At 40.9% G+C, this 56,024-nt stretch carries 71 protein-coding genes and 1 pseudogene (1 of these 72 running past the window's edge); 10 read left to right on the forward strand and 62 right to left on the reverse strand.

Translation table 11 applies throughout. From position 1 onward, the window contains the following. The first annotated feature begins 577 nt into the window (after nt 1–577). The 7 genes from B9Z54_RS14600 (at nt 578) to B9Z54_RS14630 (ending at nt 7,615) form a co-directional block, all read left to right on the forward strand. The gene (locus B9Z54_RS14600; protein ID WP_113929091.1) at nt 578–1,609 is read left to right on the forward strand and encodes a glycosyltransferase; all 1,032 of its coding nucleotides are present in this window, start codon (nt 578–580) and stop codon (nt 1,607–1,609) included. A gap of 7 nt (nt 1,610–1,616) precedes the next feature. Next, nucleotides 1,617–2,666 carry a selenide, water dikinase SelD gene (gene selD / locus B9Z54_RS14605; RefSeq protein ID WP_113929092.1) on the forward strand — a complete coding sequence of 350 codons (1,050 nt, stop codon included), beginning with the start codon at nt 1,617–1,619 and terminating at the stop codon, nt 2,664–2,666. Between the two features lie 282 nt (nt 2,667–2,948). Further along, complete coding sequence (phnD, locus tag B9Z54_RS14610; protein ID WP_113929093.1) at nt 2,949–3,872, forward strand: phosphate/phosphite/phosphonate ABC transporter substrate-binding protein; 924 nt, start codon at nt 2,949–2,951, stop codon at nt 3,870–3,872. An 11-nt stretch (nt 3,873–3,883) separates the two neighbouring features. Next, nucleotides 3,884–4,639: a phosphonate ABC transporter, permease protein PhnE gene (gene phnE, locus B9Z54_RS14615; RefSeq protein ID WP_113929094.1), complete on the forward strand. Its 756-nt coding sequence runs from the start codon at nt 3,884–3,886 to the stop codon at nt 4,637–4,639. A 12-nt stretch (nt 4,640–4,651) separates the two neighbouring features. Then, on the forward strand, nt 4,652–5,407 hold the full coding sequence (phnC, locus tag B9Z54_RS14620) for a phosphonate ABC transporter ATP-binding protein (protein ID WP_113929095.1): 756 nt from the start codon (nt 4,652–4,654) through the stop codon (nt 5,405–5,407). A gap of 57 nt (nt 5,408–5,464) precedes the next feature. After that, nucleotides 5,465–6,058, forward strand: coding sequence for a polysaccharide deacetylase family protein (locus tag B9Z54_RS14625; RefSeq protein WP_240189937.1), 594 nt, complete (start codon nt 5,465–5,467; stop codon nt 6,056–6,058). A gap of 540 nt (nt 6,059–6,598) precedes the next feature. Further along, nucleotides 6,599–7,615 (forward strand): STAS domain-containing protein, encoded by a 1,017-nt coding sequence (locus tag B9Z54_RS14630; protein WP_113929096.1) that lies wholly within the window; start codon nt 6,599–6,601, stop codon nt 7,613–7,615. Nucleotides 7,616–7,773: 158 nt separating this feature from the next. Here B9Z54_RS14630 and B9Z54_RS14635 read toward each other — a convergent pair whose 3' ends face one another. Next, on the reverse strand, nt 7,774–8,850 hold the full coding sequence (locus B9Z54_RS14635) for a DUF3231 family protein (protein WP_113929097.1): 1,077 nt from the start codon (nt 8,848–8,850) through the stop codon (nt 7,774–7,776). 157 nt (nt 8,851–9,007) lie between these two features. On the opposite strand from B9Z54_RS14635, the gene B9Z54_RS14640 reads away from it, so the two are divergent. Then, nucleotides 9,008–9,655: an MtnX-like HAD-IB family phosphatase gene (locus B9Z54_RS14640; protein ID WP_113929098.1), complete on the forward strand. Its 648-nt coding sequence runs from the start codon at nt 9,008–9,010 to the stop codon at nt 9,653–9,655. 186 nt (nt 9,656–9,841) lie between these two features. Here the strand turns inward: B9Z54_RS14640 and B9Z54_RS14645 are convergent, their stop codons facing one another. The 14 genes from B9Z54_RS14645 to B9Z54_RS14705 all read right to left on the reverse strand — a co-directional run bounded on the left by B9Z54_RS14645 (nt 9,842) and on the right by B9Z54_RS14705 (nt 18,491). Beyond that, nucleotides 9,842–10,294, reverse strand: coding sequence for an SRPBCC family protein (locus B9Z54_RS14645; protein ID WP_113929099.1), 453 nt, complete (start codon nt 10,292–10,294; stop codon nt 9,842–9,844). Nucleotides 10,295–10,568: 274 nt separating this feature from the next. Next, nucleotides 10,569–11,003 carry a peptidylprolyl isomerase gene (locus B9Z54_RS14650; protein WP_113929100.1) on the reverse strand — a complete coding sequence of 145 codons (435 nt, stop codon included), beginning with the start codon at nt 11,001–11,003 and terminating at the stop codon, nt 10,569–10,571. Nucleotides 11,004–11,142: 139 nt separating this feature from the next. Beyond that, nucleotides 11,143–12,147, reverse strand: coding sequence for an ion channel (locus B9Z54_RS14655; RefSeq protein ID WP_113929101.1), 1,005 nt, complete (start codon nt 12,145–12,147; stop codon nt 11,143–11,145). Nucleotides 12,148–12,592: 445 nt separating this feature from the next. Further along, nucleotides 12,593–12,835 (reverse strand): hypothetical protein, encoded by a 243-nt coding sequence (locus tag B9Z54_RS14660; RefSeq protein WP_113929102.1) that lies wholly within the window; start codon nt 12,833–12,835, stop codon nt 12,593–12,595. 104 nt (nt 12,836–12,939) lie between these two features. Continuing rightward, a complete protein-coding gene (locus B9Z54_RS14665) occupies nt 12,940–13,290 on the reverse strand; it encodes a SpoIIAA family protein (RefSeq protein WP_162785231.1) in 351 nt (116 codons plus the stop codon). A 91-nt stretch (nt 13,291–13,381) separates the two neighbouring features. Next, complete coding sequence (locus tag B9Z54_RS14670) at nt 13,382–13,768, reverse strand: nuclear transport factor 2 family protein (protein ID WP_240189938.1); 387 nt, start codon at nt 13,766–13,768, stop codon at nt 13,382–13,384. 207 nt (nt 13,769–13,975) lie between these two features. Next, on the reverse strand, nt 13,976–14,545 hold the full coding sequence (locus tag B9Z54_RS14675; RefSeq protein ID WP_113929105.1) for a histidine phosphatase family protein: 570 nt from the start codon (nt 14,543–14,545) through the stop codon (nt 13,976–13,978). Between the two features lie 428 nt (nt 14,546–14,973). Beyond that, complete coding sequence (locus tag B9Z54_RS14680) at nt 14,974–15,432, reverse strand: NUDIX domain-containing protein (protein WP_113929106.1); 459 nt, start codon at nt 15,430–15,432, stop codon at nt 14,974–14,976. Beyond that, entirely contained in the window at nt 15,422–16,636 is a 1,215-nt protein-coding gene (locus B9Z54_RS14685) for an MFS transporter (protein WP_240189939.1), read from the reverse strand. The genes B9Z54_RS14680 and B9Z54_RS14685 overlap by 11 nt, the downstream gene beginning before the upstream one ends. Beyond that, nucleotides 16,629–16,781, reverse strand: a complete 153-nt coding sequence (locus tag B9Z54_RS25285) for a hypothetical protein (protein WP_205207727.1) — start codon at nt 16,779–16,781, stop codon at nt 16,629–16,631. The genes B9Z54_RS14685 and B9Z54_RS25285 overlap by 8 nt, the downstream gene beginning before the upstream one ends. An 81-nt stretch (nt 16,782–16,862) precedes the next feature. Further along, a complete protein-coding gene (locus B9Z54_RS24895) occupies nt 16,863–17,078 on the reverse strand; it encodes a hypothetical protein (protein WP_162785232.1) in 216 nt (71 codons plus the stop codon). A gap of 337 nt (nt 17,079–17,415) precedes the next feature. After that, nucleotides 17,416–17,823: an NUDIX hydrolase gene (locus tag B9Z54_RS14695; protein WP_113929108.1), complete on the reverse strand. Its 408-nt coding sequence runs from the start codon at nt 17,821–17,823 to the stop codon at nt 17,416–17,418. Nucleotides 17,824–17,844: 21 nt separating this feature from the next. Then, the gene (locus B9Z54_RS14700; RefSeq protein WP_240189940.1) at nt 17,845–18,027 is read right to left on the reverse strand and encodes a hypothetical protein; all 183 of its coding nucleotides are present in this window, start codon (nt 18,025–18,027) and stop codon (nt 17,845–17,847) included. A gap of 2 nt (nt 18,028–18,029) precedes the next feature. Next, complete coding sequence (locus B9Z54_RS14705; RefSeq protein ID WP_113929110.1) at nt 18,030–18,491, reverse strand: GNAT family N-acetyltransferase; 462 nt, start codon at nt 18,489–18,491, stop codon at nt 18,030–18,032. A gap of 150 nt (nt 18,492–18,641) precedes the next feature. Between B9Z54_RS14705 and B9Z54_RS14710 the strand changes: the two genes are divergently transcribed. Continuing rightward, nucleotides 18,642–19,196 (forward strand): CBO0543 family protein, encoded by a 555-nt coding sequence (locus B9Z54_RS14710; protein WP_187444253.1) that lies wholly within the window; start codon nt 18,642–18,644, stop codon nt 19,194–19,196. Here the strand turns inward: B9Z54_RS14710 and B9Z54_RS14715 are convergent. From B9Z54_RS14715 to B9Z54_RS14870, 33 genes are all read right to left on the reverse strand, one after another. Continuing rightward, nucleotides 19,193–19,501, reverse strand: a complete 309-nt coding sequence (locus B9Z54_RS14715) for a YrhK family protein (protein WP_113929111.1) — start codon at nt 19,499–19,501, stop codon at nt 19,193–19,195. The two genes, B9Z54_RS14710 and B9Z54_RS14715, sit on opposite strands and share 4 nt — an antisense overlap. 597 nt (nt 19,502–20,098) lie before the next feature. Beyond that, nucleotides 20,099–21,091: a DMT family transporter gene (locus B9Z54_RS14720; protein ID WP_113929386.1), complete on the reverse strand. Its 993-nt coding sequence runs from the start codon at nt 21,089–21,091 to the stop codon at nt 20,099–20,101. A 40-nt stretch (nt 21,092–21,131) separates the two neighbouring features. Further along, a complete protein-coding gene (locus B9Z54_RS24900) occupies nt 21,132–21,284 on the reverse strand; it encodes a hypothetical protein (protein WP_162785233.1) in 153 nt (50 codons plus the stop codon). Between the two features lie 29 nt (nt 21,285–21,313). Next, nucleotides 21,314–21,649 (reverse strand): SdpI family protein, encoded by a 336-nt coding sequence (locus tag B9Z54_RS14725; RefSeq protein ID WP_113929112.1) that lies wholly within the window; start codon nt 21,647–21,649, stop codon nt 21,314–21,316. 24 nt (nt 21,650–21,673) lie between these two features. After that, nucleotides 21,674–21,967 carry a hypothetical protein gene (locus B9Z54_RS14730; protein ID WP_113929113.1) on the reverse strand — a complete coding sequence of 98 codons (294 nt, stop codon included), beginning with the start codon at nt 21,965–21,967 and terminating at the stop codon, nt 21,674–21,676. A gap of 165 nt (nt 21,968–22,132) precedes the next feature. Beyond that, the gene (locus B9Z54_RS14735; protein ID WP_113929114.1) at nt 22,133–23,035 is read right to left on the reverse strand and encodes an alpha/beta fold hydrolase; all 903 of its coding nucleotides are present in this window, start codon (nt 23,033–23,035) and stop codon (nt 22,133–22,135) included. Continuing rightward, complete coding sequence (locus B9Z54_RS14740) at nt 23,036–23,605, reverse strand: GNAT family N-acetyltransferase (protein ID WP_113929115.1); 570 nt, start codon at nt 23,603–23,605, stop codon at nt 23,036–23,038. Then, complete coding sequence (locus B9Z54_RS14745) at nt 23,602–24,081, reverse strand: DUF4306 domain-containing protein (protein ID WP_113929116.1); 480 nt, start codon at nt 24,079–24,081, stop codon at nt 23,602–23,604. Before B9Z54_RS14745 ends, B9Z54_RS14740 begins: the two co-directional genes overlap by 4 nt. A gap of 225 nt (nt 24,082–24,306) precedes the next feature. Further along, nucleotides 24,307–25,035, reverse strand: a complete 729-nt coding sequence (locus B9Z54_RS14750) for a class I SAM-dependent methyltransferase (protein WP_113929387.1) — start codon at nt 25,033–25,035, stop codon at nt 24,307–24,309. A 350-nt stretch (nt 25,036–25,385) separates the two neighbouring features. Further along, entirely contained in the window at nt 25,386–25,823 is a 438-nt protein-coding gene (locus B9Z54_RS14755; protein ID WP_113929117.1) for a hypothetical protein, read from the reverse strand. Nucleotides 25,824–26,030: 207 nt separating this feature from the next. Next, nucleotides 26,031–26,831 (reverse strand): protein phosphatase 2C domain-containing protein, encoded by an 801-nt coding sequence (locus tag B9Z54_RS14760; protein ID WP_113929118.1) that lies wholly within the window; start codon nt 26,829–26,831, stop codon nt 26,031–26,033. Nucleotides 26,832–26,916: 85 nt separating this feature from the next. Next, nucleotides 26,917–27,324 (reverse strand): HIT family protein, encoded by a 408-nt coding sequence (locus tag B9Z54_RS14765; RefSeq protein ID WP_113929119.1) that lies wholly within the window; start codon nt 27,322–27,324, stop codon nt 26,917–26,919. A 120-nt stretch (nt 27,325–27,444) separates the two neighbouring features. Continuing rightward, a complete protein-coding gene (locus B9Z54_RS25780) occupies nt 27,445–27,912 on the reverse strand; it encodes a hypothetical protein (RefSeq protein WP_240189941.1) in 468 nt (155 codons plus the stop codon). Between the two features lie 26 nt (nt 27,913–27,938). Next, a complete protein-coding gene (locus B9Z54_RS14770; RefSeq protein WP_240189942.1) occupies nt 27,939–30,524 on the reverse strand; it encodes a GNAT family N-acetyltransferase in 2,586 nt (861 codons plus the stop codon). 970 nt (nt 30,525–31,494) lie between these two features. Beyond that, nucleotides 31,495–31,968: a GyrI-like domain-containing protein gene (locus B9Z54_RS14780; RefSeq protein WP_240189943.1), complete on the reverse strand. Its 474-nt coding sequence runs from the start codon at nt 31,966–31,968 to the stop codon at nt 31,495–31,497. Between the two features lie 88 nt (nt 31,969–32,056). Next, nucleotides 32,057–32,272 carry a hypothetical protein gene (locus B9Z54_RS14785; RefSeq protein WP_113929121.1) on the reverse strand — a complete coding sequence of 72 codons (216 nt, stop codon included), beginning with the start codon at nt 32,270–32,272 and terminating at the stop codon, nt 32,057–32,059. An 85-nt stretch (nt 32,273–32,357) separates the two neighbouring features. Continuing rightward, nucleotides 32,358–32,891 carry a GNAT family N-acetyltransferase gene (locus B9Z54_RS14790; protein WP_113929389.1) on the reverse strand — a complete coding sequence of 178 codons (534 nt, stop codon included), beginning with the start codon at nt 32,889–32,891 and terminating at the stop codon, nt 32,358–32,360. Between the two features lie 343 nt (nt 32,892–33,234). Beyond that, nucleotides 33,235–34,245, reverse strand: a complete 1,011-nt coding sequence (locus B9Z54_RS14795; RefSeq protein ID WP_113929122.1) for an ABC transporter permease — start codon at nt 34,243–34,245, stop codon at nt 33,235–33,237. Continuing rightward, nucleotides 34,245–35,117 (reverse strand): ABC transporter permease subunit, encoded by an 873-nt coding sequence (locus B9Z54_RS14800; protein WP_113929123.1) that lies wholly within the window; start codon nt 35,115–35,117, stop codon nt 34,245–34,247. Before B9Z54_RS14800 ends, B9Z54_RS14795 begins: the two co-directional genes overlap by 1 nt. A 15-nt stretch (nt 35,118–35,132) precedes the next feature. Then, entirely contained in the window at nt 35,133–35,804 is a 672-nt protein-coding gene (locus B9Z54_RS14805) for a protein kinase family protein (RefSeq protein ID WP_113929124.1), read from the reverse strand. Continuing rightward, a complete protein-coding gene (locus tag B9Z54_RS14810; protein ID WP_113929125.1) occupies nt 35,770–36,336 on the reverse strand; it encodes an RNA polymerase sigma factor in 567 nt (188 codons plus the stop codon). Before B9Z54_RS14810 ends, B9Z54_RS14805 begins: the two co-directional genes overlap by 35 nt. Before the next feature lie 214 nt (nt 36,337–36,550). Next, nucleotides 36,551–36,955, reverse strand: a complete 405-nt coding sequence (locus tag B9Z54_RS14815; protein WP_113929126.1) for an NUDIX hydrolase — start codon at nt 36,953–36,955, stop codon at nt 36,551–36,553. 84 nt (nt 36,956–37,039) lie between these two features. Next, nucleotides 37,040–37,489 (reverse strand): NUDIX hydrolase, encoded by a 450-nt coding sequence (locus tag B9Z54_RS14820; RefSeq protein WP_113929127.1) that lies wholly within the window; start codon nt 37,487–37,489, stop codon nt 37,040–37,042. 607 nt (nt 37,490–38,096) lie between these two features. Continuing rightward, nucleotides 38,097–38,423, reverse strand: a complete 327-nt coding sequence (locus B9Z54_RS14825; RefSeq protein ID WP_113929128.1) for a hypothetical protein — start codon at nt 38,421–38,423, stop codon at nt 38,097–38,099. Then, on the reverse strand, nt 38,393–39,103 hold the full coding sequence (locus B9Z54_RS14830) for an LCP family glycopolymer transferase (RefSeq protein WP_113929129.1): 711 nt from the start codon (nt 39,101–39,103) through the stop codon (nt 38,393–38,395). Before B9Z54_RS14830 ends, B9Z54_RS14825 begins: the two co-directional genes overlap by 31 nt. Next, the gene (locus B9Z54_RS14835) at nt 39,093–39,620 is read right to left on the reverse strand and encodes a sigma-70 family RNA polymerase sigma factor (protein WP_113929130.1); all 528 of its coding nucleotides are present in this window, start codon (nt 39,618–39,620) and stop codon (nt 39,093–39,095) included. Before B9Z54_RS14835 ends, B9Z54_RS14830 begins: the two co-directional genes overlap by 11 nt. Nucleotides 39,621–39,999: 379 nt before the next feature. Further along, a complete protein-coding gene (locus B9Z54_RS14840) occupies nt 40,000–40,842 on the reverse strand; it encodes an STAS domain-containing protein (protein WP_113929131.1) in 843 nt (280 codons plus the stop codon). Between the two features lie 160 nt (nt 40,843–41,002). Continuing rightward, the gene (locus tag B9Z54_RS24905) at nt 41,003–41,236 is read right to left on the reverse strand and encodes an alpha/beta fold hydrolase (RefSeq protein WP_205207717.1); all 234 of its coding nucleotides are present in this window, start codon (nt 41,234–41,236) and stop codon (nt 41,003–41,005) included. Then, the gene (locus B9Z54_RS14850; protein ID WP_162785235.1) at nt 41,236–41,406 is read right to left on the reverse strand and encodes a hypothetical protein; all 171 of its coding nucleotides are present in this window, start codon (nt 41,404–41,406) and stop codon (nt 41,236–41,238) included. Before B9Z54_RS14850 ends, B9Z54_RS24905 begins: the two co-directional genes overlap by 1 nt. A 207-nt stretch (nt 41,407–41,613) precedes the next feature. Further along, nucleotides 41,614–42,135, reverse strand: a complete 522-nt coding sequence (locus B9Z54_RS14855; RefSeq protein WP_113929134.1) for a GNAT family N-acetyltransferase — start codon at nt 42,133–42,135, stop codon at nt 41,614–41,616. After that, on the reverse strand, nt 42,132–42,683 hold the full coding sequence (locus B9Z54_RS14860; protein WP_113929135.1) for a GrpB family protein: 552 nt from the start codon (nt 42,681–42,683) through the stop codon (nt 42,132–42,134). Before B9Z54_RS14860 ends, B9Z54_RS14855 begins: the two co-directional genes overlap by 4 nt. A 166-nt stretch (nt 42,684–42,849) precedes the next feature. Beyond that, on the reverse strand, nt 42,850–43,236 hold the full coding sequence (locus B9Z54_RS14865) for a VOC family protein (RefSeq protein ID WP_113929136.1): 387 nt from the start codon (nt 43,234–43,236) through the stop codon (nt 42,850–42,852). Nucleotides 43,237–43,250: 14 nt separating this feature from the next. Continuing rightward, nucleotides 43,251–43,823, reverse strand: a complete 573-nt coding sequence (locus tag B9Z54_RS14870) for a 2'-5' RNA ligase family protein (protein WP_240189944.1) — start codon at nt 43,821–43,823, stop codon at nt 43,251–43,253. 161 nt (nt 43,824–43,984) lie between these two features. Here B9Z54_RS14870 and B9Z54_RS14875 point away from each other — a divergent pair, with 161 nt between their 5' ends. Then, nucleotides 43,985–44,857 (forward strand): DUF6612 family protein, encoded by an 873-nt coding sequence (locus B9Z54_RS14875; protein WP_113929137.1) that lies wholly within the window; start codon nt 43,985–43,987, stop codon nt 44,855–44,857. Between the two features lie 72 nt (nt 44,858–44,929). Here B9Z54_RS14875 and B9Z54_RS14880 read toward each other — a convergent pair whose 3' ends face one another. The 14 genes and pseudogenes from B9Z54_RS14880 to B9Z54_RS14950 form a co-directional block, all read right to left on the reverse strand. Next, the gene (locus B9Z54_RS14880) at nt 44,930–45,469 is read right to left on the reverse strand and encodes a GNAT family N-acetyltransferase (protein WP_345840744.1); all 540 of its coding nucleotides are present in this window, start codon (nt 45,467–45,469) and stop codon (nt 44,930–44,932) included. 313 nt (nt 45,470–45,782) lie between these two features. Beyond that, nucleotides 45,783–46,189 (reverse strand): annotated as a pseudogene (locus tag B9Z54_RS14885) (DJ-1/PfpI family protein); the annotation flags it as partial. Next, nucleotides 46,149–46,739 (reverse strand): GNAT family N-acetyltransferase, encoded by a 591-nt coding sequence (locus tag B9Z54_RS14890; RefSeq protein WP_345840745.1) that lies wholly within the window; start codon nt 46,737–46,739, stop codon nt 46,149–46,151. The gene B9Z54_RS14890 and the pseudogene B9Z54_RS14885, both read right to left, overlap by 41 nt. Nucleotide 46,740: 1 nt before the next feature. Continuing rightward, nucleotides 46,741–47,382 (reverse strand): 2'-5' RNA ligase family protein, encoded by a 642-nt coding sequence (locus B9Z54_RS14895; protein ID WP_240189946.1) that lies wholly within the window; start codon nt 47,380–47,382, stop codon nt 46,741–46,743. 10 nt (nt 47,383–47,392) lie between these two features. After that, nucleotides 47,393–47,857 carry a GNAT family N-acetyltransferase gene (locus B9Z54_RS14900; protein ID WP_205207718.1) on the reverse strand — a complete coding sequence of 155 codons (465 nt, stop codon included), beginning with the start codon at nt 47,855–47,857 and terminating at the stop codon, nt 47,393–47,395. Further along, nucleotides 47,820–48,278 carry an NUDIX hydrolase gene (locus B9Z54_RS14905; protein WP_113929140.1) on the reverse strand — a complete coding sequence of 153 codons (459 nt, stop codon included), beginning with the start codon at nt 48,276–48,278 and terminating at the stop codon, nt 47,820–47,822. The genes B9Z54_RS14900 and B9Z54_RS14905 overlap by 38 nt, the downstream gene beginning before the upstream one ends. A 52-nt stretch (nt 48,279–48,330) precedes the next feature. Then, nucleotides 48,331–48,696 carry a cupin domain-containing protein gene (locus B9Z54_RS14910; RefSeq protein ID WP_113929141.1) on the reverse strand — a complete coding sequence of 122 codons (366 nt, stop codon included), beginning with the start codon at nt 48,694–48,696 and terminating at the stop codon, nt 48,331–48,333. 1,473 nt (nt 48,697–50,169) lie between these two features. Further along, nucleotides 50,170–51,276, reverse strand: coding sequence for a DUF58 domain-containing protein (locus tag B9Z54_RS14920; RefSeq protein WP_113929142.1), 1,107 nt, complete (start codon nt 51,274–51,276; stop codon nt 50,170–50,172). Then, a complete protein-coding gene (locus tag B9Z54_RS14925; protein ID WP_275887813.1) occupies nt 51,273–52,196 on the reverse strand; it encodes an AAA family ATPase in 924 nt (307 codons plus the stop codon). Before B9Z54_RS14925 ends, B9Z54_RS14920 begins: the two co-directional genes overlap by 4 nt. A gap of 156 nt (nt 52,197–52,352) precedes the next feature. Beyond that, complete coding sequence (locus B9Z54_RS14930) at nt 52,353–53,075, reverse strand: DUF2711 family protein (protein WP_113929143.1); 723 nt, start codon at nt 53,073–53,075, stop codon at nt 52,353–52,355. Next, nucleotides 53,068–53,493 (reverse strand): GNAT family N-acetyltransferase, encoded by a 426-nt coding sequence (locus tag B9Z54_RS14935; RefSeq protein WP_113929144.1) that lies wholly within the window; start codon nt 53,491–53,493, stop codon nt 53,068–53,070. Before B9Z54_RS14935 ends, B9Z54_RS14930 begins: the two co-directional genes overlap by 8 nt. Nucleotides 53,494–53,509: 16 nt before the next feature. Next, nucleotides 53,510–54,556, reverse strand: coding sequence for a substrate-binding domain-containing protein (locus B9Z54_RS14940; RefSeq protein ID WP_113929145.1), 1,047 nt, complete (start codon nt 54,554–54,556; stop codon nt 53,510–53,512). Nucleotides 54,557–54,650: 94 nt separating this feature from the next. After that, complete coding sequence (locus tag B9Z54_RS14945) at nt 54,651–55,670, reverse strand: serine hydrolase domain-containing protein (protein ID WP_113929146.1); 1,020 nt, start codon at nt 55,668–55,670, stop codon at nt 54,651–54,653. A gap of 31 nt (nt 55,671–55,701) precedes the next feature. Further along, nucleotides 55,702–56,024 carry the 3' portion of a hypothetical protein gene (locus B9Z54_RS14950; RefSeq protein ID WP_113929147.1) on the reverse strand. The gene runs 109 nt beyond the window's last position, so only the last 323 of its 432 coding nucleotides appear in the window; its start codon lies beyond the right edge, outside the window; the stop codon is at nt 55,702–55,704.

The raw sequence follows: 56,024 nt of genomic DNA on the forward strand, positions 1-56,024 counted from the left end.
ATGTACCCACCTCACTCTTCTGGATACATGAGTTATCAAAAAGCACTCGCTCATGTATCCACCTCACTCTTCTGGATACATGAGTTACACCAAAAGCGCTCTCTTATGTATCCACTCCACCCTGCTGGATACATGAGTTACCCCAAAAGCGGTCGCTCATGTATCCACTTCACTCTTCTGGATACATGAGTTACACCAAAAGCGCTCTCTTATGTATCCACTCAACCCTGCTGGATACATGAGTTATCAAAAAAGCACTCGCTCATGTATCCACTCCACCCTGCTGGATACATGAGTTATACAAAAAGCGCTCGCTCATGTACCCATTTAAGTTATTTAAGGAGTACGCCTTTTGCATCGATCTCATTAATTAGCTAATTGGTTAAAGACCTAACTTTATGGTAAATGCTAATCTCAACGGGAATTGTCACGCCGAATAAATCGACATAATTCGGGTTGTGACAGTCACGCGATGCATTATATGTGACAAAATGCTTAATGGAAGATATTCTATTAATATCTGATAGGAATAGTCCCCTTTATTCCCCTTACCAACACATTAAAGGAGGTGGTTAGTATGAAGGTTGTTTTGGCCTCCCCTAGTTTTCATCAGCAGCGGGGAAATACTGTGACGGTTCAACGGATTGCCGACGGACTCGGGCTCGCGGGTGTAGAAACCGAAATCATTTCTATCGAAGATCATCCGGAGATTTCGACATTCCCTGAAAGCGATTTGATTCACGGTTTTCATGCTTATAAATTTTTTACTTATAAAAAGAAGATGAAAGGAAGTCATCCCCCTTTTGTCATCACAATGACCGGGACCGATATCAACCACGATCTATATGATAGACAAAGACGTGATACTGTCATCCAGTGCTTAATGGAAGCAGCCGTCATAACCGTATTTGATAAAGAAGCAAAAGAAACTCTTATTAGAGAGACTGAAGTCAAAGCATCGAAGGTCCATGTGATCCATCAGGGAACAAGCTCTTTAAAAGCCTCCCAAACCGAGATACAAAAAGAAGAGAATGTCTTTCTTTTTGTCCTTCCAGCCGGGATTCGAAAAGTGAAAAATATACCATTTGCCATCTATGCATTAAATAAGCTGCGTTCAAGGTATCCTCAAATCAGGCTCTTGCTCGTTGGGCCTGTTATTGTGCAGGATGAAGGAGAACTAGTAGAGAAGCTCGCAAAAGAAAATAATGAATGGATTTCCTATATCGGGCAGCTGCCACATCGGGAAATGGGGGCCGTTTATGAACATGCGGATGTTGTACTGAACACTTCTCATTCTGAAGGGCAGCCAGCAGCCATTCTCGAAGCAATGGAAAGAGGACTTCCAGTCATAGCTTCTGATAACACAGGGAACCGCAATATCGTCACACATGGAATGACGGGCTTTGTATACACTAATGAAATCGAATTCCTTGATTATGCGGAAATTTTGCTCAATAATAACGAAATGAGGCATGAATTTGGCAGTTCAGCCAAATCTTACATACTCCGCTATCATTCCAGGGAGTATGAGACCCAAACCCTGCTCTCCATTTACGAGGGGGTCCTCATGGAACAAAAATCTCACAAAATTGAAATGAATAAGGAGTGATCCGATTATGACAAATAAAGACATCTTCAAGTTGACATCATTGTCTACTAAAGGCGGCTGAGGATGCAAAATTGGTCCTGAAGACCTGGCGCAGGTTCTGCGTCATTTGCCTCGATCTGTTGAAGATCCCAATTTACTTGTCGGCCTTGATACATCCGATGATGCCGGCGTATATAAGATCAATGAAGAAACAGCACTGGTTCAAACCCTGGATTACTTTACACCAATTGTGGACGACCCTTATATGTTCGGCCAGATTGCTGCTGCTAATGCCCTAAGCGATGTTTATGCAATGGGCGGCAAGCCGATCACCGTTATGAATATTGTCGGCTTCCCTATTTCCACTTTAGATAAAAGCATCCTGGCTGATATTCTTTCAGGTGCTTCTGATAAAGTAGTTGAATCTGGAGCTGTCCTGGTTGGAGGCCACTCCATTGATGACCAGGAGCCAAAGTTTGGTTTATCCGTTACCGGGGTTGTACATCCTGACCGCATACGCTCCAATGCCGCGGCTCAGCCCGGAGACAAACTGATTCTGACGAAACCTATTGGTGTTGGGATACTGACGACAGCCATTAAGAACGACAAGCTTCCTTCTGAAAACATCCAGGAAGTCATGGAGACTATGGCTGCCTTGAATAAAGACGCTGCAGAAGCAATGGAAGCTTTTCCTGTCAATGCATGTACAGATGTAACAGGCTTCGGTCTTCTCGGACATGCAATGGAAATCGCTGAAGGAAGCAAGAATGGCATCACGATTGAAAAAGATGCAGTGCCGGTCCTTGCGATGACCAAAGAACTAGCGCAGCAAAACATTATTCCAGGCGGCAGCCGTAAAAATCACAAATGGCTTGCAGACAGAGTTGATTATGATGCATCCATTTCTGAAATTGATCAGTTGATTCTTTGTGACGCCATCACCTCCGGCGGCCTGCTGATCTCGGTTCCAGAGGAACATGCAGAGGCGCTGAATTCGGCCTTAAAAGAGAAGAATCTAAATTCAGCAATCATTGGAACTGTTACAAGTGAAAATCCAGGCAGGATTAATGTGAAATAATAAAAAGGGCTCCTATCGAGTCCTTTTTTACAGAATACTTATAGAAGACTTCCTAACTGTTTTTTTAAAAAGGCTCTTTTCGTAAACTTTGTTGCTATTTTTAAAAATTTTCGTAAGCTAATGCTATTAACCACCGGAATTACAGTGATAAGCAAGAAAGAAAAGAGCTTCTCACCCTGTTAAGAGAGAAAAACTTTAGTATCCAGGGATATCCGAAAGCAACAATATATGCGAAAACAAGCTTTTAAAGGAGGAAGTAACTACTTTTAAAGAGGTGCAGCGATGAAAAGAAGCCTATTTCTTACACTATTGATTTTCCTTTCCTTGATAATTTCCGCTTGCGGCAATGCAAATGAAAACCACAGCGGGAATAACGAAAATGCAGACTATACTGATGAAGCAACTGAGAGCGAAGCCTTTACCATAGGGGTTATTCCTGCTCAAACGGAAGGCTCCATGGAAGGGGCAATGGATAAACTGCAAACTTTCCTTACCGATGAAATGGGCAGAGAGGTCGATGTGGAAGTCTACCCTGATTATAATGGAGTTGTAGAAGCGATGAATTATGACAAAATTGATATGGCCTATTTTGGTCCGTTATCTTATGTCATCGCACATGAAAAAAGTGGTGCAAAAGCCATCATTACACAGTTAATTGACGGTGAACCATTCTACCACTCTTACATCATCACGCATAAGGATAATCCTTGGAACTCGTTGGAAGAGTTACTTGAAGACAGTTCTGAAGTGAACTTTGCCTTTGGTGACCCTAACTCTACTTCAGGCTCTTTGATTCCTTCTATTGAACTGAAAGACCGAGGGGTATACCAGTCTGAAGATGAATATGATTTTGAATCTGTTCGTTTCACTGGTTCACATGATGCAACTGCATTAGGTGTGCTGAATAAACAAGTTGATGCAGGAGCCATCGACAGCGCGATCTATAATCAGCTTGTTGATTCCGGCAAAGTGGATGGTGAGCAAATTAAAACTATTTGGGAATCTGAGCCCCTTTTCCAATATCCGTGGGCAGTCCACCAGGATACCGATGAAGAAACGATTGAAGCGTTGCGCACAGCCTTTTTGGGTATAGAAGACCAGGAAGTGCTGGATGCCTTTGGAGCTACAGGTTTTACTGAAGCGAGCAATGAAGACTATGACAGTATCCGGCAGGCAGCCCTTAAAGAGGGACTTATTGAAGAATAGAGTGATTAGGCGTGTGGTTTAAAAAGAGAAGCATCTTCACTTTTCTTATATTGATGTTCTTTGTTTACGTCAGTATGAGACTGACAGAGTTCGATTTATCGAAGTTTAAAGATTTCCGCAATATGATTGACTTTTTATCTCAATGGTTCCCCATGGACTTTTCCCTTTTGCCCAATATGATTGAAGATGGACTGGAAACATTGGCAATGGCGTTTTTAGGAAGCTTTTTCGGTCTCCTGGTCGCCTTGCCTTTAAGTTTTATTTCAGCCAAGAATACGTCTCCGTCCTCCCTTCTTTATCATTCAGCCAGAGTGGGTTTGAGTTTTGTCCGTTCGGTACCTGAGATCGTTTTTGGTTTGATACTTCTTACTGCATTAGGCTTGGGACCCTTTCCTGCGGTGATTGCCATCATGATTCATAATATTGGAGTTCTTGGAAAACTTATATCTGAATTAATCGAAGCATCTGATTCAGGTCCGCAAGATGCAATGAAGGCTGTGGGAGCAAGAAAATGGTTTGCTTATTTCTTCAGTATTCTGCCCCAAATCTGGCCGAATGTGCTTTCACATTACTTTTACAGGTTCGAAGTGGCCATCAGGACTTCACTAGTTCTGGGATTCATCGGTGGCGGCGGTATCGGTCAGAGATTATTTAACGATTTTAAAACCTTTCAATATTCATCCGTTTCACTGGACGTACTGATCATTATGATCATGGTCATTGCGGTTGACTTTTTAGGCAGTTATGTGCGAAATAAAGTCATTTAGGAGGCAGAAGACATGTTAACGATTAAAGATATAAGTGTTCATTACAGAGGATCAAATCAGCCAGCGCTGTCTTCTGTCAATCTTTCCTTTCAGCAAGGAGAGTTTATTTGTATATTAGGAAAAAGTGGTGCAGGAAAATCCACTCTGATTCGAACGATTAACGGCCTGCAGCCTGTTTCAGAAGGAAATGTGTTCTGGAATAGCCGGCCTCTTACTGCCAATAATGAAGAGGAAGCCAGGAAGGTCAGAAGAGAAATGGGCATGATTTTTCAGCATTTCAATCTGGTCCCCCGCCTTTCTGTCATGCAAAATGTGCTGACCGGTATGTTCGGTTACCGCCCCACTTTTAAAAACCTGGTTGGATGGTTTACAGCCGAAGAAATCCAGAGAGCCAACGCGGTCATCTCTGAAGTCGGTCTTTCTGAGTTCACTGAGCGACGGGTGGAACATTTAAGCGGCGGCCAAAAACAGCGGGTCGGAATCGCACGTGCACTTGTTCAGAATCCGAAGGTTCTTCTCGGTGATGAACCGGTCGCCAGTCTTGACCCCGGAACATCCAATCATATCTTCTCCTTGATTAAACAGATGCATGATCAGCATAATTTGCTGACCATCATCAATGTTCATGATGTATCTCTTGCCAAAAAATATGCAGACCGAATCATCGCATTGAAAGACGGCTTGGTGATTTTTGATGGCAAGGCATCTCAATTCACGGAGAAGGAATACATGGAGACCTACGGAGCGGAGAATTACCAGCATGTTTAACGGGAAGGAGCCTGCCTTATGCATAGAAGTCCTTGAGTAGTTGATTCCACGAGGGTCGTGTACGACTCTATTGATGAAAATATCATAACAATGCTTCCACCTAATGAGAAAAAGACGGTGATGCTGACCTTTGATGATGGTCCAGGAAGAGCGCTACCCAGGATTCTGGAAATTCTTCATCAAGAGGAAGTCAAAGCTGCCTTTTTCTGGCAGTCCCGCCTCCTCCACCATCAACGGCCTTGGAAGGAAGTTATAAAGGCTGGTCATATCATTGGCAGTCATTCCTGTAAGCATAGAAATCTCTCAAGGCTTTCTTTCCAAGAACAACACTCCGATCTTTCCAGGTGCAAGGAAACCATTCAAAAAATCATCGGGCAGCCTATAAACTACTTTCGCCCCCCTTTTGGACAATATAATGGCGATACCTTGAGAGCAGCCAGGGAGTTGGGGATGCAAGTCGTAATGTGGAGAATTGCTTCACTAGACTGGGAACTGAAAGCTGATCCCCCAAAAATCGTCGACTATGTGATTGACAATTTGGAAGACCGTGCAATCCTTCTTTTGCATGAATTACCGCAGACGGTAGAAATACTGCCTTTATTAATCTCGCAGATCAAACAAGCAGGCTACCAATTCGGCCTCCTTGATTAGAGAAAATGATTAGATACGCCCTATCAATATCAAAGATGTACTAGTATGGAGGCTTGTTTTCCAGCCGGAGCGTACAATGGAGGGAAATATCGAACAAACAACGCAGTTTAAACAGGGATACTCGGTTTGTAGTGATTTTCATATGTATTGCCCCTAAGATGTAAGGGCGGTTAATTTCAAAAATCAATGACTCGCCCTCCTCCTTGACTAACCATTCGATTGGGAAGATATGTTGGACAGTAACGAAATCATTACAATGCTTTTTCTATAAGCTTTAACGGGAATGAATGTTTTCCACTTCCCCATTAGACAGTTTCAGAGTTTCTATAATAAATATTTTTTCTCTTCAGTTATCACTAGATGCTGTCACACAGACTAGCATTCGGTTTAGCAAAAATGTTTCATATATGCCGCTTTACTCTGGCACATTAGTAATTTACATAGTCAGCCCTTTCAGATTATAATAATTAACTGCAATGCTTCTTCCTATAAAATGATTGATTTTTCACCCCTATATACTATTTGATGGGAGGCTAAAGAATGACAGTCTTTGATAAGAATATAAATGGTTCAGAATTTCATTGGGATATGGAAAAAGGAGAATTTCAATTTGAGAATGATGAAGTCGTATTATTCTGGGTTAATACAGCCTTCAAAACCCTCCTTGATTCTATTGAAGAAATAGCTGGAGAAAAAGAAGCTAAGCTTGTGCTGGAAACTGCAGGATACCGGACCGGCATTACTGTAAGCAAGTTTTACAGCGAGACCATAGGAAAAGCGGAAGAAATCTTAAAAAAGCTCCCAAATACCTACTTGACGGCGGGTTGGGGCAAAACAGATATCGTTTCGGTTTCCTTTGAAGAAAAGACAGCTGTGATACGAGTACAAAATGGCTGGGAGTATAAGGTGAATACAGCTCAGGAAAAAGATCATGAAGGGACCTTCCTTCCTGGTCATTGGGCTGGTGTATTTTCAAGTTTATTCGGGGAAACGGTCTGGTACGAGGTTACCAAGAGCCAGATTGCAGGCGACGAGTGTAGTGAATATAGGTTCTATCCTTCATCAGTGACTCCTTCGCTGAATGTGAATACCTTGATTACAGAACAGAAAAAGGCAGCACAAGCGGAATTGGATACTATCACGAGAGAAAGGACGGAATTTTTGTCGGAAACAATTAAAGAAATTTCTTCTCCCATCATTCCCGTGATGGAGTCGATCTTGGTTGTTCCTTTGGTAGGACCTTATAATGAGCTAAGAGCTGAAGAACTGCTGGACAGGACATTGTTGAATCTTCCTCGTTATAAAGCTACACATCTGATTGTCGATTTAACGAGCCTTAAAGGGGTGGATGATTACACTCTTACTTTTATTGATAAATTTGTACAGGCAACCTCCATTTTAGGAACAAAGTGCATACTGGTTGGAATTTCCGCGGAACTCAGCATGCAAATCACAAACCGGGGCCACAAGATCAACAGGGTTCCTTGCTTTTCCATCCTTCAGCAAGGCGTTATGCATGCACTAGATGAACTTGGTTTTGAACTTTCAAAGAAATAATCCCCAAACAAAAAGAGCATTAAATCAACATAATTTAGTGCTCTTTCCTTGTTTAAAGAATATCAGGTTCCTTGCATCTATTCTTTCTACCTAAGATTTCAAAGAACCAGCACGCTTTCTATTACACTACAGTATAAGGGTCCAGCTGCCCTGTTCCTTTATCCCTTCCTTTTCGCCAGTTCAGCCCGGTTATGGGCGAGTGGCGGCTGTTCGAGCCAACCATTCTCAATCAACAGTTGTGCGCCTTCATTCGCATATAATCCTATTTCCGCCAACAGGCGTGTATAATCCAACGCGATATCCCTTCGCTGTGTGACAGCTAAACCTGCACCATAGAAACCGATGGAGGCAGAAACAAGCAGCACGATATGATTCAGCATCAACTTTTCTGAATAAGGAGACGTAATAGAATCGGTTACTTCAGAGGCAAGTGTCGGTGGTGTAGACAGGTCCGATTTCTGCAAGATGTCCCTGAAGACAGAATAATGCTTTTCGCAAATGTCTTTTCCCAGCAAAAAGAATTTTTGAACCGGCTTGGATTTGCATACTTGTCCAAAGGCTATCTCCAATGTAATTTTCACTACAGTTTTCTGCACGTTGTAACTGATTCCGCTGATCTCAGATGCCGTGAGAGGACGTTTCTTCGCAAACCATCCTGCCATATAACGCTGCTGGTCGATCATATCCACCCCATTAGGAATATCTATATTGGGCGGTCTTGTGTATATTCCCTTTTTCAGCATAAGATCAAGAATTCTCTTGTAGAGCTTCATCGTAGCGTAATTGCACTCAGTAAAGTAATCAATCTGATCTTCCCTTGCAGAAGTACCTACTGCACCCGAATACCCTGTCATGCCATGAAGTGTCATAACATGCATATAAACAAGCAAGAATTTGTCTGTGAACAATGCAGGGGCATTCATATTGACATCATCATCTAATGTAAAACCTTTAGGAACCGGGTAATCTTCTTTGTTAAAAAATTCAGTGATGCTCACCAAATGGGTTTTCGCCATTGAAATGGCTTGGTCAATAACTTCTTTAATTTCTTCATCATTTACCTTGCTGACTGCATGTGACAATATACAAATCGAAAGAGAATCATTTATGTACTGCGTCCACAGGTTAGCTATCTCGGCAGAGGAAAGTGATACGTTGTGGCTAGCGTTTTCCAAGTCAAAAACCTCCAATCCACTAATTCTATTTATATAATTTACCTCCTTTCTCTTTATCATTCACTTTTCCCCTCAATTTTTAACTGTTAGTTATAATATAGCCATGGAGGGAAAAGTAAAGATGGACACCATTTAAACGCAGGTTGTATTATGCGCTGCCAAATTAAAACATACCAGCATAGCTATTAAAGAACGATAAAATTAAGGAGGCTGTTTCATGAAAAAATGGGCTTTTGTCTCGGATTTCGACGGTACTATCTCCGAACAGGATTTTTATGATCTTGTGATAGAAAAATATTTCGAAGAAGGAAGAGCGTTATACACTCAATGGAAGAACGGCGAAATGAAGGATATTGAATTTCTAGGAGAAGTCTTTAAAAATATCAATGAGAAAGAAGAAAATCTCATAAAAGAAATACAGAATATACCGATCGATGAATTTGCGATGGGTTTTATTAAAAAAGTTCAGCAGCATGGCGGTGACTTCTTTATTCTTAGCGCTGGCACCGACTATTACATCCAGCACTTACTCGCCCACTATGGAATCGAAAATGTGAAAATTTATTCCAACGAAGGCTATTTTGAGAATGAAGGCGTTCACCTAAACCTGGATGAATCCCACCCTCACTATCATGAACGGTATGGAATTGATAAGTCCATCGTGATTCAGGATTTACAAAAAGAGTATGAAACGGTTCATTTCATCGGGGACAGTGAGCCGGATACACATCCTGCCATGCATGCGGATCTTGTGTTTGCCAAAAAAGCCTTGCAGGATATGCTGCGTGAAAAGGCTATACCTTTTGTTGCAGTGAAAACTTTTCAGGAAGTAGATTCATATTTGGACAAAGAGGGCTACTTTTAAAAACAAAGGACCGGGGATATCCCGGTCCTTATAACATATTTGTGCTCTTACATGAAGAAGATAAATGTGATTGAAGACTTCCAATTAATATGCCGAAAGAATTCCTGTTAATTTCAAAAAAACCCTCACTGAAAGCGAGGGAGATTTTAATGAATTCAATTGGCAGCCCTTAAGCATGTTCCTTTCTTATCTCGACGAGTAAATCCCTTCAACTTTGTAAGCGACGGCTTCCGTAAGCTCAGTCGTCATCTCCGGCAAAATTGAATTCAGTAATGGGTTTACCATCTTGGCAAGCGGACCCTCTGCATTAATCTCCAGGTATCCAGTCATATTTGATGAATTAACGCCGATCGCTTCTGCCTGAAAGTAACCATGTCCATGGAACCTCTCATTCATACCGGTTAAATTAAATGTCACCATGGAAGGCTCTTTCCAGTCGATTATATCCACTTTTAAGTGAATCTTCTTCTTTAGAAAACCTACTTCTGTCTTGAATTTCCAAGTTGATTCCCTCTCATTAAAAATCTCATGTTCCATATAACCTGGAACCAAGGGCGCCCATATATCCATTACACTGACAAATTTCCAAAGCTCCTCCACCGAAGCTTCCACTTGCATTTTATGAAGGCCAGACGGCATACGATCTCCTCCCAGATGTCTTCTTGCGCTACTGTATATTCATATTATTTAAAGCAAAGGTTATTACAGGAATACTGGCCGTTCCCGAGAATAATGCTTATTACATTACATGCTTAAAGCGTCCAAAATTCCCCCTGCCTGATTTGATTCAGCACGTTATAGGAAATGCATACGTTTTAATGGAAGAGAATTTGATACAGCTCTGAGAAGATGAACAATGAAAAGTAAACAGAAAAAAAGAGAGCTGATCAGCTCTCTTTCACCTAATTAATTCTTAGTCTTCAATAACAACCTTTTGCATTACATCGCCATTTTTCAGGGATCTTGCTGTTTCAAGACCGGAAGTCACTTTACCGAATACAGTATGAACACCGTTCAAATGAGGTTGAGGCTCATGAACAATAAAGAACTGGCTTCCGCCTGTGTCTTTTCCTGCATGTGCCATAGAAAGAGATCCAGCTTCATGCTTATGAGGGTTTCCTTCTGTTTCGCAAGGGATCGTGTAGCCGGGACCGCCTGTACCTGTTCCTTGAGGACACCCTCCTTGGCTTACAAAGCCAGGGATGACACGGTGGAATGAAAGACCATCGTAGAAACCTTCTTTCGCAAGCTTAGAGAAATTCTCAACTGTACCTGGTGCTTCATTCGGAAATAGGTCAAATTCAACCTTTTCACCATTCTCAAATTGTATGTATCCTTTTTTAGCCATCGTTATAACACTCCTATTCATTAGAAATCAATTATTATAATACCATGATTTTCATCAGAAGAAAAAGATTGTGAAGGATTTCAGGGAAATCGGCGGCAAGCAGCACCGATTTATCCTGTCTTTCCTACTATCCACCGACTTAGTTTTCCTTCTCTTTCGGCCACATCTGAGCATCGGCTTCTACCAATCCAAGCAGTCTCTCTCTTCTTTTCACGAGATTCGATTCAGCAATATTGAATTCTTGATTGGGTTTCACCGGCAGCCCCTCGTCGCGAAGGAACTCTAATTTCATAGGCGGCGGCGTTTGAATCGCGGGCTTGAAAAATACTTTATGAAGGGTTTCCATATAGTCGTTGACACTGGACCTGGCTTGTTTCATCCATACCTTATTTGGCTTGTATTCATCTTCTACACCGTATTCATAAACCGTTAAGGCCTCATCCAAAATAGCCAGCGCCACCGCGGAAGATTCACTGTTTTTCTCTGAATGGTAATAATGCAAAATGGGATACGCTTTATGCTGCTGTGTCAGAATGCTTAATTGCGAAGACAGGTCCTTCAGCAGGAAGTCGATGCTGTGAAAGTTCTGCCCGTTCCAGCTTTGTTTCACGAGGGAAACCCAATTTGTTCCTTGTCCAGTTACATTCTTGGCAAAAGAGCGTTTCTGGACGACTCCGCTGAGTACCGATACGACATAGGAAACAGACAAAGTTATGAACAGCATCCCGCTCCCTGTAGCAACAGTTGTAACTAACTGCCAGGTTCCTTTTTGTGGAACATAGTCTCCTATCCCCAGAGTGAATAGGGTAAAGCCTACATAGTAAACTCTTTCCATCCATGACGTTACCGGAGTCATATCTGGTGTAAGAAGAATCGATCCAGCATCGGCTGAAAACACCAGCGTCCAGCCAACCCATAGCAGCAGAATCCAGCTTATCAATGTAAGCGACAAAACCACAGGGCCGGCCAGCCTCAAAAGATTAAAGTGTTTAGTGCTCACTTTTCTTAAGATGAACCAGCACATTTTTCCCATTCGCCTTGATAAAGGTCCTCCTCCTCCATCGACCCAGATGGTTGTCCATAATAAATCGACAGCCACAAGGAAAAGAACCGATATCCCCAAAAAAAGATATAGTTCATTCAATCCTGATCTTCCTTTCCTTTGATGCACGTTGTTCCTGATAATTGTTTAAAATACCCGCTGTCCTGTGTTAACAAACATTATTTGGAAAGGTAAGTATTTCCCCTTCATGTGTTAACTTATTTATGATAGGGTATAATACAGTAAGGCTCCTCCCGAATTCTTATCGCTTGTTGCGGGACACTTAACCACTGTACGGATCGGGAGGGGCCTTACTGCCATCATACATACGACAGGAAAAGCTTGCGGTCACTTGTCCGCAAGCTTTTTTGGTATACATTCAAAAGACATCATTCATCTTGTTCAGCAGATAACAGATTTTCACAGCAATTTAGACGACACTTTCCAGTTGCATGCTGCTTGTTCTTCTAAAATTTAGATACTCGACGAATACACGATATCTTCTATCAAAAATTTGAAGTGACGCAAAAAGCTTCCTCCTACATATTTACCCCTTTTGTCTGATAAGAAGCACCATCATCATTCCAAACAGGCCTATCACACCCACCAGTGCACCTGTCAATGCAAAGGGCAGGCTATCCCACCCGCCAAAAAAAGCTGCAGACAGCAGGGCAAACAGTCCCCCTGCCAATGCAGCCACATAAAATGCGGCAAATCTCTTGGATTTTTTCACATTCCGGGTCAACGCCAAAGTAACAATCAACAATAAAACACTTCCAATAACCAGCATGTTAACCCTCCTTTAAATAATGTTTAGTTGAAGGACTGCCTTTAGTTCAAAAGATAATATGTAAAAAAACTAAGAAAAAGGAATGGAGAAATATCTCCACTCCATTATTGTATCCAAGTTACAGCATCTGTGTGATGATCTTTATCAAAGTGTTTCACTTCTAAATTCGGCATCATATCTTCAATCTTTGCACCCATCTCAAGCAGTTTCTTGTCGCTGACTACTGCTACTTTATTGAATTCATGCATATGATCTTTTCCGAATAGAAAATCCTCTTTCAGCGCTTTCATGGAGAAATCCATATCATTCACGACTAATAGAAGATTCATATCCTCATTAGGTGTTTTTTTCTCGTGAAAAGCTTTTTCAAATTCCTTCATATCATCTTTCGTGTAATCTCCTGTTACTTCAACTTCCATAAGATCATTTCTTCCACTAGGGATAATGGTAATCATATTCATTCCTCCTTAATCGGTGTCTTCTTCCGTTTATACCCTACATTTCTAAGGAGTTAAACTTCACCAACACATCAAAAAAGGGGGAGGACTAGTCTGCCTTCACTCCTGCTTCTACATAACTTCTAATCAACAGCCATTTTCCATCAATTTTCTTAAATGTATCAAAAAATAAATTCGCCGTCTCCAATGGCTTGCCATCAATGATCATTGAAGCCGATATTATCGCCATCGCCTCATCATCCCGCAATGAAGTGGTCCATAAAGTTTTCAGAAGCCATTTAGAGCCGCTTTCCTTCGCATAAGAAAATCCCTGCTCCCACCCTTGAAGCGATTCCTCATAACCAAAATCCATGATTTCCCCATTGGATGTAACTTCCCTTGCCTTGTAATCCCTTGACATTGCTGCTGCAAGCCTTTCCAGATCTGAAGAGCTCCATATCTCCATAAAATCCTCAATAAATGATTCAAACTTCATTTTCATTCTCCTTTCTATTAAACTATGAAACGAGATTCCTCAAAAGTCAGTCAGGTAAATATTAACATATTTGAGTGGTCGATAAACACCCTTAGCTCAGCACCTGCCTGATATCAACTGTTGCAGGATTATTCCTAGAAACGGCAAGTTTCCTCCTTAGCTTTTCAGGTCCTTATTGAAATATCTCCTGAATTTCTATAAAAGCAACTAGTTTTTAATACGAGTCTCCATCTTCCTCTGACAATCGATAAACTGCTTCCCATTAAAGTTCATCTTGTAAATATCCGGCATCTCCAGCCTCTTCCAGAATTCAAAATCGTATACTTGATCAAAATAATTCATGATCAATACCATGAGATTCCCATGTGTGCCTATGACTACATTCTTTTCCTTATATTCCTCAAGAACTTTTAGAAGAGATTGAACCCCTCTGTCTTGTGCAGCCAGATTGGATTCGCCCCCTTCCCAGGAGAAGGTCCAGTCCTCCCATGCCTTGCTCATGACTGTTTGAAAATCTGCTGCTGGCGCTTCAGTTAACGTACGCTCTTTAAAATCCTCAATATGTTGGATTTTCTTTCCGTAATAGTCAGCAGCACCCTCAATCGTTTGAACTGCCCTCAGATAAGGACTCGATAGAAAAACATCAATATTCTCTCCTGCCAGTACTTCCGTAATTTGATCTCTGTCTGCGAACCCCTTATCCGACAAGGGCCTCTCCAGTTCATCCGGTGTATATACCGAATGTGCATGCCGAACAAAGTAAATAGTAGTAGCCATGAATAGCTCCTTTCATACAAATGTATTCCATTTATAGTACGAAACACCCGCTGCATAGATTCAGCTTTAAACTATAAGTGAGGAGGGCTGTGATTTATACAGCTTAAATTACATATTTTAAAAATTGGTGCTGTTTAAGGTGCATTTATACAGCACCTTCTTATTCAAATCAGAATGTGATGCTGTTTAAATTGCTTTTAAACAACACGATAACTTACAAATCTAAATGTGATGCAGTATAAAGTGCATTTATACTGCACGATCTGTAACAAATCAATATTTGATGCTGTTTAAAGTCCATTTATACTGCACGAAGACCTACAAAACAAAATATAATGCCGTTTAAATTGCTTTTATACAGCACGATAACTTACAAATCAATATTTGATCCTGTTTAAACTGCGTTTATACAGCACATAAAGTCTCGGCTAAAATGTATGCCCATCCAAATACTTCAACAAGCAATAGTCCACCTTATCGATATGTTCCTCTAACCGCGAAAAATCCCACAGGAGGATTTTAGTAGTTTCTTCATTGTTTCTGAACGGCAGGAGTCTTTCCATAGCACCAAGGAAAACAGGATTATATTTTACAGAACCGTCCTCTTTTCTGACTTTCATCAAACCTAGAAATTCTAATTCATCCGGTTTTTGCCCCGTTTCTTCGAACAACTCCCTGAATGCGCAGTCTGAAATAGTTTCTTCCTTTTCCCTTTTCCCCGCAGGAAGTTCCCATTGGTTTCTCCACTTATTAAAGCAGAGAAGATAATCGCCATTCACTTTGATGACTGCAAACGATCCTGCCAAAGGTTGAAAGCGATCTATCCTGTCTTCATTTATATGCATGAATTCCAGGAACTCCTGTCCGTTATCCTTCTCATTGATCAATGGATTTCTCTCCTTTTTCTATATAAAAACTGGATTTAGAAGGGGTGCTGATCAACCCTATCAAAACAACAGAGACGAGGAGCATGAGAATCGATGCAGTAATAATACTATAACGAAGCGGAAACACATCTCCTGTAAAACCAATCAGCATAATGAAGACAATTTGAAGGATACTTTGAAGCATGCCGAATAGACTTGTAAACCTTCCCATCAAGTCAAAAGGGACATTGTTTTGGTAAAAGGTCATGAAGCCTGTCCCCCAAAAAGGATTGAAAAACCCTAGAATTAAAAATCCGGCTGCCACTGACCAGAAAGAGAAGGAAAACGCGTAAAATAGATAACCTGCTGACACTAGTAAAAATCCAGAACTCATCAAGACTTTGACCGAAAGCTTTGCCGATAGTGCGGAAACGACAGAAGCGCCCACTATTGAACCAATGCCTGTTATGCTGATTAAGAAACCGTATTCTGCCTCAGTAAGAAGCAGAATCTCCCTGGTAAAAACCACTTCCTGTGCATCCATGCCAAGAGCAATCACCATGAAAAATTGAGATAAAAAGTAAATGGCAGCAATGTAACCATGCTTGCGGGAAAACAGGTACACGACCCTCCAGTCCTCTCTTAACACGCCCAGTGTAATTTTCGTTCTTTCCAACTCAGCTTCCACATCTGGAAGTGCATTAAGCATCACTGCTGAGATTAAAAAAGATACTGAGTTAATCCAGATCGATGCCTCAACAGATGCAAAAAGAATGAGCACTCCCGAAATAGCTGGTCCCACCAAGAAGGCACTCGAGGTAATCAAGCTTCTGAATGAATTGAACCGTTTTCTGTCGGCTTCCGGTACGAGAGCTGTTATGTATGCAATAGATGCAGGCTCAAAAAATGCTTTTGACAGAGATAAGAAGAATAGAACTACGTAAATTAAATAAACAGATTCACAAAATGGAATTAGAGCAACTAACAAGGCACGTGCAATATCAGTGCCGATCATTAGTTTTCGTTTATTCATTCTGTCAACGATGCTTCCAGACCAGAATTTTGTAAGAAGAGAAGCCGCCGGTCCGATGATCCACAGACCTGCTACAGCAGCTGCAGAGCCTGTTAGCTGCAAAACCAGAATATTGATCGCCACGAGATAGATGAAGTCGCCAAAGGTCGAAATGCCGAGTCCAAATAACAACAAATTATTTTTGTTAAGCAAAGTAATAAGAAATCCCCCATGCAAATGCGTCTTTCTCACTAATTCTTCTATGAATTCGTGGATTCCTGTCTGGATAGGAAACCTTCACCAATTTGCCATAATCAATTAATGAAATTTGAGCGTATGTGGGATTCCATCTGTTCATGGTTCTCCTGTCGCATTTTGTCATATAGCCTATGTATGTACTAAGGTAAATGGCGAGCAGGCAGCCTTTAATCTCCCAGCCTCAAAGCATTATCGTCAAAAATTCCCTGTCTTCCATAACCAGGTCGTAAGGCGATTTTATGATGGACCATTGAACATTTCTCTTCTTAGAAATTTCCAGGTCTTCTTTACCGGTCAGGGAAGTGAAGTATTCTAAAATACCACTGGCTTGAAGAGCTCCCTCCATATATCCATAGAGTATTTTTAAGCACTTCTCCTCTGCCTGTGTCCCTTTCAAGTGGTATTTAAACGGAATTTGATTGGCATATGCAGCTACTCCATATTCGAAGGAAAAGTGCGGGCTATAGGAAATTTTCTTTTTTGATCAGCATCATAATTGTTTTCAAATAAAAGGTGCACTGCATCAAGCTCAGTCTTGAAGATCATTGGCTTTTCCTGTGAGACCGGATTAGCACCGATCGATCCTTGAGGCAACTTAATTGGTGAGGCAATGTATATGTATTGAGTCAAAGAACTCACTTCCTTTTGATCTTGCTAGTACTGTCTGACATTGGAAAGAATTAACAGCCTTTATTAGGCCGTCGAATTTCTAAATGATCTTTAATATCGGCAATTTAGAATTTATCCAGGAACAATGATTGAATCTTTTGAGCAGCCTTTAATGGCCTTATGTCCATAGAATGAAATTCCTTAATTGCCACCCATACAGGCTCATAGCTTCCTCTTAATGGGTCCTGAAATTCCGCTGCCATGCCGCTGCCTGCTACTCCACTTTGGATTTCTGCCAGAAAATAAAACTGCTTTCCGTAATAATCGATGACGGTAAGACAACCCTTCAGCTCAACGGTCACACCGAGTTCTTCTTTTGCCTCACGTATGGCCGCCTCTTCCGGAGTCTCGCCAGTTTCAACGCCTCCACCTGGAAAAACGTAGTATTCTTCATCATTTTTCACCCGTTTTATTAGTAAAGCCATTCCATCTTCAATGATGACTACGGCCCCTCTATTTCTTACAACAATCATCCTATCACCCCCTTGCCTCCTTTACTCCTTATCCTTCAGGAGCAGGTCCATTTTTTCTTCAATTCTGTCCAAACGTTTATTCCGCCCTTTTAGCCAAACCACTATTAATATCAGGATCGCAGCAGGTACGCCCAGCAATAAAATAAACATGAGTACCTGAAAAGCGATATCTCCCCCATTAAAGTCGGCTTGTAATAAGTACATTTTCATTCTCCTCTTCCGTGATTAGTCATTTTGACAAATTCATATGTGCTTCCGTTTGTCTCCTGCATGAACGTTTTAACTTGTATAAATCCCGCCTTTTGATAAACCCTGATTGCCCTTTTGTTGAATTGAGCTACTGAAAGGGAAAATTCAGCCGTTCCATAATGATCCCTGGCGAACTCTAATCCGTTTTGGAAGAACTCCAGCCCCAATCCCTTTCCGGTAATCTCCGGCTTCATCCCCAATCCAATATCGACATTGCTGCCGCTTTGAACGAAACAAAAAAAGCCTATTATTTCTTCTTCTCTTCTCACAACGAAATAACCTTTACGATCAGAATGGAGAAACTCCTCCAGATCCTCTTTATCCTCTGTCATATCATAAAAAGAGTAGTCGCCATCATACTTCCAATTGAATGCGATTTCCTCTGCCATTTCCTGATTCATGCGTGAAAAGCTGTACATTTGTATCACCTCTTTAAGCGAACTATTCTGAAAATATGTCCCTGTATAATCTTACCATCCTTATCATGATAATTGAAGATGCATTCTTTAAAGGCTTTACATAATCCTTGCTCACTCTAGTCAAACTATTACATGGAGGTGTTGGTTGTAATGAGAAGAAAAAAAGTCAGCCGAACAGCGTCAATTCTGTTCTTAACATTTACTACATTGACAGGAGCCATCCTGCTGCCGTTTGCAATAGTCAAACGGTCATTCAAAGACTGGTTGATTGTTTTTCTTGTAGGAGTAATTGGTAATTCGACGATAGATCGATACCTTGTCACGCAAGGTTATTTAAGATACCACATCAGACCTTTAAGAGAAAAAGTCAAAATTCACTTGCCATTTGACTATATCCATTATCCATTGATGCTCCTCTATTACAACCAGTGGACCTTGAACAGCAATGCTGCCGGCATCATTTTTAAAATTTTTCCTATTATCATACCTCAAGTCATTATGGAAACGATTGCTGAAAGAAAAACTGACTTAATCACCTGGAGGAAAGGCTGGACCTGGTATCACTCCTTTTTAAGCCTTTTTATTAAGCTTTTGATTTGCCGAGGAATCATTTCTTTGGTGAGGATCATTAATAAAGACGCTATTTCTGTGAAGAATACACCTTTTGACAAAAATAAAAAACACCTCTCTTCTGAGAAGCGTTAATAATTATTACCTTGAAAGTCCTCTTTGGAGAACCGTTTAAGATGGATATCTCTTGCAATATGAATAAACGCACGGGAAATCATGAAGAAGCTGCCCGCCAGAAAGAAGCTGGTCGCCAATACCCTTTCAGCATCCGTCATGAAAAGTATACTTCCTATCATATAAAGGATTCCAAGCAGGAAGTCATTCATATAACCAATGATTCTATATCTGTTCCTGATCATAATTTTTTTCTTTCTGCTTAAATGTATCTGGAGACCGCTATCTTCCAGCTCTTCTGCTCTTTCCTTTAACTTTTCAAACATGCTATGTCACCTCTTGTTGTCAGAATTTCATCTTTAATTTTTCTATTAGAGTTTTTAATACCCAATTAATTTACATTTAAAATGGATTATGTAAAAAAATTGTATTTCGTTCAGACGACCTACCTTCTAGAAAACTCTTTCTTGCTCCGCTTATTTTTAAAAAAGCACAGGAAACAGCTAAAGGAGAAATTCCGCTTATTGTAGATTATTCATATCCTTCACAGGAAAACCACCTGTATGAATGGTAAGAGGTGTTAGGGAAACCTGCTTATCCCCTCATGAAAGAAGATTTTTAATACCAGCTTTGAGTTCTCACCCCACCCGGAAAAGCCCGAGGTTTTCAAGAAAATAAAAAAGAAACCAGCCAATCTCCATGGCAAGTTTCCATTCTAAAGACCTATAATGATGCCCATTTTCGACCCATATATTCAGCAAAAGCACGTCAAAGCGAAGGTAAGGATTCCCTCTGCCCGTTTTGTTGTTGTTATGTCCGTGACTTATTACTAACAGCATTCATTACTGAACCAGGTCTTGCAGCTCAAAGCAGCACTGCATGAGCTTGATAAACATAAATAAAGGCTGCAATAACAATCAGAGTTATAAACCTTTTCCCTTGGCAGCTGTCAATACCTTACTCTTCTGCTGTATTTCCAGCTTTCTCGTAAATATACTATGAATCAGCATACCTATTACGATAATAAAGAGCCCGGCCATTGCAATTCTGTTGGGGAAGGGAGCGGAAAGAAGCAGGATTTCACCGATGATAACAAATAGTACCTGAGTAGATTGAGTGGCTTCGACGGCGGCCAGTTTTGCCTGATCGCCTTTCGCTTTATCTGTAGCGATAAAAAACAGTGTGGTGGCAATCACGCCTGAGCAAATGGCGATTATGAAGGATTGCAGTATTTGATTTGTACCAGGCAATCCTGATTCCGTCAATCCAAATGCTGCTATGACCAACCAAAACGGGATGGTGGCCACCGTCATTCCGAGTACCCTTTGGAAAGTGTCCAGCTTCCCTCCGCACAGCTCCATCATCTTTCGGTTTCCCAGTGGATAGGCAAAAGCAGCAATCAGTACCGGCAAAATACCGACAATCATCATATCCCGTGAAACCCCTCCTGATGCCTGCTGCCATTGAATCAAAATGACACCCGCAAGAATCAGAATGGAAATAAGCAATGCCTTCACAGGGATTTTCTGCCTGACCATTCTCTTTTCTGTGTTATCATTCTCCTTCATGAAAAAAAGAGGTCCCAGCAAGACACCAGCCACAACCGTCAATTGCCAAGTTCCTGCTACAAGCCAGCCAGGTCCATAAGCAGCGGCAAAGGTTATGGGAGCATAAAACAAGACAAAACCAACAAAGCTCCATCCCAGCCATTGAAGTGGATGTTTCCTCATCTCATTAAGAAGCGGCATAAGGTTCTTCCTGGCTAGGACGATGATTATGAGAAACGGCACCATAAAGAAAAATCTTAAGGAAGAACTCCAAAGCCAGCTGCCGCCAGCCAGCTCCATTGATCTGTTCAAAATGAATGTAACAGCAAAAAACATCGAGGCTAAAACCCCCAGAAAAAGCTCCCTCATCTGAACACCGCCGTTCTTTTTATCGTTATTATAATATATGTTAATGGTCAATAAAATTTCTGCCTATCAAGGATTGGCTTTTCTTAAACCTTCCTCTCTTCACTTTCCTGCCATTGAGGACAGATGGCTTGATCACAAAAGTTCTATAAGAATTGCGAAATATGTAAGCCTCTTCCACTTGATTCCTGATCATTACTATACCTTCCTTTCGATTGATCTCCTTTAATCAATTACCTTCTCTGAATAGATATAGCTTTGAATCAAAGGCGGAAGCAAAAAGAGTATCGGCGAAAAGGCAATGATGACAGACAACGGTTCCTTTACAGTTGGCAGGAAAATCAGGACTATTCCGAAAAGCAATTCTTGGACGGACCAGATCATCAGCATCAGGCCGCCGTACTTATTGATCTTATACCATGCTTCCTCCGACTGAAAAGAACTAGGAAACCTGACACCATAAAAGTAATTCATCTTCACCTTTTTCAAGTACAATGGGATACTCAAGCCAATGCAGAGAATGGCCACTGTTATGAGTATGACACCCATTCCAATATTCATTTTCCTCACCTCACTCCGATAAAATCACGGGGCTATTCGTCCATCGGTGATCGAATTAAAATTTGTAATCAGATACACAAGAAGCCCCGCTGAGATAATAAATAAGAGAATCTCGGATACGTCGACCTTTCTTTCATAAAAGAAAAACTTACAGACCTGGAAAATCATCATCCCTGTCAGCATAACCCCGGCGTACAGCCATTCATCGATTTTGGTTGAGGTGAAGAAGATTAGACAGAAGAAAACAATCAGGCCACTTACTGTCAGAATCCTTTTGATCTTTGAATAATATTCTTGGTTAAAGAAAACTTTTTTCATACTGCCTCCTATTCATCAAGCCTTCTCAAATAATCATGGGAGTGTTCCTCCATTATCATTGAGGTCTTGACTCAATCCGTTTTATTGGTATTAGTCTGCAGGAAGACTCTCTCCGCATCATTCGTCTTTCAAAAAGCAGGTGTTTTCTTCTCTGTCAGTATTTCTTTATTCTTCAGATAAAAATCGAGTGACCACTTCTGTGAATTCTTCCGGTGATTCATAATGTGGAGTATGTCCGCAATTATGAAAAGTGTAAACCCTGCCGTTCTTTGTTTCATTGAACGCTGAAATCTGCACCGAACATGGGACAGGATCGCAATCTCCCTTTAACAAAAGCATTGTATGAGGCAGTTCTTTCAGTTCTGTAATAAGTGAACGAAAAATCTTCCCTTCCTTCCTCAAAAGCTCGTAATGAATCTCTGACCGGTCATAGAAAGTTTCCCACTCTTCGTCACTATAAATTGAATAATCCACTCCTGAACCTAATTCAAATTTGTAGATCCTCATCCGTTCATTCCCAAGCAAGTCGCTGTAGTCCATATACTTTTCTGTCAGTTCACGGTTACTGACAGATTTATCTGTATCTGCCAGCGCCCTGCACTCTTTCGCTTGCTTGTGTTTACTTGACTGCTCCAATAAAAGAGCTGTTTTTCTTAACAGGCTTCTTGAAGTCAATTCAAAATCAAAGGTTGGTCCCTCAAAAATTATTTTCTGAATGGATCCAGGATATTCAGATGCGTATAAAACACTGAGGAATCCGCCGAACGAGTGGCCAATCAACGACCACTTCCGAATATTAAGGTGCTCTCTCAAAGCCTCGCAGTCTTCAATAATATCATCCAGCGAAAATCCCTCACCAGGTTGAACCTCTTCCGATCTGCAGACACCTCTTTGGTCAATCGCCACAACAAAAAAGGCTTCTGCCAGTTTTTCTGCCTGTTCATAAAAATCGTAACAGCTCTCACCCGGTCCCCCGTGCAAATAAAGTACTGCCCCCTTTTCTGGTGATCCGTACACTTCAACATAAAGTTCTTTTCTCCTTATCTTGATTCTATTGCCCTGCTTCATCTAACTCCCTCTCTCATTTCTTTTCCAATCCCTCTTCAATAAGGAATAAGTAAAATGGTCGTAATATTTTCCTCTATATAAGTGCTTTTCTCTGTATATACCTTCCCTTATAAAGCCGAGGGATTCCAACAGATGTATGGAACGCAGATTATCCAGCGCCACAAATGCATTGATTCTGTTTAAGTCCATATTGGCAAACCCGTTGTTAATCGCAGCAATCAGCGCTTCTTTCATATAACCCTTTCCCCAGAAATCCTTCCAGAGATTATAGCCGATTTCGACAATATTATTCTCCCTGTCCCATGAGTCAAAGCCGCACGTTCCAATAACTTCCTGGCTGCTTCGTTTCAAAATGCACCAGCGGTTATTTCCCTGCTCTTCCGGATTCGAGTTCCATTGAATAAATTCCTTCACTTGCTCTCTATTTGTATAAACCTCTTCATCATAGAGGTACTCACAAACGTCTTCATCACTGTAAAGCTTGAAAATAAACTCTGTGTCTTCCAGCCTGACATTTCGCAGGTATAGTCTGTCTGTATACAAATCCGGAAATTTTCGTCCAACCTTCATAATTTATTCACCACTCTTCTGTTAATGAAATTTTTGTTTTTCAGGAGAATCAAGGCAGAAAAACAGAACAGCAGCAAGGAAGTATACCTCAAGGCCCCGAGAAAGACAGCGGTCCCTTGCTCTGCGGGCTGCACAAATAAAGAACTTATAAAGAGCAGGAGGTAGACTGCCAAAACCAGGCGCGATTTATTTTTATGTATAAATGGAAAAACTGCCGTAAAAATGATCAGCAGGATAAATACAACCATGGATGATGGAAAAAACGGCCTGAATTTTATCGCATACAGAAAATAGTCCAGCTGTGAGATTGCCGACTTCTCCATGATCTCTCCTCCATTCATCATCTGAGAGAAGACAGCAGTATACTTCCACTGCTCAGGATTATCTGTTAAGGCGCTTCCTTCATATAGCGAAAACAATCCTGTCATCACTACAAAAAGGATTAATGTTGAAAGAATAATACTTTTATATTTCACCTGGAACGACTCTCCTTTTTAATAGAGCAAAAATTTTACACCCGACATAGGAATATTCACTTTATTTTAACATGAAAGTTTTACATTTTTGGTTATAATAGGTAAACATGAAGGAAATTCATGAATAGTTGTAAACAGGTACACACTGTAAATCAACTTCTACGCTTCGCATTTATTCAAAAAAGACCCTCTCATTCGAGAAGGTCTTTCTCCAATATGAAACTATTATTCAGCAGAAGAGTCAATCTTCATTTTTCTGAAAAGAGCTGTCCGCAATCCGGTAACTCCGAACATCCCTGATCCTGATGACTTTTCTTTCATCAGCCTGACCTCCAAAGGTTCGAAACGATCAAAGACAGTTTTCAGCTTTTCTTCTGAATAGCCGAGACCGCCCTTCAAGCTTTTGAACCGGTAAACATCCCAATCCGATATCTCAGAACCGCCAAGTTCTCCGCCTTCCACGAAGGTCGTCAGCGCAAAATGACCACCCGGTTTTAAAGCTCTTTCAATCAATTCCAAGTAACTCGTCCTCCTGTGTGGAGGAATATGGTGAAAGCAGCCTGAATCATACACTAAATCATATGTTCCAGCTTCATATTCCAAGCAAAATATGTTTTGTTTAATAAAATTCACCTTTACTCCTTTTGAATAGGCCCGCTCTTTTGCCCACTGAAGCCCTTCTTGGGAAGAATCCACTGCATCCACAAGGAATCCATTTTCAGCAAGATAAATGGCGTTTCTTCCAGGACCGCAGCCAAGTTCCAAAGCCTTTCCAGCTTTTATGGTTCCTTTATCTAAGTAACTAACGAGATTTTCATCTGGTATATCTTTAAAAAAGGGAACCCGCTTAGTTCTGTCCTCATAAAAAGTATCCCAGTTAAATTTTTTCTCCTCGTGAAGCAATTCATCCAGCATCACCAAAACATCTTCATTGCTCTTGATCATTTCCTTCAATCCACTCAACCCCGCTTTCTTTTCCTCTTCTCTATATTACTAAAAAAAGCCAGCGGGCTTGTTACAGTAGTGTTAATACCAGGTTATTCAGGCAATTATCGAAGAGGTCTTACCCTTCTCTAAATGGCTTTTCAAGAAACGTAGAACCCTTATTTCATGGATGATTTTACCTTTGAATAGTATGATATTCATTCAAGTAGAATGCCAACAGTAACGCTATATGCATCATATGGATTATGAGCAATGCAAACATAAACATTTCTATTTTACATTTATTACAAAAACATGACAACATAACCAGGTATTCCATCACTTACAATGTCCGATTTAATTGTTCTCCTACTATACTATTATTCCTTATATCCAATCGTTTCTTTTAGATAGTCAGCAGCCGGTTTCGGAATAGAGTAATACTTGACATTTTCCCAGCTTTCACCTGATCTATCAGCTATTACCGCTCCATCATCTGCAAACCAAATTCTCGAATCTATTAAACTGGTATATTGCTTTGGGCTAAGCACTTTTATGAAAAAATCTGGTTTATCAAGATTTACTCCTGGTTCCTCGATTCTATCTTTTGCCATAAAAATCATCATAATATTATCCACTGCATTTTGGTTCTCTGTATTTTTAATGATTTTATTGAAATGGATTACATCCTCTCTTTTGCTGTCCTGATACCCCACTCTGATTTCCCTGGAAACTTCTTCTTCAGAAAAGAAAATTCCCGCCAAATAGCCTGCTGCAAAAACTATCAGCATAAAGAGTGCCGCCTGCCACTTTTTCATAACTCACCTTCCTTTTCAGATTTTTCTTTTAGTAAAGCTGTGACCTGTTAAACAATCGAGTACTCTTATTTGAGTGGACATCAGTTGAGATAGGACCTCCACTTGTGGTTCATGCTTAACCAGAAAGTGACCATCTGAGTACCACTCCTTCTATGAATACATATCTTACACTGGAAGAAACCACTCATGCAACCACATGCCAATCGCCTAAGAGTCCGAAGGCATAGTGGACTCTCTGTGATTTTTAATTTTCCAAGACACAATAGTCGTACTATCCCTGACATGGTTGACCTTTATAGATTGAAGGAGATTGCGGACTCCTTCCAGATGAGTGGAATTTTCAAAAACCGAAAAAATTTCTTGTGGCTGGTCAAATTGAGTACCCGGACATTCCGTTAATCCATCAGTTGTTAAGAGTATATGATTCATTCCGTACCTTAACTCTTTTATCCCAGTGCTGTAACATGGAACAGCTTTATTAAACGTACTCTTCTCGCCAACCCACTCATAAAAGCTGCGGTGGTTTTGCTGATATTCTCCAAGCCTTGACAGATCAGGATGGTGAAGGTACAGCAAACAATCTCCCACTGAAAACCAGAATAAATAATTTCCTTTTCTAACAACAAAGAGGCAAGCCGTCTCTCCCTGTATAGTTTTACAAGCTTCCTTGAAAGGCTCTCCCTTAAATGCCGCAAGGATTAATTCATGCAGTTTTTCAAAGCAATTCTCAATTTCCAAATCCATTAAACTGAAAATGGTTTCTTTATGTGAATAGATTTCCTTTATCACCAGTTCGGCACTTTGCGCGGTATTGTGGGCATCAAGCAGAAGAGCGAATTCCCAATCCCTCTTCTTATCAACCCAGACCAGGCAGCCATCCTCATTTTTTGTCTGGCCGGATGCTGAATTTCCGCCAAAGTGGCCGGCAATAACCCCTTCAATCTCCTTAAGATGGATTTCGTCTACAAAATGTTTTTCGCTGCCTGTCCATTTGTATTCTTTAATCATTTTAGTTTCTCCTTTTTATGTAAATGGCTTATAAAAATCATTCATTTTTCTTCATACTTGAGCTTTCCATTTAACAAAAGCTTTTTCACTCTGAAATCGGTCTTTTGTTATCAGGCTGTTTCAGCCAATAACGCACACCTTTCCCAGCCAGCGGTTCATCACTGTATCGGGGGATAATATGTAAATGGCTGTGGAAAATGAATTGATTTGACACCTCTCCCACATTCCAGCCCAGTGTATAGCCATCTGGAGAATATTTCTCATCGAGAAAACCTTTAGCTCTTTGCAGTAATTCATAGGTATCCTTCCACTCTTCCGGAGTCAAATCAAAAGCGTCAGCATGGTGCTTCTTTGGCACTATGACTCCGCTTCCTATGAGTACTCCTTGGTGCTGATTGTGCTGAAGAAAATAGCAAGTTTCATTTTCAAAGATAATATTTTGTTCTGGATCCCTGCCAGGATGGCAAAATGGGCAATCAGTGTTCTCATTCATAATAATTCCTCCTACTGTATTTTCAAGGCATTTCTCACAAACTAGTACAAAACAAAAACAAATAAAAGGGAGTGTCCTGCTGGCAGAAACCGCAGAACACTACCCCTCGATTAATATTTTCTATCGAAACGTGACCCCTTTAAAAGGGTGAATCGCTCTAGTAAGCTCTTTATCTCCAAATAGCATAAAGGTCGGTTTAATTGTTACCGTTTCCCCGCTTGATGCCGACCAATCAACGGTTGATGCAGCAACGAATACTTCCTGGTTCATATAGAGTTCAGAAAGCTTCCTCGAGTCTGAATGAATAAGGGTGATGCTGTCTTCACGGTCATCTGATCCCACTGTCACATACTCTGATTCACCCAGCATGAATTCTTCGACACCGGCATAATACCTATCAAATACTCCGTCAGAAGGGACCATGGCATAACAGGAGGAGAGTTCATCTCCCGGTTTAAAGAAGGCTTCCATGTCAAGAAGCTCCCCTTTGAAAGTACGTCCTGCCTGTTGGTGGACTTCCGCATAGCAGGCAAGAACCCCGACTTGGGGCAGAGTCAAAGCATACTGTTTCAAAATAATACCCTTCATATTTTCATGCTCATTGAACTCTGTCGTCAGGCATATTCCTGTCCATCTATGACCATTTTGGTCGGTTCTTGTAATCGATTCAGCCCTTGTTTTTCCTTCATCATTGAATAAGGACTCACATTCTGTAAGAAGTACCGCATTCCCCCTCCCCACGGGTTCCACCAGGCTTTCGGCCCCGCTTCCGGGAATTGGTGGTGAAGGGTTTCTTTACCGTCTGCTAGTAAGGAATAAACGCCAGGGAAGTAGGCAGGTGAAGCCTTGAAGGAAAGCACGCCATTATCCACAGTCCAAACTCCGCTGACTTCTTCCACCTTCACTTCGCTTTTTCCTTTTACGAGATGAATCGCTTCCAAGTCCGCTCTTTGGCCAGGAGCATGAAAATGTCCTTTAATACGTTTCAATCCTGGAGTATTATGTTCTGTCTGAACACTTATTTTTGTTGCTTCATCTTCTTTTCGTAAGTATCTCTCAAAGAGTTCTCCCTCACTATTCAGCTTCAAGCTGCCAGAGAGGTAAGGTGTCAGCATGGAACGGAATGAGTACTCTACCGTCTCGCCTTCTTCTGATATGAAATCTCCTCCAGCTGCTTCCAGTGCATAAAGAGGGACCTCTTTCAGCCTTGGTGCTTCCTCGCCAATTACGAATTCCCTCCAGCGTTCCCAAGTCGGTGCAGTATTAATCCCGATTGAAATAGGACCAAAACAAACCTTTTCCTGAGATTTGATTGAGTCCACTGCATACTCAATCCCGAATCGCCAGTCATCTTTTCTTCCCTTCGCTTCATTAGGCCAAGAGAGTCCCGTAGTATCCCCTTTATTTGCAGCAACAAAGATCCAGCTTTCAGATATTTCTTTGTCTTTTATATAATCCATAAATGGAATGAAGGCTTCAGATCCGATGATGACTCCGCTTTTTTGGGGAATTGCCATTTCTTTCAGTTCAGGGTAAATTGGCTGAAGAAGAAAGATACCGTCCAGTGATTCTGTTCCCTTATTGATGATCTCATGATCGATTTCAATCAGCCCGTCTCCAAACACCTTTAAATACGTATTCAATGTCACTTGAGGAAAGGCATCAGATTCCAGGGATGTCTTCATCACCAGCCCTTCGACAAGCTCGATGAATTCTATATGACTTGCTTCTTTTTTGGAGAATTCCTCACTGAATGGCTTTCCAAGCTTAGGAGAGAAAATAATCATAGCTTCTCCGGCAGAATAGATCGAACCAGCTTTGACTATATGATTCCGCTTCTCCACTTCTACATAAAAAGGACCATTATATCCATACCAATGCTCTTCTGTTTCTCCTCCGAATTTGCTCCCGTATCCAGGGAAAGCAAGCAGCAAATTCGTTTCAAAGGTGATGGTTTCTTTATTTTCCCGCTCTACCCTCACTTCTATTTCCTCGGACAGGAAACCATTTTTCAGAAGCTTAACAGGTATTGGGAAGGACGCTCTCCCTTTTCCCTTAATATCTGCAGCTACCTCTTTACGGCCCCAATCCAGCAGTTGGTTGTCCGGCAGCACAACTTGAAAAGTACAATCCTCTTCCAACTGGCTTTCGAAATCCAAATGGACGAAACCTTCTTGTCCCGCTCTCCAGTCTTTTTTTGTTGAGCGGAGATGGACCTTTCCTGCTTGTTTCGGAAACACACCCAAACTCAACGGGATGGGAGAATCATTAATTGTAAGGGCAGCGCTTACCACCGGATGTGTTTTCCAAGGGCTCGGTTCCCGTTCTGGAATCGAAACCTTTACCGGGAATGCTTCTGCCCAATCACTTTCCACGATGCAAGTGTGATAAAAGGAATGCTCCACATTCTCATAATCTTCGCCCGTAAGAGTGACCTCTATTGGGCTGCCTGTTTTATTCACCACTTTGTAAGCTGCTGAATGCTCCTCTTTTTCAAGCAGTTTGAAGTCCTTCAAACTCATCTCAATGAGGAAGTCCTGAGTCTCGATAAGACGGATGCCGCGGCCTGTTCGTTCCACCTGTACCCGGACAAATTCCCCGCCTGCTTTCCAATTGTATTCAAAATACGTATAGTCGTTTTCCCTTATCCCATCCGGTTTCACTTCAATAACACGCTCGCTTGTCGAGTACCAATCATGCTTTTCAAAAAAAGGACGCAGGCAGCCGATGCTCATCACGAGAGGAATAAAGTTCATTAGATGAGTACTATCATCTCTTTCTTCCCAGAAGAAACCGCATTTTTTGTAAAGCGGTACTGCTTTGGTGTTTCCTGCCCATGTGAACAAGTCCAGCCTTGGCCAATCCAATTCAATTGTTTTCTCCAATGCTTTAAGAACCAGCTGCTTTCCGATTTTAAGACCTTGATATGAAGGATGAACATTGAGCAGCGGGATATATAGAGCTCCTGTATCTTCCCTGTACTGTGACAGACCGCAATACCCTACTACTTCTTCACCGACAAGTGCCAGGAACAGATGAAGATTCGTAGAGTTGGACTCTTTCTCGATGACATCTGATTCGGTCGTCACCACCGAATCTCCTCCCCAGTTCTCCCTGCTTTCGTTCCACATCTTAGCAATACCTTTTGCCAGACCTTCATGATATTCCACAATTTTCACTTGTTCTGTTGTTGTTTTCATAAGAACCTCCTGAGCTACGTTTTTATGGATCTAACCTCTCTTATATTACTTTTATGGACTACTTCGATGACTTTGATCATCATCATCTCCTCCTTTCTAATAATAGGTTGGAAAATCTTACTTCTCCTTCAACAGTTTAAAATGATATGCAGCTTATGTAAAGAATATTCTAATTTGACAGATAATTAATTTTGTGTAAAAGCTATTTTATATAGGCTTTTTTGAAAAGGTTATGGGTGTTGAAATAATCGATTTCCTCTCCAGCCAGACGACTCCGCGGGGCGGGCGGTGAGCCTCCTCGGCTTCATATAAAGCGGAAGCGGCCGTTCAGCACCGTACGGATTGTAGGGCTCCTGCATGAAATAAAGGAATCACAACGAACAACGTGAGTTGATGATGACTTATCGCAAGGAAGGAGACCGAAATCCGCTAGGTGCTGGCCGCTGGAGCTGGATTCGCCTGCGGGGTCTCACCTGTCCCGCTAGTCCCGCAGGAGGTCGTCCGGCTTCCGCTCCAATCCTTTAGAGATGAGGTAAAAAGTAAAGCAACAGACATTTTTCTAATTTCCATCGATATTAAGGTGTTTCTATCTAAAAGGAAAGTGAAAATCTTTAAGTTATTGCTTGACATGAGTTTCCTTAAAAAGTAATGGTTTATATTTCATATTAAATAGCATCAAACTTTACAAAAAACTCATTAAAAGAGCTTTTTTGTAATACAGAAATAATAGAACCTATGGCACTGTATACTTATAACCAAAGCCATATGCTAGTTAACTGTCCCGTCAGCCTGCCAGCTTCAACTATAAAGAGTGCTTAGAAAAGGTAAAAGGAGGCGGGTATAGAAGCTTAACAGTAATAAATCTCCCTGCGTCCTATTTACCTTTACCTCCTCATAAATATACTAAATGCAATCTAAATGACGACAGCAGGTGCGGTATCGCTGGAAAGCTGCCTTATGGAATTACTGGTCATTCCACCGTGTCACATAATTCAACCGACAGCCTTTCAGGGTCTGCCCAACTGGAATAAAGTTCAAGGTGCCATCTCCCTTTCAACCTCTTATAGCCACTCGCATCGATCCACTTGTGCAAATACCCATACGACTGCATTATATCTTTGTTGGAGCCCTGATGATGATAAACAGCATACGATTGAGCAGGAACCGTCAAGGTCACCATATCTTCCGGTACATCCTCAAATGCAGTCACTTCCACGCAAACCCAATAACCATCCTCAGCTTCCGTACTTTCTTCTACCTTAAAAGCCCCGATTTGCCGGTGGGGATTTGCGATGTGGCTGATTTCTGACATACGATTCTCCAAACGCAGCGATGCCTTTGGGATTTCCTTGATATATTGATCTCCTGGACAAAGGACCCGTAATCCTGCTAACTTGATTTCTTCCATTTTTATCTTTCTTGTTATAACTGGCGCATTTTCCAACTTGAAGCCCTCCCTTATTGATTTACTTCAAATTTTATTGAAAACCTGATTAACAGCTTTCCTCGGGAAATGCCATCCTTTTACTGCATTAAAGCTTCCCTTCTTTAATCCAGGTAACAATCTGAATGGAACCAAGAACAGAAACAAAGAGCAAGGATAACAACGCAATCACCCAGATTGAAAGGCGGTTGATTTCCTCGAGAGCTTCCGCAGTGAGTACAACAAATATCAAGACGCCAATCATCATAAGATAACAAAAAGCATTTAACGCGATATAGGCAGTCCTTAATGCTCTATCCTTCATAACCATCTCCTTAAGGTCCATTTCTCAACTCTTTCTATGGACCTTTTTAAATCGCTTTTATTCTATTAATAGGGGGTGAATACTTTTAAGCATTTTTAAAATAGATCAGGTTATCCGTCCACTCCCCAAACTCATAAATGAACCCTTTTCTCACACACTCGAAATCCATTCCGACACTTTCGGCTAACCTGAAAGAGTTTTGGTTATCAAGATTGATGTGTGCCTCAACCCGATGGTATTTCAGGTAGGAAAAAGCAATATTCAAAGCTGCTTTTACAGCTTCCTTCCCAAAACCCTTGCCCCAAAACTGATTATGTATTGTATAACCGATCCTGCCCCATTGAAAATCTTCCCGTGCCAGAGTTGAAAAATCAATCATACCCAGATGTTTCCCGTCCATCTTTCGAAACACTCCAAAGACATAGGCAGTGTCATTCTTTGCCAGAGATTGATGCTTTTCAACTAAACTTGCAAACCAATTTACCGTACATTCTTCCATATCCAGCTTTCCTTGTTCATGTCTATACTGTGAAGGCATTCTATCACTGAAGCCATTCAGCCACGCAGAATAGTCTTCCTGAATTAACGGTCTGACTATCAAACGGTCTGTTTCAATCATATATGTAAATGAATCCAATCTCGCACCTCTTATCTTATTAATGCATGTCTCCCCTTGGACATAAGAGACACACCTTTATTGATAACTATTTTGCTGTACTTTTTAGACGAAGCAATCAGCCACAATGTTTCAGATTATTCAAATTTAATTCTATTATAGCATCTGCAAAAAATGAGACGAGCTAAAAGCTCAAAGAATAAATAGAGACTGGAATTATGTTGATTCCGGCCTTCATTCTTTATTTAGTTTCTACTTCCCGCAATATAAATTTTAATATTGAAAGAGATAGTTTCAATCTTGAAACCCGTTCTAATTCTGCTTTTTTTAAAGCTACCCTGCGACTCTATGATTCCACTCTTACAAAATCAGCCTTACTGACATCGTTTTTAACTCTTTGTCCAGAAGTCTCAGGCTTCTTCTTAAACTTCCGTCCATAGTAAGAATAACCCGCCGATGCCCTGATATATCCTTCCATCATAAGCGCAACAGCAAACATGACAAGCGCAAAGGAGAGGATGGGAGTCAACGGGACCCAGGGAGCTCCTTGCAGATACCGGAACGTGTCACCTATCAACCCGGACCATTCATTGGTGGATGATTGCGGCGGATCATTGACTAGCTGATAATCTACTTCTGTTCCGCCCAAGAACAGTTTCAGCAAGCCTAAGTGAATGAAGATGATCAAGGTCTGCATAATCTGTTGTCCAAAAAGGATTACAATTTTCTCACGCAGTGCGGGAAGAATATGCTTGAAGATGATCCTGAATCTTCCCGCACCCAGCGTTTTGGCGCTTGAGATGAATTCCTCTTTGTTCACTCTAGCAATTTCATTCCCCAAAAGAACAGAAAGAACCGGCACAATCAGAAAGATCAGCACAAGTCCTTCAAGGATAAACCTTTCTGCCATAGAAGTAGAAAACCCTTGAGGAGGTTCCCACAGGATCGGATAAAGCAAGAAATAAGCCAGTATGGACATGGGAATAAAGTGAAAGGAGTCTACTATTCCAGTAAAAATCCCTTTGTATTTTTGAAGATAAATTCCAATCAGAAACGCAAATGGGAGTGCTATAAATACACGAAGAAACCCTATTGCAAGTGAAGCCAGAATTGTATACTTTGCCCCTATAATAATCTTCCCCAGCATATCCAGGCCAAGAGGGTCCGTGCCAAAAGGAAAGGACCATTTTGGAGATATGGGTGCTGATTCCACCAGGACATTATCAACCGAAATATAGTAAAGTTTTCTGACCTCGTTTCCCCAGAGAAAGCTGTATATAAAGCTGGTTGTCAAAAATAGTACAATAATGATAAATCCCGAGAGAAAAAGAGGATTCTTCCACACACTCCTCTCCATTACAACTCCTCCCCTCTATTGGCTTTATTGGACAATACCAACTCCCCAAGATTGTAAAATAAATAAAGAGGAATGAATATGGAGAGCAGGGATAAAACAAAAAGGACCGGCTGCATGGTTGACATTAAAAATCTGGTGATCCCAGGTATGTTGAAAAGCAATTCAATAACGAACAGATTGGAGAGCATGAACCAAACCGTTTTCTTGGATTGAAAAAATACACTTACGATTGAATTTCGCAGTACGTGGGAAATAAGAATCATTAGCTTTCCAACACCAATGGACCTTGCAAGAAGAACATAGTCTTTCTGTATCTCCGTTTCAAAAGACAGAATGGATACCCTGAAAAGCTGGATAGCCGGCAGAATCGCAAGGAGTAAAATGGGTAGAAAATAGGCCTTCTCTTCATAGGTTGAGGCTGTATTGAAAAGCAGGATTCCGGATTTTTTATAGTAGTACACAATGATCAATTGTGCCATCAAAATGATTAAAAGATCTGGCAAAGACTCCAGGAAATAGAGTGCCAGTTTAATTCTGCTGCGAACACGCTCGCTAAAAAGCATCGATACTATTGTACAAACCAGGGCAAGAACCAGTGCCAATAAGAAAGATGAGAACAGAACAGTCAATGAATACTGAATCGGATCAAAAAGATATGGAAATAGATCCCTTTCCTTCTGCCCGCCTATCACTGTGTAGGTCAGTGAGCCAGGGTTTAACAGATCATCTATTATTCCTTTGAGGACTTGCCAGTATTGTGAGGAGTTCAAAGTTTTCTCATTAAGTCCTGATAGTAGGGCAGGCAGTCCGCCAGCAAGAACGATACCCACTAACGATACTGCAAATACAACCACTCTTTGAAATACTTTCACATTGGCTCCCCCCTCTTATGGCATGGCACTCTTTAAGCTGCCGAACATAATTCTCTCTGTGTTGATAATTTTTCGATCAATATTTCCATATAATTTGAACCCGGTATAGAGTTCCTTATCTATAAAATAATGATATACTCCCGCAACCTGGCTGCTGTTATATAGATTTTCACCCTTTCGCCCGATCATTTTCTGAATGGATGGTTTTTGAGTGTGAGGAAACAATTCCAATAAGATCACATAATCCTTTCTTGTATCAGGAATGGCAAAGGACTTGGAAAAAGCTCCACCCTTACCAATAGAGATTTCCTCTTCCCTGATAATGGTCTGCAGGTCGGTTCCCACCAGGCTGGCTTCAAGAATCGTGCCGTCAGGGAGCGAGCTTTCTCCTTCCATAATAGCCTCCTGCCCTTTCCTCATAGTCGTTGCTTGAATAACAGACTGTCCATTATAAAGAGAGGCTTCATTGTATTTGTCTTCAGGAGAGGATTGAACAAGATAGCTTCCTATAACGGGAGTAAGAAATAATAGAGTACATAATAGAGCGAGATTGTATTTCAAAGATTGAAAATATTTTTGAGTCCAATTCTTCCTGTTCGCCTTCCTCCAGATCGTTTCAAATTCTACCGACGAGTTTTCCTTTTTATCTACCTCATCGAAAAGTTTTGAGAAATCCTGATCCTTCAACCATTTCCCCTCCCCGTTGTGAAAACCTCTTGATATCCATCCGCCTTAATTGTTTCAGCGCTGTATTCAGCCTTGATTTTGCCGTTCCTTCAGGTATTCCCAGGACATTGGCCGACTCCCTGAGGGTCAACTCCAAATAAAAGTGAAGAATGAGAATCTCCCGGCTTTTTACAGACAATCTTTTAACTGCTCCCCACAGTTCCTTCGCTTCTTCATTGTGGAGGAAAGTGTCTTCAAGCGAATTGATCCGGTCATCTTCTAGGTTTTCAGTAAATATAGAAAACCTGTCTATCCATTTTTGTTTTTTCATAATCGACCTTGTGACATTAATAGTTATAGTATAAATCCAGGGTTTAATAGGTTTGGTCTGGTCATATGTATGATACTTGGTTAAAATCCTGATGAATGTTTCCTGCGTGATATCGTCCGCAAGACTTCTCGACTTGGTCAGAAGCAGTGCTGTTCTGAACACATAATCCCTGAACTCGTTAAATAATGCGTGGGCTTCTGATTCATCCAGGTGCAAACTCATCTCTTCCTCCTTTCTTGATTCTCATATGTATTACTCTTGTTAAGCGCAAATAGTTCGGTCTTAATTCTATTTTTTTAAAGGAAGTAAATTAATGTCCGAATTAAGCCTGCAGCTTTTCCCCTCTCAACGGTTCTTAAAATGAAGCTGACTAAGTATACAGCAAAAAAATCTTCCTCATGCAAGGTCTTTTTCAAAGCTTCCATCTCATCAACAGTTAAAAGGCAACAAAAAATGGATGTTGATCTGGAGACAACATCTTCTCAATTCGTTCTTTGAAATTGCCCCACTTCACCATTTCCAAAGCTTCTTCAATCGAATAGAAGCCAACCTCGAGGCTCTCTTCACTTGTCTGCAGCCTGCCTCCCACAGCTCTGCCCAGCCAGCAGGTCGCACAGACATTCAATTCTAAGTTTTGATAGATTCCACAGAAATTTGTAATCTCCATTACGATGCCTGATTCTTCTTTTACTTCCCTGATAATACCGTCAGCAATGGTTTCCCCACGTTCAATGATACCACCAGGAAATTCCCAGCCGCGCTTGGGTCCCTTGATAAGAAGTATCTCTCCGTCATCATTAAGGACAACAGCGCCAGCCGATAGGGAATAGATAGGTTTCATGTGCTCTCACCCTTTCTTTTTTGATGCAGTCCTAAACAAGCTTTTGAACTCCTGAACAGATTTAACAACAACTAAACGAGTGCTTTACTTACACTTTTCAATATAAGCCTCGATATACCCTCTATATTCTTCGTTCAGTCCTTCAGGTAATTCCTGCAGCCCATAGTATTGCAGATTCAAAGATTCTTCCTTATCCATTATGATGCTCCCTTTCACATCGGTTGTGGAATAAACCGCCGTAACAGAATAGAGCTCATCTCCATTGGAAACTTTGAAATAGTATTGAGGACCTGAAAAGATATTTACCAAATCAAGGTTCCCTATAGTTAAGCCTGTTTCTTCTTGCACCTCTCTTCTTGCTGTATCCTCCAGACTTTCTTCCAGTTCCATCAAACCGCCTGGAAGCCCCCAACCCCCGTCCGTGCGATGCTGAAGCAGCACTTCATCCTGCGAGTTAAAGATCAGCACCACAGCTCCGGGTAGGATCAATGGTCTTGTTCCCACTACTTCTCTTAAGCTTTTAACATAATCCATCATTATTCTCCTCAATTCATCTTATATTCTATCTACGTCTATAAATAACACATGTGGTTCACTAGTTGTAAAACACCTTTATTTTCTCATACAAGAGCCCGAGAACATTCAAGATAAACCGAACTTTAAAAAGGAACAGAAATCAGAGGCACTTAACAACAATCAATGCATTTAATAATAAAGGGAAAAATTCCCCTTATTTTACTAAAAAGTACTGAAAACAGCTCAAATAGAGGGAAAAGTTCCCCTTATTTGAATTAAAACTCTAAATAATAGATGCTTTTTTTCATATAAGGGGAAAAACTCCCTCTATTTCCTCCAGTATGAGCTGAAAATTGAAATTAGAGGGAAAATCTCCCCTTAATTTACGCTGGATACTTAATCAAGGAGCAGAAGGCTTCCACTTTAAAGCCACTCCATCGTGCTCCACCCTAGCGGAGTCGTCTACCTTTAACTGAAAACAATACTCTTTTATAGCCACTGAAGTGAAAAAGGCAGAATCACTCTCTGAAGTGAGCGATTCTGCCTTTATACTTGCTGTTGGACTTTTTCAGTACCCTTATAAAAGCCCCCGGGGTATTATTTGGAGTACAGCATAATCAAAAAGTTAGTCGAACCTCAGCAGTTCGCTTTTGAGCCAGCTTTCTGAACCCTCCTTAAATTGGAGGTAATATGTTTCATCTATCCATACAGACTTTACTTGCTCTTCTATTGAAATGGTTCTCATTGCATTCAATTGAGTAGCTGCCAGCTCGCCAATGATGGTTTCGAAATCAGCATTAGTGTCTGCGTCACCAAGCAGGGTGTTAATTCTATCAGGACGAACATGCGAGAGTAGATTTTTCATCACAGCTTCCGAAAGCTTCAAACGGTCATCCTCGCTCCACTCATTACTGTCTTCACTTACGGCACCGGAAGTTGCCAGAAGTGCCACCGCTTCATCACCATCAAGGTAATTTGGGCCTTTTGGGAGTTTAATATTCTTATCCTGCGTCGATAATAAGGATTTTTTTCATCCAGGTTCAGATTGGTTTCACCTATAGTATTCATTAGCTTAACGAAGTCGTTTTCATCCACAGTCACATGGTAATCGATTGGCAGATCCAATGCTGTTGAAACAGATTTTTTCACCGACTCTCCTCCATCCCGATACGCATTAATATGTGTAAGCTTTTCCATATCCGGTTCACCATCACGTTTTGGAATTATAGGGACATATGTGTCGCGTGGGAGGGTTGCTAAGTTAATACTTCCATTCTGTTTGCTGTAGCTGATGAGCAGATGCAAATCTGTGCGTTCATCTTCATTTTTCAAAAGAAACAAAAGAGTTTCCGCATCGTTACTTTCCACAGCCGTCTCTTTATCAGCCTGGTCAGCATTCCGGCTGTTTTCATCGCCAATCAAGGAGTAAGCAAGAACGATCGAGAGCGTTAAGAGGACAGCCATAGCCATCAGAGGAGCTGCCCGGCGGGTTAAGTCAAGAAAGAATACACTGCTCTTCCTGTTTCGCTGAGCATCAATTTTGCGGAAAACTTCTTTCTTGTCTTCTTCAGTAAATTCGAGGCCATCATTATGAAATTCTCTAAATGATTTTTCCAAATCTTTATCCTTCATAAACTTCAGCCTCCTCCAATTTAATCCTAAGCCTTTCCTTCGCTCTTCTTAACCGGGTTTTCACTGTGTTTACCCCAAGGTCTGTCACCTCTGCGACTTCTTCTATATTCAGTGAATCATAATAGTAAAGATACAACACTTCCCTATATTTTTTGGGCAGGGAAAGCACGATATTTTTGATTTCCTGATTCTTTGCTTCCTTTAAGACTGTCGTTTCAGCAGAGGGAAGCAGCGACTTCGTATTTTCCTGTATGTAATCCATTACCTGAACTTTTTTATGATTCCAGCTCTTTAAATGGTCTTTGCACTCATTGATTGTGATCCGATACAGCCATGTCTTCATTTTGGAGTCTCCCCTGAAAGAATCCAGTTTTTTATAACACTTCACAAAAGCATTCTGCGTAATGTCTTTGGCGATATCTGCATCTTTCACATAGGAATAAGCAAGCCTGACTAACTCATCTCCATATTCCGCCATGATCTGTTCCAGTAACGAATCACGTTTGCTTTTCTCCATGCTGCAGCTCCCTTTTCCCCTCACCTGTCTATGAATTTAATTATTTGACGATTTACTACGTACAAAAAGTTTCAATATGGGAGAATTTTTTATTTTTGGTCGTTTTTTTCTATTCTGACGTTTCACTTCCACACATAGATATCCGACACTTAAAAGTCCTATAATGCTGAAAAACGCTGTTATGCCGGAGTTTGATACGGAGAAATAATACCATCCGATCATCGTGCTTAAGGCAGCAACTTCCATGAACAGCCAATGTCCAGCGTTCAATTCAAGAACCTGGTCGATGATCTATTCTCCAATTATTTCAAAACTTGTAATCAATTACAATAAAAAAGTAAGAGCTGCTCCTTTTGTCAGCTCTTACTTTTTGTGCTGTTTAGAATTCTTTGCTTACAAGTAAATGTTCATTCAAAGTTTGCTGTAAGGTCCCTTTGGTTTCAACATCGGATTCAAATGACACCCCTGCGTTAATCATATTTCTTACTAGATCTACTCGGAGACCTGTCAGTACTGATCTGCAGCCCATCATTTTAATGCCGTTCAAAATCTTTTGGAATTGAACAATCACATCCAATTCCATTTCGGCGATTCCAGAGAGATCAATGATTAGGGTTTGAATTCCCATGGAACTGATCCCCATCAGTACCTTTTCTTCAAGAGTGTTGACTCGGTGCTCATCTATCATTCCAATCAAAGGAAGAACCGCTATGGCTGAATTAATCGGTATGATTGGAACCGATAAATTTTCCACAAGCCTGCGCTGAGACATTAATTGTTCATCTTTAAAATCAGAATAGCTGATGAAGAAATTATTCAGAAACTGATCGACTCTATCATTAATTTGTTTTTCCAATTCAAAAAATTTCTTGCGGGAAAATTCATTTTTCTCATTTAATTTTTCGTATTGATAAAGAAAATGCCATATGGTTCTTCTTATGGCATGTACCCATTCCAACTTAAAAGACAGCGTAAGAGAATGCTGCGCCCAGGCTACCCCTTCGATTTTGGCGAATTCTATTAATTCTTCTTCTCTGCTTTCGGCAATAAAAAGTGCTAAATTTTCTGCATTTTTCAGCAGGTCAATATTACCTTTTTCTAAAATATCCTGAATCTTGTTTCTGACATTGAGTGCTTCAGAAAGAAGCTTTTCCTTGAAGTTCTCTCTGTTGGCTGTAATGAACTGGGAAATTTCTTCTTTATTTATGAATTCTGTACTCACAAAGAACACGCTCCTTTAGTTTTTCAAGATACAAATATTATTCTTTATAATGGATAAAAATCCTTCCATAAATTTCTTAAGAATGACCATTCTTTTAAGAATATCTACTTTATTGTGAGATTTTTAAATAGAATCAAGGAAGCTATTAGCAAATAAAGATTTATCTCAAAAAATTCTCCAGCAATTTATTAAAAGTATCAGGCCGATCAATATTAGCCGTGTGGCCAGCGCCTGGAACCAATTCCACCAATGCAGCTTCGTTTGTTTCCTTTATGTAATAAGCTGCTTCAAGTTCGTGTTTTTCGTTAATTCCATTCAGTATCAAGATGGGGACTGAGAGACTCTGTATATCCTCTTTTGAAACAGAAGGGTAATGATAAGTCATTATTTTCATCAATATGCATAAAGTATCCATACTGTTTTTCCATCAAAGGTTTTAATTCTTCTGGGATAAAAGGTGAATACCCTGTCAGCACTGCCCCTTTTATATCCCGGGCCTTTTTCCTTAAGTTGCAAAGCAACGAAGTTTAAGGCTTCTTCAAAATAAGAACCTGATCTTTTCAATACATTTTGGCCGTGACCTGGCAAATCGAGCGGTACCAATTCGTTTTCCCCTCAAAATAAGAAATCTTATCTGCGAAGTGCGTTTTTACTGTCCCCTTAAATCCGTGAAGTAAATAAATTTATTCCAACTTCTTCCCCCCCTTTAATCTTTGGCGGCGAAGTTTCACCCAGCTGCCGATAGATATCGCATGAAATTAACATCTGACATTATAAGTACTTTTCCATGCGGACATCTTTCCACATCCTGCCCTTCCAGTATGTGAAGTTTTCTATTTGGCCAATTTCCCGGTAGCCGAGCTTTTGATAAAGCTTTTTTGCTTGTATGTTGTATTCGAACACACCCAGCTCTATCCGTTTAAAATCCTTCTTTTTAATTTCACTCTCTAAAAACCTCATGGCATGATATCCGATTCCTTTACCTCTTCCCTCAGCTTCCCCGATTGTTATACCAATCCAGGCAGTGCCGGCTTCCTTTTTATAAAGGTGAGAGGGATCGATCATGAAATTCATGTCTCCAATCAGCTTCTCATCTAAATATATCAAGTAAGTAGAGTGATGCTCCAAACGCTTATGTAATTGATCAACTGTTACGATTTCCATGCTCTCCAATGCAGACTTGCTTTGGCTGGGACGAATCAGCGGAACCAATGCAGGATCATTCTCCCAGCGGTTAATAGCCTCTGCTATTTCGATGGTTGGATCGGTTAACTTTTCAAAATGAATGTTCATTCTGTTTCTCTGTCTCCTTCTGGATTAGCCCTTTTCACTATTTCTTGTACAAAATGATATTTTCCTTTTGTATATTCAGCTTCATTATCAGGATATTGAACGGAAAGCTTTCTTTTCAAATCCTCATACTCTTTTGCAGTTGCAGGACGGCTGTTTAAGTAATCCCTAAATACAAGATGTTCGTTCCACCATTTTCCTTGATATTCGACAACGTGGAGAATATGTGTTTTTGTTAGAGTTTCTAAATCAGAAAACTTAGCAAAAACCTCTTTTCCTTTTAGCCTGACTCCAGGCAGGTGATGATATCCCTCGGCTTTCATGGATGACCTGTTAAATTGGCCAAAGTCCTCCATTCTTTTTACGCCAACCAGGATATCCAGGATTGGTTTGGCTTTTATCCCTTCAATTGAAGTGCTGCCAAAATGCTGTATATCTTCTATTGACTCACCAATAGTATTTATTAAGGTTTGTTTTTCCTTCTGAAAAAGTATTTTCCATTCATTTGAATGTTCATGTAATATCACTTGTCCTTTTTTTACACCTAACATAACTATCGGCTCCTTGTTTATAAGATTCCCCCAAAATTGAGGGGTGACTTAAGGGGAACGGATTGCTGGCCCAGGAGTACGCCTTCATTTTTCCAATTTAAAGCGTCAATAGAAATCCTTACTAAACACAAAGCTCTTTAGATACAGCAAATTTGAAAACCTTTAATTATTCCGGTGCCACAATTTCCACCTTAATTCGATCAGGATCTTCAAAAAAGACGGCGTAGTAGTCTTTTCCTCCAGCAAATGGATGTCGGTCTGAATAAAGAATATTTATATCCTTTTCTCTTAATTTTTCGGATAGTTGGTCTACATGTTTTCTAGATAGTGCATGGAACGCCAAATGATTGAGACCGACTCTGCAGCGGTGATAGGCTACATCGAGGAAGCGTTCCTCCGCTTGAACAAACACAAGATAGGTGTCGTTCATAATCCAACTGCGGCCGCTATCCCACTCTTGGTAGGTTTGATAACCAAGCTCTTTCAGTAACCAGTCCCAAAACTCAACCGTTTTATTTAAATTAGAAACATATATTTCGATGTGATGCAGCATCAACTAGCTCCTTTCTATGGCTTCAATTTTACTGAGTAAATAACAGGGGCTGTATCTCCATGTACTTTTATTAAGGAGATTTCAGTTATTGCACCAGATAAAACATCGATTCCTGCAGAACAAAACCTGAATGCCTCAGCCAGCTTTTCAAAAGGCAGCCTGTTGGCCAAGGTACAATGCGGAACCCACTTATCTGGTTCATATACTGAAGCTGAACTGCCATCAAACTCTCGGAAAGCGTCATGATGCTTTCGGTGCAGCATTGTCAATTCTTCAGTCATGACCGGAGAAAGGAAGAGTGTCCCTGATTTCATAAACGATCCAATGGAGTTGAAGGAAATATCGATAATACGCTGTGAATGATAGAGTTCTTCCATTTTCTCCATAAATGCACTCTCGTTTATATTGGAGCAGCCCGCCAAGGTAACATGCGGAATTCGGTCTATCACTTGAAAGGCATAATCAGAAATAGATTGCTCTTTTAATCCTCTCCAAATTTTCCTAATCTCTTTCTCTGTTTTCTCGTCAAATAGTGCAACTACTCCGTACACTTTCATCCTCCCCTTTCCCTGAATCAAAGCTGACATTAATTATCATATGGTTTGTGCCTGGAACCTGCTTTGTCCCTGATGCCAATTTCCTTCCTGCACCTGTCTTTAAATTACAAAATCCTGCTTTTATTGCAAAAATTGAAACTTTCTGGAAATTAGAATCGTACATTTACTATAAGAGAAAAAGGAGTGGAATAATGAAAAAAATTTCAAAAGTTTTAGCAGGAGCTGCTCTCGCTTTATCTTTAGGTGCCTGTTCAATGACCGCCTCGCCGGAAGATGATGTAAAAAATAAGAGTGACTTGACTCTGGAAGAAGTTTTCATGAATTCCCAGAAGGCCGACTCTGAATTATCCAGCGTACATATGGATATGGAGTTATCACAACTCACTCATGATGAAGCAAATGAAGAAGGATCAACGAATATGAGTACTACTTCTTCTACTGACCTTGTCATGGACCCGATAACCTTGTATCAGACTTCAACCGTAAATATGACAATGGATGAAATGGAAGGCAGTGAACTGCCACTGGCAGAAGTTGAGATGTACCTGACAGAGAAAGATGTTTATCTGAAAGACAACATACAGAATGAATGGACGACGGTTCCAAATGAAATGGCAGACCTATTAAAAGACGCCGCGCTGCAGGAATCTGCTCTTCCTGAAAATCAATTAAAGCAGCTTGAGCCTTACCTTGATGACTTTACCTTTAAGCAGGATGATGAAACGTTTATCCTTGAGCTCTCTCTGGAAGGAGCAGAAGCGGATCAGCTTCTTAAAGAAGGAATGGCTCTGATGGAAGGCGAACTTCAATCTTCTCTCCAAGGAGCAATGGAGGAAATTTCCCTTTCGAAAATGGATTTAAAAATGTGGATTGATAAAGAAAGCTTCCATACAGTGAAGATGGATATTACACAAAAAATAGAGATGGAACAGGACGGCGAAATGGTTAAAGTCGATCAAACAATGAAGAGTAACTTCTCCAAGTTCAATGAAATTGATTCAATCGAGGTGCCTGCAGAAGTCACAGAGTCAGCTGTGGAAATGGAGTCACCCTTTGGTCAATAGTTTTTCTTTAACTATATAACCACTTTCACCAGCTGGGGGGACGAAGTCAAAAATGATATCGTCCCCTTTTTGTTAGTCATCTTCTAAAATGGAATACAACAGTGAGTCTCTCCAGCCTTCTTTCATCTTCAGGTGCCCCCGCATTCTTCCTTCCCTGCTCATTCCTATCCTCTCCAATACCTTTATGGAAGCCAAGTTTTCAGGACTGCAAGTTGCAAAAATTCTATGAAGCTTTAACTCCCTGAATCCATAATGAATCAGCAGTTTAGAAGCCTCAGTCGCAAATCCATTCCCCCACCAATCAGGATGGATGATATATCCTATTGAACCTGCTCCGTTATGTATGTCTTTAATAGTCAGGTCCACAGCTCCAATTAGCTTGTCATCCCTTTTATGAATAATGACAAACATGAACCTTGTCCGTGGTTTTCTTCTTCCATCCTCCACTGCTTTTTTAACAAATTCAAGAGAATCTTCTTCTGTATTCGGCTCCCAGGCCTGGTATCTGCTTGAAATTCTATGAGAGGCATAGTTGTGGACTCCCCTCCAATCCGATTCCTGAAGCTCTTTTAAATTGGCTGTTTTCGCATAAATTGTTGCTTTCGGAAAAATCCCAAGAGCCGGATTTTTCCCCGGATATTAGGGTTTCTCTCTACATGTAGTGAGTAGCTCTTTTCTCTCTTGCTTACCAGGATATTTAAGGTGAATTTAGGCGTGATTTCTCCAAATTTGTATTAAAAAGCAACAAAGTTTACGAAAAGAGCCTTCAAATAAATTCTTTCGCCGTCAATACTCAGCATTTATACCAGCTCCCATCAAAGGCAAGCCCCAATGCTTTTCCAAAAGCGACACCATATTCGACAAACCCTCTGCCCCTGGCTGTTATGATTTTTCCATCTTGCACTAATATTTCATCAGAGTAATTTTCTTTTTCAAAAACTCCTGACCTATCACGAGCTTCTTCCACCAATCCGACCGTGTATCTTTTTCCATGGAGCAGACCTGCTTTGGCCAGAAGATAAGGTGAACTGGAGATGCCCGCAACAACTGATGCTTTTTTCCTGCTGCTTTAAGAAAATCGAATAAAGCTGCTTCTTCATTAAGTGACATGACATCCATGCAGCCTGGCAGGAGCAAACTATCAATCTCACTGATATCCACTTCGTGAAACGCCTTATCAGGAAGGCATGTTAATCCTGACTCGCCTCTAAGGGGTGAGGTACTCTCCGCACACATAATGACCGGCTTGTCCCCCTGCATCAAAATAGACAGCGCAACACTCACCTCATATTCACTGAATTGAGGATACAGCACTACCGCCGTTTTCTTCATAGGATTCCTCCTCCCTTAATTCCTTCCATTCTTTCTTAACTATTCCATAAATTACACGATCCAGGAACTCTCCATTTATATATTCATATTCCCTGATGGTTCCTTCTTCAATTAATCCAAGACGTTCAGCCACCGATCTGCTTCTTGTATTCTTGAACGCCATATTGATTTCAACTTTATTTAATTCCCATTCATTGAATGCATGATCAATAAACTTTTTACATGCCTTAGTGACGAGTCCGCAGCCTTGGAACGACTCGCCCAGCCAGTAGCCGATTTCCGTTTTACGGTTGTTAATATCCACATAAAGAAAACCAATCGATCCAGCCAACACGCCTTTATGCCAAATTCCAGCCCAAAATCCGTTTCCTGAAGAAAATCTGGTAAGAGACTTTTGAATAAATACTTCTGAATCTTCAACTGAAATTGTTTTCTTCGGAAAAGATAGCCACTCCCCGAGAGACTTCCGATTATCATCAATCAGTTCAAAGAGTTCAACAGCATCCCCCTGCTGTAAGAGCGCTAAATAAGAATGTTCATCTAATTTCACCTTAAACAAGGTTGGGCCTCGCTTTCAAGGGAACCTTATGAATGATAGGAGCCTCCATTTGTTCCCCTTGTTCCTCTGCCAACTCAATCAATCCAATTGCTGTAATTTTACCCGTGAGGGATTCATTCCTTTTCAGGCAATATTGAAAGGCAGCCGCCAATTCTTCCTCAGGAAGCTTGTTGGCAAGAGTACAGTGGGGAATCCATTTATCCGGCATATACAACGAATTGGCCGCATCGCTGTTCTCCTTGAAAAACTCATAATGAGAAGCATGCAGATTCATTAATTCTTTCGTTACAGTTGGCGAGAAAAATAGGGTTCCATAGTTAAGGAATGATCCCAGTGTATTGAAACAGATTTCAATCTCTCTTTTATTGCTGTACAGGTCGGTCAATTTTCTTATGAATTTCTTCTTATCAATATCTTCATAGCTTGCTAAGGTCACGTGCGGTCTGCCATTCTTTATCTCTTCACCATAAAAAGAAATAGACTCTTCGCTTAACTCTCTCCAGATTTGTTTAATTTCCTTTTCAGTTTCTTCATCAAATAGTGCCACGATCCAGTACATATACATATAACCCCTTTTGAGTCCTTTTTTCAGCTGTATTCCTTGGAGCTCCTCTTCGTCAAAGTCTGCAGTCACCGACCGCCTTCTAGCTCAGTTCTTTTTTGAACATGACCATGTCCAACGCCCTGATTCCATTTTCGATGATAGGGTCTGGATAATCCATAAAGAAATTCCTCTTGATCTCATGCATTCTGAATCCTGCTTTTTGATAAAAGGCGATGTTGTCCAGGCTTGAGTTTGCTGTTCCGACTATGACATTATTTTTCCCTTGATTTTTATAGAGAGCCAGACCTTCTTTGATGGCGGCCTTACCGATGCCTCTTCCTCTGTATTCGGGTCTCAATGCAAAATTCTTCAGCTCTACTGTATTCTCGTTGACAGGAGTGAATAAGATAACACCCGCTACCTGATCTTCGAAATGGATGGAATACATATCTCCTTGGAAAATATATTCACGGACAGCTTCCTCACTTTCGTCGGCCATTAGAAGCAGCCCTAGATAATCAATTCTCTTACTTTCCTTTATGGGGTACAAATATCTTGTGTTCATTTAAATCTTCCTCTTTAAAAATATGTAATAAACTTACGGTTTCCGAAAAGGCATCAAAGATTCTCTTTCTATTCCATGGGTGCATTTGTTCAGGCAGATTTTCCAGAGAAAAAAAGGCGACTCTCTCAATCTCTTCATTTGGAATGAAAGAACCCTCTTTCTTAATATTTGCTCTGAACAAAAGAACTAAATCGTCTTTTTCCGGAGCGGAATAAATTCCTACCAAGTTCTCTGCCTTTGCGGTGTAACCTGTCTCCTCCAGGATTTCTCTTTCTACCCCTTCAATGGGTGACTCATTTTGATCAAGGTGTCCCCCGGGAAGCGTCCAGTTTCCGGATCCATAATTAAGTTTGACACAGAGTATTTCATTATTTTTATTTCTCACAACAGCAAATACCCCTACAGAAGGCAATTTTCCCACTTCCTTTTAATCACTTATCTATGCACTGCACCTAAGACATCCTGCTTAGAGTTCAAACCCATTCGTCATTGTCTGCTGTCAAGTCGCCGCCGGCCTCACCTGTATTGACCACACCCTTCGGTTCCACAAGCATGATGTGGCATTCGTTATCGGCAAATGGCTTATGCTCAACCCCTTTAGGGACAACGTACAATTCGCCTTTTCGCAGCGTCACCTCGCTGTCACGAAATTCAATCTTCATCTCCCCATCAATGACAAAGAAGACTTCGTCCGTTTCGTTGTGCTGGTGCCAGACAAAGTCTCCGTGTATCTTCACAAGCTTGAACTGGTAATCATTCATCTCCGCAAAAACCTTTGGGGACCAATGATCCGTAATCTTACTAAGTTTCTCTTTTAAGTTTAGTGGCTGATGAGTCATAGATTCATTCTCTCCTATCATAGCTTACTCTGTCCAAAACCTTGCGAGCATTTATATCCTGAACCAATAATAATAGCTTAACAAAAGAAAACTCGCTGCCATAATGAGCGGAAAATGAAACCTCGATCCCTTTTCTGGTTTCTTAGTGCCTCGAAAATAAAAAAGGAATGCTCCGGCCATGAAGATTAGATAGGCTGCCCACTTAAGTACCATCAATTTAAGATTCCTCCCTTGGCTTTCAACTTTTTTATCCTTCGATACAAATATTAGTTAGGATATATTTAAGAGTTTTTAGAATTTGGCTGGATATTTGCCTACAAAAAGGCTTCCACTGCGATCAATCATCTTTCTTTTCGCAATAGTTGTGGCTATTGAGAAGTAATGGATTTCCGCTCCAGGCGGGCGGTGAGCCTCCTCGGCTTTGCCTGCGGGGTCTCACCTGTCACCAAAAGTGGAAGCACCTTGGTCAGGCCCGCCAGGCAAATGTTCTCAAGAGAAAAAAAGGTGCTCTTTCGTTTTATTCTCTTGAGGTTATTTGACCCGAGGGGCTAGGTGTTGGAACTAGACGCCTGCTAGTCCCGCAGGAGATCGTACGCCTTCCGCTACAATCCTGCTAGGGAAAGAGAAAGAAGGTAAAACCGCATCACTAAAGCAAAGAAAGAAAAACCTCTAAATAGACGGTTTTAGGATTTATTGTTGCTTTCCTAAACCTCCCAAGAGCAGAATCCTCACCGAATACAAAGATCTTCTCTCTAAACCGGGAAACTGCTCTTTTCTTCTTGCTTATCAGAATATTTCATTTGAATAATGCCGTTAACTTAGGAAGTTCATATTAAATAGCAACAAAGATTACGAAAAGAGCCTCTCGCAAAGATTGTGGCCGTATTAATTTTCTCCGTTCCAAGGTGACAACTCTGCGGGGTGGCCGGTATCCGCAGCTTCACAAATAGTGGAAGCGGCCGTCCAGCACCGTTCGGAAATTAGATCTTCTGCATAAGCCTTTTAAAATGGATTTTAAGTATGTCCTCTCCAGTTAAATCTCCAAACACTTCTTTAAAAAAGGACGTATCCTACGATTGTAGAAAACGCCATTGTGACATTACTTTTTAATTGTCTTTTTTTATCATTTGCTGAGGCAGTGTTGCTTTTATAGCGGCATACGGAAAATCCACCGTATACCTGTTATTTTTTCAAAAACGGGAAGAGCAGTTCTATTCTTTCTTGCCTACAATTTGCGGTGGATGATGGCTTTATCTTTGAAAATTCCTATTACTAACAAAAATTCATTACCACTTCTTGACACTTATATCCTAATATTATCATAAGATTCAAAAATAATGTGAAATTCCTTGCCGGTTTTCCAGTATGAGGCGGTCATCTTAATGATTTCTGTAAACAGGTGATCTCTTCTTGGGTGATTCCTGACGCTCTCCATATCTGACCTTCTCGTCCAAAGGGATAGTGGCTGAACTATCACGCTTTAATATGAAGCCAATGGTATAGTTTTGCTGATTCTGGAGGAGTCCCAATGACAAGTGCAAGAGATTTTTCATCTTTCTGTGCCATTCCATACTTATAGAATTGGGACGATGCAAGGAAAACACCGTTTGAATCCAGCAAAGCCAGTGATTCAATGATTTTTTTCAGTTGAGAACGCTCCGTGCCATTCTTAATGCTCAATAAGCCCTTTTGCTCGGTAGAGTAATTTACCCATAATTCCACCTTGCAGCCTTCTTTGATTAAATTGAGGCATACTGAAACGGTATACTCTATCAGATCTTCCATATCTTTTCTTAAATGAAAATGCCCTTTTCCAACCAAATTCAGGAAGACGGAATACAAGTCACCGTGCACTTTTTGATACTTTTTCGCCAGCAGCTTATTCTCCTTTGCTGTTGCAAGCCAGTGAATATGCCGAAAGCTCTCATTTTCATAATCTTTCGTTCCGATTATACTCGTTTCATCTAAGAATAATGAGTGGTTCGTTTGCTTGTGTCCTTGAAGCAGGGATTTGAGATGTAAATCAGGGACCTTTAGGATTCTCGGGACTACTTTAAATCGCGGAAGCTCTGTACGAGAGTAATCCAACCGGTACGTTTGCAGATTTAAAGGATCACTCAGCATAAGATTGAAGGCTGACCATTTATGATTTCCTCTCGCCTTTCCTTCCAGTTTTATTTCTATCGTTTTCTGTGATTTAGCCGGAAGGTCCACTGTAAGTGTATACATGCTGTTTTTCCGGCCGTCAACTTGATTTACAAAAACCATTTCATTGTAATTGTTGAATTCAATGTTCAGCTTTAGATTATGAATGGGAAGTGCAGCATGATTCTCCAATTCTATAAAACAAGTTGTTTCTTCTTCAATGCTTGTGGAATTTACATATTTTTTAAAGTCCCAGGTGATTTTTCTCTGAAAGAATCGCAAGTACATAGAAGATAGGAGAGCAAGGGAAAGAATCAATGAAAACAGGAAAGTCAGAATGCTGAGGCCAGTGAAACTCACTGCGATCAGCAAGATTACTATCAGGACCAGCACGATTGGCTGCAGGAGAAAAGTCTTTTCCTTATGTATGGTCATAGAGATTCAACAGGAACTGATGTAGTATCGAGAATTTCCTCAATGATTCTCTCTTTCGAAGTCTTGACTTCTCCTTCAACGTTCAGCGTCAAGCGGTGGGCCAATAATGGCATCGCCAGTGCTTTTACATCATCCGGGGTGCAGAATGTCCTTCCATAAAGAAATGCTCTCGATTGAACCGCTCTCATATACGCGAGAGATCCGCGGGGGCTCACTCCAACTTCTATATACCGATGACCCCTTGTAGCTTGAACAATATCCATCAGGTAATCTTCTATGTCCTCTGAAACCGTGATTTGTTTAATGTCCTTTTTCAGCTGAAGGATATCGGAAGTCGTTATGACACTCTCGATCGTTTCCATGGGGTTATCAGTACGAAAACGCCTTAACATGGACTTCTCTTTCTCAGGCGAAGGATACCCTTGTTTGATGGGCAATAAAAAACGGTCAAGTTGTGCGTCTGGAAGCGGGAACGTGCCGATGGAGTCAAAAGGGTTCTGCGTGGCAATGACGATAAAAGGTTTCGGCAGCGGATAGGTTACTCCTCCGAGTGTCACATTCTTTTCTTCCATCAATTCCAGCAGGGCAGATTGTGTACGAGGGACAGCACGATTGATTTCATCTATCAGGAGGACATTGTTGAACGCAGGTCCTTTCCTGATCTTGAAATCGCTGGTTTTCACATCGAAATATTCCTGCCCTACAATATCGGAAGGAAGTGTATCAGGGGTGAATTGCAATCTGTTGAACGTTCCTTCAATACTTTTAGAGAAGCACTTTGCCATGGTCGTTTTTCCTGTGCCGGGAACATCTTCGAGGAGAACGTGGCCGTCACTTAATAATGCGATGATCATCAATTCAATTTCCTTTTCTTTATCAATCATTACTTTTGAAACATTATCTTTGATCTTCTGCAGCAATTTATTCACTCCTAATTTTCTACTTTTCAACTTTTCAAGTGGCAGATACTGTTTACTCTTTTAAACTAAAACTAACAAAAACCTGATGATGGACTGTATCATTTCCTCATTGTAGGGGGCTATCAAGATTTGTCTTTCCTAATCTTCCGGCAGGACTTAATAGGTGCTGTAAAATCTTTTCAGTTCATATTCCTCTAAGAACCAAGCGTGTGTCGTATTCTCATCACATAATATTCCTTCCCAGCCCATAGATTGGAAAACTGGCTCTAAGCTTCTTTTGCTTGTAACAATCGATGAAGGTTCATCGAAGTAACAAGTGAAAATATATTCTTCTTTCTCATCATATAAAGTGACCGGCTCTTCGCATAAATAAAGTCTATTTTCAGTAGTCATTTCATCAATTATAAATGAGCCGCTTCCGTAAGTTATCTTCTCGAAATGCACGGTTTTTGACCCACTGCTGTGGATGAAGTCAATATAACTATTTATAAGCAATTCCGAGAGCTGATCCTCCTTAGGTGGAAACAGCGAAGTTCCAATTACTTCATTCAGCTTGTTATAGACAGCAGGGGTTGCTTTCTTATGATAAATCCCTCCAATCCACATATTCAATCCAATAGCCAATTCCTTTATAGACTCCATACCCGCCTCTTCTTTTACTGTTTCCCATGAGACCGGTGTTCCGATTGATAATGAGTCCTCTTTAGTAGGAAACACCATATGTGGTGAGTAACTCTTTTCTGGCTGCCAGTCAAAAGGCATTCTTACAAAAGGATGAAGTACTATTGCAGCAGAAACATATTCGGAAGGCAGGAAGCTTTTAATTGGTTTATCAACAACTGGCTCGGGTTCCATCGGAAAAAAGTAGTTTTTACTCATTTTTCATCCTTCCTTTACATCCCTTATTCTGATGCATTATGAATTGTGACCTGATCCTTTTAAAACCGGATTTCTCGTAAAAAGGAATATGTTCTTCCTCACAGAACAAGCTGACGATGTCAATATGTCCAAGCTCATCCAACAGCCTGGAAACCATCCTTGTCCCTATCCCGCTTCTTCGCCATTCCTTATGCAGGATTACATCCTCAAGATACGCCCTGAATACTCCATCCGTGACAGCCCGGGCAAACCCGATTAACGTGTTTCCGTTCCAGGCTCCCACTGATATTTGTTCTTTCAGCATCTTTTCAATATCTCGTTTATCTCTTTTATCCCACCAGCCGGCATGTTTGTATAGTAATGCTATATCACATGCTTTTATCTCTTTTTCTTCGCAACTATGAATCTTGATATTCATTTTTTCTCTCCTTCCATTAACGAATCGGAACATAACCTGTTTTTTGTATAAGTTCCTGTCCCTGCCCAGAGGTGATCCAATCAATGAAAGGCTCTACTTGAGGATTATTTGTCCCATTGGTAACAGCATAAAATTCTCTTGTGAGAGGATAATTCCCACTTTGTATGCCTTCAGTGTCAGGTTCAACATTATCAATTTTCAACAGTTTGATGCCTTTGCTGTCAACCATGTTTGTTGCAAAAAATCTGTAGGAAAACCCAATGGCATTGCGGTAATTCCGATAATCGGAAGCTTTCTCAATCACTCCCCCCATTCCGTCCACTTGCTGGTCGGCAGGAGGCTCCATGATGGGGATCTCACCCATCATATTTTGCAGACCTGTCTGGCTTCCGCTCCCTTCCGGTCGTTGAAAAGCAATGATCTCTTTGTCGCTGCCGCCGACTTCATTCCAGCTTGTAATCTTCCCTGAATAGATGCCCTGCAGTTCCTCGATGGTAAGACTATCGACAGGATTGCTTTTATGGACGAAGAAGACGAAAGCCTCTTTCCCAATTGGAGTCATTTCTAAATTTTTCATATCTGATTTTTGATCTTGAGACGGCCCTGCAGCGAAAATGATGTCAACATCTCTCTTGGCAAGCCTGACATATGCTACATCTGTTTTGGAAGCCGCCACTGGACTTTGAGAAGTGTTGTCGTGCGGGTAGTCACCCTCTGTATAAACCGCTTGGACGAACGAAGCGATTACTGGATATAAAGCTGTGGCACCATCCATCCTTGGGACGTTACCTGAGACAGAAAAACTGCTGGCTTCTTCAAGTGAAGCAGCTTTTGAACCGCGTTTAAATGGTTCATAAACTGTCAGATCTACTTCAGCATCTTTAATTTCTATGTGATTAATATAAGCCTCATATCCTCCATACCCGGCTAAAGGAACAGTAAGAGTAAAGAGGGGAACCAATACCTTTCCTATTTTCGGAAGCTTTGAATTAACCCCCAGTAAGTACAAATTGCCTGTTATCAGTATGGCAATCAGAATGATCCACCGTATACACATAGCCATTTTGGCTGGATACCAAAGTTGAGAAGCCCCCGATGAACAGACTTACTATTCCGTGCTTGGATTATTCTATTCCACATATGTATTCCTCCTGCTGTTACTTCTCTAAGTATTCGTCTATCTTTTTCATAATGGAATAGGCTCCGCTGCTATGATTGCAGGGGATGGCAAACAGCATATCTGTCTCTGGATAATAGCCGGAGTGAAAACTCACACCTGGATCGTATCCCATGACATGATACTTGGTTACAGCCTTTTCATTGTTTATCCATACGCCATATCCGTAGTGGACTCCCTCTTTCACTTTTATTTGAGGACTTACAAGGACCCTGGTCAATTTTTCATCCAATATCCTGTTTTCAAATAGAGCTTCCCAAAAACTGATCATATCCTGGGATGTTACATAGGCACCGCCATCCGGGCCCCCTTTTATCGGCAGTGAATAAAAATTGGTTTTATATTGACCATCACTCTTTTCTACATACCCAAGAGCTGTATTTTGGGGCAGTTCATCCATAGAAAAATAACCAGAGGATAGCATTCCGGCCGTTTTAAATATGCTCTCCGTCACGTAGTCTGAAAATGTCATCCCAGTAAGCCTTTCAACAACCAGTCCAAGCAAGATATAACCTGCGTTATTGTAGTGGAAACTTTCTCCCGGCTCACCTTTCATCGGTTGATTTTGAAATAATGGAAGAAAGTCAGAGGGACCTCTCAGAAGATACATCGGTGTTTCCTTCCAAAGCTCTGCAAAATCCTCTATCACTTCTTCATCAAAATAATCGGGTATGCCGGAACTGTGTGTAAGCAGCTGATGAATCGTGACTGATTCATCCCACTTTGCAAAAGAGATATCCAAACAGTCTTTCAGTTTTGTTTCGAAACCAAGCAGGCCTTTTTCAACTAATTGACAAATCGCAGTTGCGGTGAAAATTTTACAGCCGGATGCAATGCCGAAACGCGTGGTTATCACATTTGGCCTTTCTTCGCTTTTATCTGCAAACCCTCCTGCCTTCTCCAGTATGACTTCTTCTCCTTTCTTTATGAAAACGGTTCCCGAATAGTTTTCATTTTTGATGACTTCTTGTATAGTCTCGATTAAATGTTTATTTTGCATGATGTACAACACCTTATTCTTTATAGATTTGTTAGTAATATTTCTCCAACAGCTTATAATCCCTTGTCTTCTTGACTGCAATTTTGTTTGCTGCGGCAAAGCGTTCTAATTCTTCATAAATCTCAGAGGGCTCATAATACAACAGCGACATGTTATGCCCTTTCCGGTTAATAACAACCTTCTTCTGTGCCCACCCTGCTCTCTTAAAGGTGATTGATTTTATGGAATCACTATTTATGAGTTTTTCATATAAGCGGAAGCGGGAAAAATAAATGCCATACCTTATTCTGCCTTCTTCAATATCCAGCTTATAGCGCACACGAAAGAACAAAACCAGGAGAAGCAAGAGCAGCA

Source organism: Bacillus sp. P14.5, assembly GCF_003316765.1.
Taxonomy (GTDB): Bacteria; Bacillota; Bacilli; order Bacillales; family Bacillaceae_B; genus Rossellomorea.

Excerpts from the sequence above, each read along its gene's own strand:
- B9Z54_RS14765 (WP_113929119.1), bottom strand. The coding sequence starts at position 27,324 with ATGAATGAGAACACTGATTGCCCATTTTGCCATCCTGGCAGGGATCCA.
- B9Z54_RS14940 (WP_113929145.1), bottom strand. The coding sequence starts at position 54,556 with ATGGCTATGTGTATACGGTGGATCATTCTGATTGCCATACTGATAACA.
- B9Z54_RS14770 (WP_240189942.1), bottom strand. The coding sequence starts at position 30,524 with ATGAAAACAACAACAGAACAAGTGAAAATTGTGGAATATCATGAAGGT.
- B9Z54_RS14635 (WP_113929097.1), bottom strand. The coding sequence starts at position 8,850 with ATGATAAAGAGAAAGGAGGTAAATTATATAAATAGAATTAGTGGATTG.
- B9Z54_RS14755 (WP_113929117.1), bottom strand. The coding sequence starts at position 25,823 with ATGAAAAAGTGGCAGGCGGCACTCTTTATGCTGATAGTTTTTGCAGCA.
- B9Z54_RS14650 (WP_113929100.1), bottom strand. The coding sequence starts at position 11,003 with ATGGCTAAAAAAGGATACATACAATTTGAGAATGGTGAAAAGGTTGAA.
- B9Z54_RS14725 (WP_113929112.1), bottom strand. The coding sequence starts at position 21,649 with ATGAATATTGGAATGGGTGTCATACTCATAACAGTGGCCATTCTCTGC.
- B9Z54_RS24905 (WP_205207717.1), bottom strand. The coding sequence starts at position 41,236 with ATGAAAATAATGACTTATCATTACCCTTCTGTTTCAAAAGAGGATATA.
- B9Z54_RS14920 (WP_113929142.1), bottom strand. The coding sequence starts at position 51,276 with ATGACCATACATAAGGAAAAGACTTTTCTCCTGCAGCCAATCGTGCTG.
- B9Z54_RS14900 (WP_205207718.1), bottom strand. The coding sequence starts at position 47,857 with ATGAACACAAGATATTTGTACCCCATAAAGGAAAGTAAGAGAATTGAT.
- B9Z54_RS14865 (WP_113929136.1), bottom strand. The coding sequence starts at position 43,236 with ATGCTGCATCACATCGAAATATATGTTTCTAATTTAAATAAAACGGTT.
- B9Z54_RS25285 (WP_205207727.1), bottom strand. The coding sequence starts at position 16,781 with ATGAACAGATGGAATCCCACATACGCTCAAATTTCATTAATTGATTAT.
- B9Z54_RS14715 (WP_113929111.1), bottom strand. The coding sequence starts at position 19,501 with ATGTTTGAAAAGTTAAAGGAAAGAGCAGAAGAGCTGGAAGATAGCGGT.
- B9Z54_RS14945 (WP_113929146.1), bottom strand. The coding sequence starts at position 55,670 with ATGCAAAATAAACATTTAATCGAGACTATACAAGAAGTCATCAAAAAT.
- B9Z54_RS14670 (WP_240189938.1), bottom strand. The coding sequence starts at position 13,768 with ATGAAGTTTGAATCATTTATTGAGGATTTTATGGAGATATGGAGCTCT.
- B9Z54_RS14820 (WP_113929127.1), bottom strand. The coding sequence starts at position 37,489 with ATGGATTATGTTAAAAGCTTAAGAGAAGTAGTGGGAACAAGACCATTG.
- B9Z54_RS14870 (WP_240189944.1), bottom strand. The coding sequence starts at position 43,823 with ATGTCAGCTTTGATTCAGGGAAAGGGGAGGATGAAAGTGTACGGAGTA.
- B9Z54_RS14630 (WP_113929096.1), top strand. The coding sequence starts at position 6,599 with ATGACAGTCTTTGATAAGAATATAAATGGTTCAGAATTTCATTGGGAT.
- B9Z54_RS14855 (WP_113929134.1), bottom strand. The coding sequence starts at position 42,135 with ATGAACATTCATTTTGAAAAGTTAACCGATCCAACCATCGAAATAGCA.
- B9Z54_RS14875 (WP_113929137.1), top strand. The coding sequence starts at position 43,985 with ATGAAAAAAATTTCAAAAGTTTTAGCAGGAGCTGCTCTCGCTTTATCT.
- B9Z54_RS14815 (WP_113929126.1), bottom strand. The coding sequence starts at position 36,955 with ATGAAACCTATCTATTCCCTATCGGCTGGCGCTGTTGTCCTTAATGAT.
- B9Z54_RS14735 (WP_113929114.1), bottom strand. The coding sequence starts at position 23,035 with ATGAAGCAGGGCAATAGAATCAAGATAAGGAGAAAAGAACTTTATGTT.
- B9Z54_RS14930 (WP_113929143.1), bottom strand. The coding sequence starts at position 53,075 with ATGAGTAAAAACTACTTTTTTCCGATGGAACCCGAGCCAGTTGTTGAT.
- B9Z54_RS14705 (WP_113929110.1), bottom strand. The coding sequence starts at position 18,491 with ATGTACAGCTTTTCACGCATGAATCAGGAAATGGCAGAGGAAATCGCA.
- B9Z54_RS14760 (WP_113929118.1), bottom strand. The coding sequence starts at position 26,831 with ATGATTAAAGAATACAAATGGACAGGCAGCGAAAAACATTTTGTAGAC.
- B9Z54_RS14645 (WP_113929099.1), bottom strand. The coding sequence starts at position 10,294 with ATGCCGTCTGGCCTTCATAAAATGCAAGTGGAAGCTTCGGTGGAGGAG.
- phnD (WP_113929093.1), top strand. The coding sequence starts at position 2,949 with ATGAAAAGAAGCCTATTTCTTACACTATTGATTTTCCTTTCCTTGATA.
- B9Z54_RS14830 (WP_113929129.1), bottom strand. The coding sequence starts at position 39,103 with ATGAAGGATAAAGATTTGGAAAAATCATTTAGAGAATTTCATAATGAT.
- B9Z54_RS14785 (WP_113929121.1), bottom strand. The coding sequence starts at position 32,272 with ATGAAGGATAGAGCATTAAGGACTGCCTATATCGCGTTAAATGCTTTT.
- B9Z54_RS14695 (WP_113929108.1), bottom strand. The coding sequence starts at position 17,823 with ATGATTGTTGTAAGAAATAGAGGGGCCGTAGTCATCATTGAAGATGGA.
- B9Z54_RS14675 (WP_113929105.1), bottom strand. The coding sequence starts at position 14,545 with ATGGCTACTACTATTTACTTTGTTCGGCATGCACATTCGGTATATACA.
- B9Z54_RS14740 (WP_113929115.1), bottom strand. The coding sequence starts at position 23,605 with ATGAAGGTTGGACGAAAATTTCCGGATTTGTATACAGACAGACTATAC.
- B9Z54_RS14710 (WP_187444253.1), top strand. The coding sequence starts at position 18,642 with ATGAGAAGAAAAAAAGTCAGCCGAACAGCGTCAATTCTGTTCTTAACA.
- phnC (WP_113929095.1), top strand. The coding sequence starts at position 4,652 with ATGTTAACGATTAAAGATATAAGTGTTCATTACAGAGGATCAAATCAG.
- B9Z54_RS14860 (WP_113929135.1), bottom strand. The coding sequence starts at position 42,683 with ATGTTAGGTGTAAAAAAAGGACAAGTGATATTACATGAACATTCAAAT.
- B9Z54_RS14720 (WP_113929386.1), bottom strand. The coding sequence starts at position 21,091 with ATGAGGGAGCTTTTTCTGGGGGTTTTAGCCTCGATGTTTTTTGCTGTT.
- B9Z54_RS14660 (WP_113929102.1), bottom strand. The coding sequence starts at position 12,835 with ATGCTGGTTATTGGAAGTGTTTTATTGTTGATTGTTACTTTGGCGTTG.
- B9Z54_RS14910 (WP_113929141.1), bottom strand. The coding sequence starts at position 48,696 with ATGACTCATCAGCCACTAAACTTAAAAGAGAAACTTAGTAAGATTACG.
- B9Z54_RS25780 (WP_240189941.1), bottom strand. The coding sequence starts at position 27,912 with ATGAAGGGTATTATTTTGAAACAGTATGCTTTGACTCTGCCCCAAGTC.
- B9Z54_RS14640 (WP_113929098.1), top strand. The coding sequence starts at position 9,008 with ATGAAAAAATGGGCTTTTGTCTCGGATTTCGACGGTACTATCTCCGAA.
- B9Z54_RS14600 (WP_113929091.1), top strand. The coding sequence starts at position 578 with ATGAAGGTTGTTTTGGCCTCCCCTAGTTTTCATCAGCAGCGGGGAAAT.
- B9Z54_RS14790 (WP_113929389.1), bottom strand. The coding sequence starts at position 32,891 with ATGATTGAAACAGACCGTTTGATAGTCAGACCGTTAATTCAGGAAGAC.
- B9Z54_RS14835 (WP_113929130.1), bottom strand. The coding sequence starts at position 39,620 with ATGGAGAAAAGCAAACGTGATTCGTTACTGGAACAGATCATGGCGGAA.
- B9Z54_RS14700 (WP_240189940.1), bottom strand. The coding sequence starts at position 18,027 with ATGTACTTATTACAAGCCGACTTTAATGGGGGAGATATCGCTTTTCAG.
- B9Z54_RS14665 (WP_162785231.1), bottom strand. The coding sequence starts at position 13,290 with ATGATTACCATTATCCCTAGTGGAAGAAATGATCTTATGGAAGTTGAA.
- B9Z54_RS14935 (WP_113929144.1), bottom strand. The coding sequence starts at position 53,493 with ATGAATATCAAGATTCATAGTTGCGAAGAAAAAGAGATAAAAGCATGT.
- B9Z54_RS14810 (WP_113929125.1), bottom strand. The coding sequence starts at position 36,336 with ATGAGTTTGCACCTGGATGAATCAGAAGCCCACGCATTATTTAACGAG.
- B9Z54_RS14730 (WP_113929113.1), bottom strand. The coding sequence starts at position 21,967 with ATGAAAAAAGTTTTCTTTAACCAAGAATATTATTCAAAGATCAAAAGG.
- B9Z54_RS24900 (WP_162785233.1), bottom strand. The coding sequence starts at position 21,284 with ATGATCAGGAATCAAGTGGAAGAGGCTTACATATTTCGCAATTCTTAT.
- B9Z54_RS14795 (WP_113929122.1), bottom strand. The coding sequence starts at position 34,245 with ATGGAGAGGAGTGTGTGGAAGAATCCTCTTTTTCTCTCGGGATTTATC.